We start from the raw sequence: 56,436 nt of genomic DNA on the forward strand, positions 1-56,436 counted from the left end.
TCTCTTGCAGGTTGAGAACTTCGGTTCTCGATGAGACGGGGCTATAGCTCAGGCGGTTAGAGCGCTTCACTGATAATGAAGAGGTCCCAGGTTCAAGTCCTGGTAGCCCCACTCCATCTCCTCGCGGGGCCTTAGCTCAGTTGGTAGAGCGCTTGCTTTGCAAGCAAGATGTCAGGAGTTCGAATCTCCTAGGCTCCACAGTTCGAAAGGCCGCCCGCGGGCGGCCTTTCCTCGTATCCGGGCTTCACGGCGCGCCGGCATCAGCGCCAGCGGTGGATGACGAGCCACCGCCCGGCGTCGTCGACGGCGAGATCCGCGACCTCCGTGACGCCGTCGCTCGCTCGCCGGATCGTCGCGCGCCAGCCGTCACCCGCCGGGCGGCCGTCGACGCGAGGTGCCGAGCCGAGTGCAGTGGGGCGGTCCACCACCCGCCAGCGCTCGCCGTCGAGCACGAGGCGCTGCGGGCAGCCGGCCGGGTCAGACCAGACGGCGACAGGGACGGGAGCGGGTGCGATGCGCATGACGAACCTCCGAGAGCGAATGTTCTAGAAGACTATGCGCGGGCTCCGACATTCTCTCGTTACTGCGTTCTATCCTCTCTCGTTCGTCAGCTCGGCGGCGCCGTCGTGCCGCGCTCGATGAGCGTCGGCGGGATGAGCACGTGCTGCGGTTCAGCGGACGGGTCTTCGATGCGAGCGAGGACGGCGCGAGCGGCCACGGCGCCCACCTCGCGGCTGCGGTCGTCGACGGTGGTGAAGGAGAGGTAGCGGCTGTTGGCGAGCGGGGAGTCGTCGTAGCCCACGAGGGAGACATCATCGGGGATGCGGCGCCCGTGCTCGCGCAGCGCGGCCGCTGCACCCAGCGCCATGACGTCGTTGGCGGCGGAGATCCCGGTGACGTCGGGGTGCTCGGCGAGCAGGTGCCGGGTGGCCTGGAAGCCGCTCTCCTCCGTCGTCTCGTCCTCTCCGCCCGCCACGAGCGGGTCGAGACCCGCCTCGCGCATGGTGGCGACGAAGGCGTCGCGGCGCAGCGTGGCAGAGCCCCCGGCGCCGGTGAGGTGCCCGATGCGCCGGTGCCCGAGATCGAGGAGGTGCCGCGTCGCGAGAGCGGCCCCTGCTGCGTCGTCGTTCGCGATGGTGTCGGCGCCCGGCACTTTCTGCGCCCGCCCTCCCACCAGGGCGACCGGCACCGGGACGCGTGCAGCGGAGGGGTCGGGCTCGGCTGCGATGACGATCGCCTCGGCATGCGTGGCGACGAAGCCGTCGACGGCGTGGCTGTCACGGCGCAGGTCGGCCACGCTCACCTGGAACCCGCGCTCGTCGAGCACGTCGCGCATGCCGTCGAGGAGGTCGACGAACCAGAGGTTGCGGAAGTCGTCGATCACGAGGCCCACGTTGCACGTCCGCATCCCGGCGAGCGCCGTCGCGGCGCGGCTGGGGCGGTAGCCGAGCTCCTCGATCGCCGCCTGGATCGCCGCGCGGCGCTCGTCGCTCACCTTCGGCGACCCGTGCAGCACAAGGGAGACGAGAGACTTCGAGACGCCCGCCCGGACGGCGACGTCGTAGATCGTCGGTCTGCCCGCTCTGGCCATCCGGAACCCCTCATGAAGTCTTTGACAGGACATTTGGTCGTGATCTAGTCTACCTGTTGTACCGCTCCAACGGACGCCGCCCCCCCCATCCTCGAAGGAGAGATCTGATGCCCGAATCGCTCGGAGTCGCCGTCATCGGCGCCGGCATGGCGGGGCGCGCGCACGCCGCCGCGTACCGCACGGCGCCGACCGTCTACGACAGCACGCTGCCGCCCATCCGCCTCGTGTCGATCGGCGACGTCAACGCCGAGTTCGGCAGCCTGGCCGCGCGTCGCTTCGGCTACCAGCGGAACGACACCTCGTGGCAGGCGATCGCGGCGGCCGACGACATCGACGTGGTGAGCGTCGTCGTCGCCAACCACCTGCACCGCGAGATCGTCGAGGGCCTCCTCGCCGCCGGCAAGCACGTGCTGTGCGAGAAGCCGCTGAGCGACAGCCTCGACGACGCCATCGCCATGGCGGATGCCGCGCGCTCGGCGTCCGGCGTCGCGCGCATCGGCTTCACCTACCGCCGCTCGCCCGGGATCGCCTACATCCGCGACCTCGTGCGGTCCGGCGTCCTCGGGCGCGTGCTGCACTTCAGCGGCCGCTACTGGACGGACTACGCGGCCGACGCGCGCATCCCGATCAGCTGGCGCTTCAAGGGCGCCCCCGGCTCTGGCGCTCTCGCCGACGTCGGCAGCCACCTCGCCTACATCGCCGAGTTCATCGGCGGCGACATCCGCGAGGTCTCCGGCGGCCGCTTCGCCACGGTGATCTCCGAGCGTCCGAAGCCCCTCGGTGCCGTCATCGGCCACGAGCACGGCGCGGTCTCCGACGAGCTCGACACCGTCGAGAACGACGACTACGCCGCGTTCTCATTCGACTTCGCGGATGGCGGTGCCGGCGCGATCGAGGTCTCCCGCGTCGCCGCCGGCCACGCGAACTCGCTCCTCCTCGAGGTGTTCTGCGAGAACGGCTCGGCCACCTTCGACTTCCGCAACCCCACCGAGATCGGCCTCATGCTGAACGAGGGCCCGATCGCGCAGCGCGGGTTCCGCCGCGTGCTTCTCGGTCCAGAGCACCCCTACATCCGCGGCGGCCTGGCCATGGACGCCACCACGGTCGGCTTCGGCCAGAACGAGGGCTTCGTCTACCAGGCGCGCGCCTTCCTCGAGGAGGTCGCCGGACTCCCGGCGGAATCCTCCCTTCCCCGCTGCGCGACCTTCGACGAGGGCGTGCACAACATGCGCCTCCTCGGCGCGGTCGCGGAGTCCGCATCCCGTCGCGGCGCGGCCGTCGACGTCGCCACGGGGGTGCTCGCATGAAGCTCGGCGTCTACAACGCGATCCTGCACGACCGCTCGCTGCCCGAGGCCCTGAAGGTCGTCTCCGACCTGGGTCTCACGGGGATCGAGCTGAACTCCGGCGGCTTCCTGCCGGCCGTGCACATCCCGACGTTCGACGACATCCTGGTCTCCGACGCCGCGCGCGACGACTTCCTCGGCCTCTTCGAGGGCACCGGGGTCGAGATCGCCGGCCTCAACGCCAACGGGAACCCGCTGCACGCGAAGCCGGAGATCCGCGAGAAGCACGCGGAGGACATCCGCCGCTCCATCCGCCTCGCCGCGCGCCTGGGTCAGACGCGTCTCGTCACCATGTCGGGCCTCCCCGGATCCGACGCGACGGCGAAGCACCCGAACTGGATCGTCAACGCGTGGAACTCCGCCGCACTCGACGTGCTGGACTACCAGTGGGGCATCGCGACGGACTTCTGGCGGGAGACGGACCGCCTTGCGGCCGATCACGGCGTGAAGGTCGCGCTCGAGCTGCACCCGCAGAACATCGTGTTCAACACCCGCGACGTCCGCAAGCTCGTCGAGCTCACCGGCGCCACCCACGTCGGCGTCGAGCTCGACGCGTCGCACCTGTTCTGGCAGCAGATGGACCCCGTCGCGGTCGTCCGTGAGCTCGGCGAGCTCGTCTTCCACGCCGCCGCGAAGGACGTGCGCGTGAACCCCGAGACGGCGAAGCTCTACGGCGTGCTCGACAACGGCTTCCGCCGGCTCGACCCGTCGGAACCGCGCACGAACCTCGGCGGCGACGAGTGGGCGAACGAGTGGCCGAAGCCGGCCGCCTGGGACTTCGTCGCCCTCGGCAAGGGCCATGACACCGCGTACTGGACGGAGTTCCTCCGCGCGCTGCACGAGGTCGACCCCGACATGCGCGTCAACATCGAGCACGAGGACGTCGAGCTCGGCCGCATCGAGGGCCTCGAGGTCGCCGCGAAGGTCCTGCAGGACGCCGACCGCGCGCTGCAGGAGTCACTCGTGTGAGCTCACGGCCACCCGCTCGCCGGCAGTCGCGCGCGGGGCGAGCGGATGACCGTGCTCGCGGGACGACGACGGGTTACGGAAAACCCGAAAGAAGCTCTCCGGCTGACTCGGCGGCGCCCGCGGCGGCGCCACCATAGCTTGGAGGCATGACCACACAGCTCGCCCCCGCGACTACCGCTCGGACGTCGACGCCACTGCGCGTCGCGGGCGCCGTCGCGCATCTCGCGGCGCTCGCCTTCCTCGGCGCCGTCGCGTTCACCGTGCTCCTGACGCTGCTCGGCGTCGGCATCGGCCTGGTCCCGGTCATCGGGATCGGCCTCCTCCTCCTCGTCGGCCTCGTCTACCTGCTGTACGGCGTCGCGTGGCTCGAGACCGCCCGGGTCGACGGCCTGTACGGCTTCGGACTCCCCGCCCTCGCCTGGCGGCCGCGAGTCGGTCCCGGCTTCGGCGGGTACCTGCGCACGCTGCTGCGTCAGGCCGTCGACGCGCCCATGTGGCGGGCGCTCGCCAACCTCGCGATCGCGACGTTCTTCGGCGCGCTCGTCCTCACGCTGCTGCGCACCCTCGTCGCGTCGATCGTGACCTGCTTCGCGCCGCTCGCGGGCGCCGAGACGGTGCGGACGGTCTTCGGGCTCGAGATCGCCACCGCGTGGGCCATCCCCGTCGGCATCCTCGGCGCGCTGGTGTCGGCGGCCGGCATCATCGGGCTCGCGCTCCTTCACGGCGTGCTGAGCCGGGCCATCCTCGTGCCCTCGCAGGAGGAGCAGCTCGCCGCACAGGCCCGCACCTCCGACGCGCAGCGCGCCGGCGCCGTCCGCGCCTCCGAGGTGGAGCGCACGCGCATCGAACGCGACCTGCACGACGGCGTCCAGCCCCGCCTGGTGTCGGTCGGCATGACGCTCGGCCTCGCGCAGCAGAAGATCGACGGCGACCCCGACGCCGCCCGCTCGCTCATCGAGGAGGCGCACACGTCGACGAAGGCCGCCATCACCGAGCTGCGCCAGCTCGCCCGCGGCATCCACGCCTCGGTGCTCGACGATCGCGGCCTCGACGCCGCGCTGTCGGCCCTCGCCGGGCGCTCGCACATCCCCGTGCACCTCGACGTGCGCATGGATGGCCGGTGCAGCCGCGAGGCGGAGGCCGCGGTGTACTTCGCGATCGCCGAGTCGCTCACCAACGCCGCCAAGCACTCGCGCGCAGCCGAGTGCCGCGTCACGGTGCGGCGCCGCGACGACGGCGTGCTGTGGGCGCGCGTCGAGGACAACGGCATCGGCGGGGCCCGGGTGCTCCCCGGCGGCGGACTCGACGGCATCTCGAACCGCATCCTGTCGGCCGGCGGCGCCGTCCGCCTCGACAGCCCGAACGGGGGCCCCACCGCCCTGGAGGTGAGCGTCCCGTGCGCATCCTGATCTGCGAGGACTCCGTCCTCCTCCGCGAGGGCCTCATCCGCCTCCTCGAAGACGCGGGCCACGAGGTCGTCGCGGCCCTGCCCGACGCGGGGGAGCTGCTCGAGGCGGTCGCGGCGTCCGCCCCCGAGCTGTGCATCCTCGACGTCCGCCTGCCGCCCACGTTCACCGACGAGGGCATCCGCGCGGCGATCGCCGTCCGCGCCGCCCACCGCGAGCTTCCCGTCCTCGTGCTGTCGCAGTACGTCGAGGAGCGGTACGCGAGCGAGCTCATCACCGCGCACGGTGCGGCGATCGGGTACCTGCTCAAGGACCGGGTCGCCGATGTGGCGGACTTCCTCGAGTCCGTGTCGCGGATCGCGCAGGGCGCGACCGTGCTCGATCCCGAGGTGGTCGCGCAGCTGCTGAGTCGCCGCACCCGCGACGAGCGGATGGCCCGGCTCACCGAGCGTGAGCGCGCCACCCTCGCGCTCATCGCGGAGGGCAAGTCGAACCAGGCGATCGCCGGCGTGCTCTTCGTCTCCGAGGCGAGCGTCGAGAAGTACGTCACCGCCATCTTCCAGAAGCTCGGCCTCGAGCCGGGCGAATCGGGCAACCGCCGCGTCCTCGCGGCCCTCGCCCACATCGAGAACACGGGCGGAACGCCCGAGACAGGAGCGACACGATGAGCACCCCCACCACCCCGCCGCCGTTCGAGTCCGCGGCCCGTCCGCCGGCGCCGGCACGGCCGTCCGCCCCTCAGCCGGGCGGCAGGACCGTCGCCATCGTCGTATCGGTGATCGGCGGCGTGGCGCTTCTCGGAGCCGCCCTCGGCGCCGGGGTCTCCGCCGCTCGCGGCGCTGCCGCCGGCGACGAGCTGCTCACCGCGGATGCCCACGGCGTCCAGGCTCTCTCCGTCGACGCATCGGCGTCGTCCTTCTCCGTCGCCTACGCCGACGTCGACGAGGCCGTGCTCGAGGTCACCGCCGGCGCGGGCGGCGGGTGGTCGCTGTCGCGTCGCGGCGGCGAGCTGATCGTCGACCGGCGCGGCGGGCTCTTCGGAGGATGGACGTTCGGCGACTGGTTCGGCGGCGGGGAGGACACGGCCGTGCTGACGCTGCCCGAGGGGCTGCGCGACGCATCGCTCGACGCCGACCTCTCCCTGGGCGGCGGCAGCCTCACCGCGGAGGGGACCTTCGGCGAGGTGCAGGCCGACGTCGGCGCGGGGTACCTGAGCCTCGAGGGAGCCGCCCGCTTTCTCGACCTCGATCTCAGCGCCGGGCAGGCCGAGGTGACGCTCGCGGGCGTCGAGCGCGCGGACTTCTCCATCGCGGCCGGCCGCGTCGACGCGCTGCTGCGCGAAGACGCTCCGGCCGAGGTCTCGGTCGATGTCAGTGCCGGTTCTCTCGACCTCGCGCTGCCCGACGCCGAGTACGCGGTGACGTCGGACGTCGCAGCCGGCGACCTCGACAACCGGCTGGACGTGTCGAGTGCGTCACCGCACCGCATCCAGGTGGACCTCGCCGCCGGCGACGCCACGCTGCGCCCGAGCACCGGGCTCTGACGCCGCCTCTGCAGCATATTCCGAGAACGGCATCTGCCCCTCCTTCGCATACCGCTCAGGCCATCCGGACCCGCCCCCGCCGCACGCTTTTCGCGTTCGGCGGGGGCGTGCCGGAGGATGGATGCATGGCCCAGGATCGTCACCGCCGCGTCATGGAGAGCGTGCGCAGAGCGCTGTGGAGCGACTCCTCCCACGCCGCGCCGACGGAGATGCTCACGGTCATCGACGACGCCATGGTCGTGCGGATCATCGACCTCGCCATGCGCGTGTGCGAGGTGATGCTGTCGGTCGGCGCGTCGGCCAAGGAGGTCGTGCTGGCGGCGCTGCGCATCACCGGCGCCTACGGGCTGAAGAGCGTGCACGTGAACGTGACGTACAACTCCGTGATGGTCTCCGACCACCGCGGCGGCGACGGCCACCCCGTCACCCTCATGCAGGTCGTCCGGTCGGCCGTGCCGGACCATGCCAAGCTGCAGCGGCTGCAGGCGCTCGTCACCGACATCGAGGAGGGCCTGGACCTCCGGGAGGCGCGGGCGCGATTCCGCGAGATCCGTCGCACGCCCTTCCTCTATCGGCCAGCGGTCGTCATCTTCGCGCAGGCCATGCTCGCCGTCGGCGTCGGGGTGATGTTCGGGGCATCGTGGATCGTCCTCGTCGTGACGTTCCTCGCCGCGCTCGGCGTCGCCGTGTCGCAGGCGGGGCTCGCGAAGCTGCGTGTGCCGATGTTCTTCACGCAGATCTCCGGCGCCTTCGTGCTCACCATCGCGACGGTGATCACGGCCGTGCTCGCTCAGATGGGCGTGGAGCCCTTCACCGACGTGCGGCCGACCATCGTCGTGTCGTCCGGGATCGTCCTCATGCTCGCGGGGCTCGCGGTGGTGGGCGCTGCCCAGGACGCCATCGACGGCTTCGCGCTCACGGCCGGCGGGCGCATCCTCGAACTCACCCTGCAGACCCTGGGCGTGGTGCTCGGGATCGTCGTCGGCCTGCAGCTCGCCAGCGCGATGGGGGTGGGGTTGCAGCTGCCAGCGGAAGCGCTGCCGCTCGGATCGTTCCCCGGCCAGATCGTCGGCGCCATCCTCGTCGCCGTCACGGTCGCGGTCGTGAACGGCGCGGGTCTGCGCATCGTCCTGGTGAGCGTGCTGCTCGCCGCCATCGCCTGGATCGGCTACGCGATCCCGTCTACCGCCGGGGTCGATGCCGCCGCCTCGAGCTTCGTCGGGGCGTTCGCCGCCAGCCTCTTCGGCGCCTTCATCGCCTATCGCCTGCGCGTGCCATCGGTCGCCGTGACGACCGCCGCGATCGTGCCGCTGGTGCCAGGGTCCGCGGTCTTCCGCGGGCTCCTCGGGTTCGTGGAGGCGGGCGACGACACCGCGCGGCTCATCGTCGCCGCACAGGCGCTCGTCACGGCGGGGATGATCGGCATCGCCCTCGCCGCCGGCGCGACGTTGGGCCTGTTCATCGGGTCGCCGCTGCGCGCCTCGCTCGACGGGGTGCGCACGCGCGTGCGCACGACCGCCCGGCCGCGCGCCGCTGCAGGTGCCGGGCGGATCGTCGCGGTTCCCCGCCGGGACGCGTCGGACCCCGGCGCCCCTGCTCCGGGTCAGTAGGCTGACGCCATGGATCTCAGAGTCGCCGCGTACGCCGTCATCGTCGACGACCAGGATCGTGTGCTGCTCTCGCGCTGGATCGAGGGATCGAAGCCCGCGTGGACTCTTCCCGGCGGCGGCATGGACCCGGGGGAGCACCCCGAGCACACCTGCCGCCGCGAGGTGCGCGAGGAGACGGGCTACGAGGTGGCTCTCGGCGGCGTCCTCGGCGTCGACTCCGCCGTGATCCCCGCACGGAAGCGGCTCTCGGGCGCAGGCGACCTCCAGGCCCTGCGGATCGTCTACCGCGCGACGATCGCCGGGGGGTCGCTCGCCTACGAGATCGACGGCTCCACCGACATGGCCGAGTGGATCCCGCTGTCGCGGGTGCGGTCGATCGAGCGCGTCTCGCTCGTCGACACGGCGCTGCGGATGGCGGGGCTGCTGTGAGAGAGGAACGCCCCGTGCACAACCGGATCCTGCTCGTCAACGGACCGAACCTCAACCTCCTCGGTACCCGCGAGCCGGAGGTCTACGGCTCGGACACGCTCGACGATGTCGTCTCCCGGGTGGAGCGCACCGCGTCGGAGTTCGGCTTCGCCGTGCGCGCGGTGCAGAGCAATCACGAGGGCGCTCTCATCGACGCCATCCAGGCCGCGCGCGAGGACTGCGATGCCGTGGTGATCAACCCCGGCGCCTTCACTCACACGTCGGTGGCGCTGCGCGACGCGCTCACCGGCGTGCACCTGCCGTTCGTCGAGGTGCACATCTCCAACGTGCACGCTCGCGAGCCGTTCCGGCACCACTCGTACCTCTCCGACGTGGCGAGCTGCGTCATCGTCGGGGCCGGGGTGCAGGGTTACGTCTTCGCCGTCCAGCGGATCGCGGCGCTGCTCGCGAGCTGAGATCAGCGGATGGCGGCGATCGGATCGGTGATGTCGGCGACGGTGGCGCCGTAGGCCGCGATCAGGGCGTCGGCGTCGACATAGAGGGTGTGACCGGGGGCTCCCGCACCCATGGAGACGCGCTTCCCGACCATCCGGACGTCGGCATAGACAGGCCAGTCGTGCGTCGAGCCGAGCGGCACGATGGTGCCCCGCTCGTAGCCGGTCGCGGCGAGGGCCAGCGGCGGCTCGGGCAGGCGCAGCTTGTTGACGCCGACCACCGAGCGGAGTTTGCCCCACGAGATCGCACGGTCTCCCGGCACGAGGGCGAAGTAGTACTGGTCGCCCTTGCCCTTCACGACGAGCGTCTTGACGATGTCGGAGGGCGCGATGCCGCGCAGCGCCGCCGCCTCCTCGAGGGAGCCGGCGGCCGGCGACGCCTGCACGTCGATGTCCAGGCCGCGCGTGTGGGCGGCCTCGCGCACGCGGCGCGTGGCGTCGTCGGCGGTCATCGCGAAGTCAGCTCGAGCCATCCGGGCGCGCGCCTTCGGCCAGACGATGTCGTCTCACCGGAGGGACACGGCCGGATTCGGCGTCGCGTGTCGGTTCGGTGAGACGACATCGTCTGATGCGGGAAGGGCGCGGCGCGCTCAGGCGTCGGGCGCGGCCAGCGGGTCGTCCGCCACCCACAGCTCGTCGTCGGCACGCAGCGTCTGCCACGCGGCGTAGAGCACGCCGACGGCCGCGCCGATGCCGAGGATGAAGGCGATGACCGGACCGGCGCTCGACTTCTTCTTCGGCGGCGGGACGGGAGCCGAGCCGAGGTGGGCGAGCTTCGCACGGGTGCCGGCCGAAGCGTCCCAGGCGGAGAGCGCCTTGCCTGCGACGGTGCCGGTGACCGGCAGCAGCGAGAGCTGAACGAACTTCTTCGAGGCGCTCATGCTGCGATCGACGTAGGGGCGCGCGCGGTCCACGTAGGGTCCGACGTGCTCGTGGTACTTCTCCTCGACCGTCGGGGCGACCTGCTGCCGTCCGAACGTCTCGAGCTGGCGACCCGCCTGCTTGGCGAGCTCTGCAGCGCTGGCGGCGACGACCTGCTGTGCCTCCCAGACATGCGCCGCGGACTGCTGGAGCTTCTTGAGCTCCTTCTTCTGCTTTTTGCTGAGGTCGAGGCTCACGTGTGCCCTCCCGCGTCGATGGGGTCTGCTTTCGACCATCCTGCCAGATGCCGTCGCGGATCAGCTCCGCCCTTGCGGACTCTGCGAGAATGTGCCCATGACTCAGCACACCGCCGTCGCGACCATCCACACCAACCACGGCGACATCGTGGTCAACCTCTTCGGCGACCACGCGCCCAAGACCGTCGAGAACTTCGTCGGCCTGGCCGACGGCTCGAAGGAGTGGACCGACCCCCGCACGGGCAAGCCCGGTGAGGGAGCGCTCTACCAGGACGTCATCTTCCACCGCATCATCCCGAACTTCATGATCCAGGGCGGCGACCCCCTCGGTCAGGGCGTCGGCGGCCCCGGCTACCAGTTCGACGACGAGATCCACCCGGAGCTCGACTTCAACGCTCCCTACAAGCTCGCCATGGCGAACGCCGGCAAGCGCCCGAATGCGATCACGGGCAAGATGAGCGGCACCAACGGCTCGCAGTTCTTCATCACCACCGACCCCACGCCGTGGCTGCAGGGCAAGCACACGATCTTCGGCGAGGTCGCCGACGACGCCTCGCGCGCGGTCGTCGACGCGATCGCCGCGGTTCCGACCGGCGCCGGCGACCGTCCTCGCCAGGACGTCGTCATCTCGTCGATCGACATCGCGTCGGTCTGACGGCGTGACCACCGCCGGCCGTCCTCGCAACACGGACGACTTCTGCTATCGGCATCCCGATCGGCAGAGCTTCGTCCTGTGTCAGCGGTGTCTGCGCACCATCTGCGCGGAGTGCCAGACGCAGGGGCCGGTCGGCGTGGTCTGCCCCGAGTGCATGAAGGAGCAGCGGAAGAGCCGCACGAGCGCCCAGCGACGCGCTGAGCGCCGCTGGGGGAGCCGGTCCGTCTCGGCCGTCGGCGGCCGCCCGCGCGCGATGGGATGGATCGCAGGCGTCACCGCCGCGGTCTACCTCCTGCAGATGCTCGACACCTACGCGCTCGGCGGCGCCCTCGGCGTGCAGTACTGGCTGATGTTCTATGCGCCCGCGCTGTACCCCGACCTCACGGCCGTGTTCCAGCCGTGGCGGCTCGCCACGGTGGCGCTCGTGCACGGCGGCTTCTGGCACGTGGGGCTCAACCTGCTGTCGCTCTGGATGATCGGGCGCATTTTGGAGCCGATCATCGGCACCGCGCGCTTCCTCGCCGTGTACGCCCTGTCCACGATCGGCGGTTCCGTCGCCGTGGCGCTCCTCGCCTTCTCCACACCCGTCGTCGGCGCCTCCGGAGCGGTGTTCGGGCTCCTCGGCGTCCTGCTCGTGATCGGTCGGCACCTCGGCGGCGACATCCGCGGCATTCTCGTCGTGCTCGGGATCAACCTCGTCATCGGGTTCGTGCCGGGGTTCAACGTCTCCTGGCAGGCGCACGTGGGCGGGCTCGTGACCGGCCTCATCGTGGGGCTCATCCTCTCGCGCGCCAGCGAGCGCAGCCGACGCGGGCTCCGCATCGCGCTGCTGTCCCTCGTCCTCGTGGGGCTCCTCGCGCTGCTGGCGCTCCCGCCGGTGCTGCATCCCGCCGCGTTCGCCTGACCAGCGCCATCCTTCAAGGGCCGGACCCGCTGGGTCCGGCCCTCTGTCGTCCTCGGGTGAGTTCTCCACAGGTTCTCCACAGCTGTGGGAAGGTTCTCCACGGTTAACCGGACGTTCTGCACGGGCTCTCCACCGGGTTCTCCACCTGATTCCCCCACTTCTCCACCGAGTTATCCACAGTGTTATCCCCACTTGGGGATGAATTACACGACTGTTGTTCACAGCTGTGGGCGGTTCTGGGGATGAACTACACGGTTGTCATTCGCCCGCGGATCCCGTGAGACCCCTCAGATGCTCCCTCCCGCTCTCCTGTGGCAAACCTCGTTGGCGTAGGCTCGCCCTCGAGCGCGAAAGGATCTGCAATGACCGACACGCTGCAGCGCGGCCCCGACCACGACTCCCCTCGGCGCGCCAGGCGCACCGCGAAGAAGCGTCGTGGCGCGTGGACCGCGGTCCTCACGATCTTCGGCGTCCTGCTCCTCGTGGGGGGAGTGGCGATCGGCGCCTCGACCCTCCTGGCTCCGCAGGCCGTCGAGCATGCCTACGGCACCGTCAAGGTCGGTGTGGCCGAGAAGGTGCAGGAGGTGCAGGAGGAGGTCTTCGAGGAGCTCCCCAGCGTGAAGAAGGGCGCCTCCGGCGGCAAGACCGAGCTCGACTGGTGCGACGGCACGTTCACCGAGATGCTCTCGTACGAGCGCGAGGGCGTCCCACCGGTGTGGGCGGCCCACAACAACTGCGGTGGCGACGTGATCCTCCCCTGGGAGAAGGGCCAGCGCCTGCGCATCGACGGCAGCGATCAGGTCTACGAGATCGTGGACATCCGCTACACCTCGAAGATCTGGTCCTCGACCGCCGACCTCGTCGGCCTGCAGGGCGAGTTCGCGCTGCAGTCCTGCTTCTACGGCGAGGACCGGATGAAGTTCATCGGCCTCGAGCCCGTGGAGTAGCGCAACCACGGCAGCGCGCCGAGGCACGCCAGCACGGGTATCGCGAGCAGCACATACATCGTGCCGTAGGAGTCGAGCAGCCACGGTTCCGATCGCGGCAGGAGCAGCGCCCCGGCGAGGAGCGGTGCGACAACCGGCGCGAGCGTGTTCGCGACATTGAAGATCCCGAGCCCGAAGGCCGATGACTCCGGCGGCAACGCCGCCTGAACGAGCGAGCGCGTCGCGGTGTAGCCTGCTCCGATGCCGACGCCGGCGACGGCGGTCGCGACGAGGAACGGTCCGATCGCTGTGGCCAGGCCGCGGCCCACCATCGCCGCCGCGAGCAGCACGAGCCCGACGGCGAGGATGCTGCGGGGATCGGCCCTCGCCAGCGGGCTCGACGCGATGAGGGCGGCGGTCGCCGCGACTCCGACCGCGCCCAGCAGCGTGGCCAGCGAGACGAGGCGCACGGCCTCGACCTCCGGCAGCCGCCACCGGTCGAGGAAGAGATACAGCCCGAAGGTGAGACCGGCCGCGAGTTCCACCGACAGCACGAAGCGGACGAGAGCTGCGGCGAGGAAGGGGCGCGTCAGCACGGGCCGAATGGCAGGACGCACGTGACCGGTTCGACTGGCGGGGCCGTCGTCGTCCGGCAGGCGGCGAGCGATGAGCAGGATGGCCACGGCCGCGACGGCGGGGACGGCCAGGATCATGCCGGTGACGCTGTGCGGGAGGAGCGCCGCGAGGGCGAGTCCGGGGAGCGCGCCGATGATGGACGCCGCGGAGAAGACGCCGGCCGCACGCGTGCGGTTCTGCGGGGTGAGGTGGGCGGAGAGGAGCCCGTTGATGGCACCGAAGCACGCGTTGTAGGCGGCCTGCGCGAGCATCCATGCCGCCGCCAGCCAGACGGCGTCCGCCGCGAACACGACGGCGGCCGAGGCGAGGAGACCGGCCACCGCACCGCCCGCCAGCCAGACCCGTCGACCGACGCGGCTGCGGTCGGCGGCCCAGCCGAACAGTGGATTGGCGACCATCGCCGTGGCGGAGCCGGCCGCGACGACCATGGCGAGAGCGGGCGGCGCGGCGTCCGCTCCCACGAGGCTCCGCACGAGGATGGAGAGCCCCACCACGGCGGGCGCGGTGAGCGAGCCGAGCACCGCGCATTGTGCGAGCGCGAGCAGGAGGATGCGCCTCACGGTGCGTCCGGCGGGTCGAGGAGATTCAGGATCGCGGCCCGGGCCAGCGCGTCATCGCGCGTCGTCACCCCGAGCTTCCGATACAGCGAACGCAGCTGCGCCTTCACGGTGTTCACGGATACGAAGAGGCGGTCGGCGATCTCCGCGCGGCTCGCGGTCTCGGCGAGCGCCTGCAGCACGATCGCCTCGCGTGGGCTCAGCAGCGGATGCGTGCGATCCTCGACGGCCGGATCGGGGCGCGCGCCGAAGGCGTCGAACCCCCCGCGGAGCACCGCTGCGGTCCCGTGTTCGTCCGCCGCCGCGAGGATCGCGAGGAGCCGCTCGCGATCGGGCGCGGTCATCAGCTGCAGCGGCCACCGCAGGCCGTGCTCCGCGAGCGTCGCGGCGATGCGCGCGCCGGCCGCATGCGCGGCGTGCTCCTCTCCCCGGAGGAGCGACCGATGCACGTCTGCGGTGGCCGCGAGCATCTCCTCGATGGGAGTCGGTTCCGAGGCCGGCAGAGGACCGGTCGCCGAACTCTGCAGGGCCAGCACCGTGCGCAGGAGCGACGATGGTCTGCGGATGCCGAGGCGCGAGGGCTCTCCCGGGGTCCCGGTGAGGAGGTCGAGGAGCGCGCCGGTCACCGCGAGGCGTTCCCGCGTCGCCGGGAGCGTGGATCGCCGGGTGCGCGTGCTGCAGGTGCGCTGGAAGCGGTGGGCAGCCTCTCGACGCCGACCCAGCATCGTCTTGGCGAGCGCACGGGGCGTCACGATGAGATCCCAGTGCTCGATCGTCGCCAGGTGCGGATCCAGGACGTCGAGTTCGGCGAGTGCCGCAGCCGGATCAGCATCGTCGATCATCGCCCACGCGCGTGCGATGCGCGCCGGGGCGCCCATGTACCCGTCACGCCAGGTCTGCGGCCAATCCGCGTCTTCGATCGCCGCCAGGCTGCGCCGCGCCGCGTGAGCCCGTCCCTCGAGGGTGTCCAAGAGAGCCAGGCCCGCCAGTGCCGCGTTGCGGCGATGTCGGAAATCGTGCCGCTCGGAGAACTCGATCAGCAGGGCGAATGCACGGCGAGCGGTGGCGTGGTCAGGTGCGTAGAGCGCGCTGATCCCGCTCTGGTACAGGACCGTCCCCACGATCTCGGCGAGTCGGGGATCGGTCGGGAGCCCGTCGAGCAGTTCGACGCATCGTCGAGCGGCCTCGGCCATCCGCCGCTCCTGTCCGAGCATCCGCCAGACCAGGCTCTCGAGCCCTCGAAGGATCGCGGTCTCGACGGGGCCGGTGCTGCGTGCCTGCAGGCGCGACATCACGGCTGCCGATGCGAAGAACTCGGGCGCGCGCCGCTGTGTGGCGGGGTCGGCATTGAGCACGAGCCCGTACCAGAGGGCGAGCAGCGGATGGCGATGGATCTGCACCGCGGGAACGCGCCGGAGGAGCGCCACGACCCGCGAGCCCTCCTCTCGACGGAAGGGGAAGGCCCGCAGTGCGACGTGGGCGGCGAACTCCAGGTCGCGTGCCTCCAGCGCATACTCCAGCGCGGAGAGGTCGTCCTTCAGCTCGTCGAAGAGCCAGTGCGCGATGATGCGCCGGAGCTCGGCGAGGCGGCGTGGATCCCGCGCGGTGAGGTCGACGACCGCCTGCGCGCGCACTGCCGCGTGGAAGCGGAACAGCTGCGTCCCGTCGCTTGCCTCGCCCCGGTATCCGGCGCCGGCGTGCTCGAGACGACGAAGGAGTGCGCCCGCGTCGTCTCGCCCCGTCATCATCGTGGCGAGTGCGGTGTCCAGGGCGGGAGCGAGCGCGAGCTCGGCGACCAGGTGCCGGAGGCCGGGTTCCCCCACCCGTTCCGCGACCTCGAGCGGGGTGGTCGGAGGGGCGGACGCGGTCGCCGCGAAGTCCTGCTGCACGAGGACGCGGCGGGAGATCGTCGCGCTCTCGATCTCGAGTGCGGTGGCGGAGGTCGTGGCGATCACGCAGCGCATCCTGGGGAGATCTCCGAGCACGTCGAGGAGGTCGGCGGCGATCTGATCCGACACGGTCGCGTCGCGCGGGAAGCCGTCCACGACCAGCGTGACGGGGCGGTCGACTTCGCGGAGAGCGCGTGTCAGGGCGGCGGCTGCCGCCTCGGGGGCCTCGGACAGCGCGGTGATCTCGCGGTACAGCACCGCGTCGGCGATGAGTCCGCGCGCGTGCGCCTGGGTGAGGGCGCGCAGCCAGAAAGCCGCCGCAGCCGAGGCAGCGGAGTCGCCGTCGATCCATGCGATCGCCGTGCCCACGTGGTCTGCTCGCGCGACCCAGTGCGCGAGGACGTTGCTGGCATCGCGGAAATCGCGCAGGATGCAGAGCCGCTCCGGGCCGTCGAGCACCGCGAGGAGGTCGTCGGCGACCACGACCTCTGTCGATGGGAGGAGCATCGCCGGGAATGACGCGCGCGAGGTCATCGGACAGGAAGGATCGGGCTCGCCTCAGGCGAGCGCGTGGTGCGGCGCCGTCACCGCCACTGCGTCGTCATGAGGAAGCCGACGAACGCGATCCCGAAGCCGATGACGAGGTTCCACGCGCCGATGTCGGGAATCGGGAAGGCCATCCCGGAGAGGTAGAAGACGAGGATCCACACCAGCCCGATCAGCATGAAGGCCACCATGACGGGCTTGAACCAGACGGGGTTCGGGCCCTTGCCGGTCTCGGGCTGCTCGAGGGGTTCGTCGCCCTGGGATGCTCGTGCCATGGGCAGGAGTCTACTAGGACGCTCGAGTGGTTCCGGGGCTACCGGCGCGCGGCGTCCGCGGTGGGCTTGGGAGGAGTGGGCGTCGGCGACGGGGTGGCTTCCTCGCCCGTGCACACGCCGAGGCGGATCGTGGACTTGATCGGCACGGAGCCGATGGCCGACTGGGAGACGACGCCAGGCTGCGACGACGGCTCGCAGGTGTCGTCCTCGACGACCTCGGGGGTGAGCCCGAGCTCGGTGAGCGCGCTCTCCGCCGCTTTCAGCGAGAAGCCGCGGAGGTCGTTCACCTGCACGCGGCCGGTCGCGACCTCGAGGTCCACGGTGGCGCCGGCGGGCAGCTCGTCGCCCTCGGCGACCGTGTCGCCGTCGGAGTGCACGCTGAGGACGGTGGACTCCGCGTGAGCGGCGTCGTCCACGGGGAGGATCGCCCCGAGGGAGAGGCCCGCCTCGGCGATGGCGTCCCGCGCCTGCTTCTCCGTCATGCCGACGAGTGCGGGCAGGGCGGCGACCTCCGGTCCGTCGGAGACATGCACCTCCACCTGCTGCCCGGGGCTCATCGAGACGCCCTCGTCGGGCTGCGTCTCGATGACGATGCCCTCCTCGACGGTGTCGCTCGCCTCGTCGCGGCGGACGGGCGCGAGTTCCGCCGCCTCGAGCTCCTCGACCGCGCGCTCGTAGGTCATTCCCGCCACATCCGGCACGATGCGCGCGCTCGCCGGCGTGCCGTCCCACGGGCGGATGGTCGCGAGCCAGAACACGAGGGCGACGATGAGCACTGCGATGAGCGTGACCGCCGACCAGATCCAGGCGACCGGCGGGCCGGACTGCGTGCGCGGCATGGTGGTGTCGCTGGAGAGCTGGCGCAGCGTCTGCGCGGTCTCCTGCGCCTGCCGCGGGCTCGGCCCGTAGAGCTCGCTGGTGAGCGTGTCGAGCTCGCGCTGCGTGGGCGCCCGGCCATCCAGCGCGGCGTCGAGAGCCTCACGGAACCGAGCGGCGTCCTGATAGCGCTGGAACGGGTCCTTCGCGAGCGCGCGCAGCACCACGGCGTCGAGCGCGCGGGGCAGCTCGGGGTTGAGCGCGGAGGGCGTCACCGGGGTCTCGCTGACGTGCTGGTACGCGACGGCCACGGGGGAGTCGCCCCGGAACGGCGGGCGGCCGGTCAGCAGCTCGTAGAGCACCACGCCCGCCGAGTAGAGGTCAGCGCGCGCGTCGACGGCCTCGCCCTTCGCCTGCTCGGGCGAGAAGTACGAGGCGGTGCCGAGGATGGCCGTGGTCTGGGCGACGGTCGAAGACGAGTCCGACACGGCGCGGGCGATGCCGAAGTCCATGACCTTCACCTGGCCGGACTCCGTGATCATGACGTTGCCCGGCTTGATGTCGCGGTGCACGACACCCGCGCGGTGGGAGTACTCGAGGGCCTCCAGGATCCCATCGACGTACCGGACGGCGACGGCGGGCGCGACCGGACCGCGCGCGACGATGTCCTTGAGGAGCGTCCCGCTGACGAGCTCCATGACGATGAACGGCACGGGGCGCAGCATGCCGGTCGCGTCGGTCTCGCTGTCCTCTCCGGCGTCGAACACGCGCACGATCGAGGCGTGCGCCATCCGGGAGGCGGCCTGCGCCTCGAGCCGGAACCGCGTGCGGAAGGTGCTGTCGCTCGCGAGATCGCGTTCGAGGATCTTGATCGCGACCGTGCGGCCGAGCTTCTCGTCGTATCCCCGGAAGACACTCGCCATGCCGCCTCGGCCGATCAGCTCGTCGACCCGATAGCGGTCGACGAGCACGCGTGTCTCGGCCTTCACGGATGGACCCCCCTGGAGAAGCAGGCGGGGTCAGCTTAGCCCCACCCGCTGAACGTCGGCCCGGCAGGCCCCCGCCGTCAGCCGGCGCTGTTGCCGGAGCCGTTCGTGCCGGTCTCGGCGCCATCTTCGGTCTGCGCGCCCTCGCCGGCGTTCGCGGACCCGCCGTTGCCACCGGCGTTGCCCGACCCGTTCGCCCCGTTCTGCGCCGCGGGCGTCTCGGTGGGCGTCGGCGCGGGCTCCTGCGTCGGCTCCGCCTCGACCGTGACGGTGGGGCTCGAGGCGGACACGGTGCTGTCGGGCATGCCGCTGCACGACACCGTGGAGGTCGCGCTCACGCTCTCACCGGGGCCGGCGGTCGCGACGATCACCGCGCTCGTCTCGTCGACGAGGAACGGGTCGCGAGTCGGAGCACCGGAGTCCTGGAAGTTCGCACCGGCCAGCTCGACGGTGTAGGTCGCGTCGCCGAAGCCCTCAGGGCAGGAGTAGCGCTCCCAGCGGACGACGAACGAGCTGCCAGCGGGCACGCTGCTCGGAGCGGCGCCGTTGTACTCGAACGAGAGCGCCCCGGCCTCCGGCATGCTCGGCGCCGTGTAGACGGTGAGCGTGATCGTCGACCCCTCCGCGATGTTGCCGCGCGGCGAGACCTCGGCGACGGTGTCCACCTGCTCCGTGCTCGTCGCCTGCGAGCCGTCCTGGCGTTCGGCGGCGAGGCCGGCGGCGCTGAGCGCGTTCACGGCGTCGTCGTATGACATGCCGACGAGATTCAGTCCGTCCACGTTCACGAGGGCGGGGCCGGTCTCCACGGGCGTCGGCGTCGTCGACGGCTCGCTGGGCGCGCTCGCCGACGGCGACGGGCTCTCCACTGCGCTCGGGTCGTCGTCCTGGTTGAGGAAGAACGCGGCGACCGTGCCGCCGAGTACGAGGACGAGGAGCGTGATCAGCGCGATGAGCGGCCACGTCCAGGGGCTGCGCTTCTTCCTCCGCGGCTCCTCGGCGACGGCCGCGGGCGGCGCGTCGAACGGGATGGGCCGGGTCGAGTTCATGAGGCGCGTGGTGGCGTCGTCGCCGACGCCGAGGAGCTGCGTCAGGTCGTCATCGGCCCCAGCGGCCCCGGTGGCGATCGCGGGCACCGCAGCGGCGGCCGAGGCGATGTCGCCCCGCCGCAGGGCGTTCGCCGCGCGGGCGACGGCGGCCGACGAGGCCGGGCGCTCCTCGGGCTTCTTGGCGATCATCGCCATGACGAGGTTCTGGACCGGCTGCGGCACGTCGGAGGGCAGCGGCGGGGGCTGCTCGTTGATCTGCGCCATCGCGATCGCGACCTGCGACTCGCCCGTGAAGGGGCGCTTGCCGGCGAGGCACTCGTACGCGACGATGCCGAGCGAGTACGTATCGGTCGCGGGGCTGGCTGGATGGCCGGAGGCCTGCTCAGGGGACAGGTACTGAACCGTGCCCATCACCTGACCGGTGGCCGTCAGCGGCACCTGGTCGGCGATGCGGGCGATGCCGAAGTCGGTGATCTTCACGCGCCCGTCGGGCGTGATGAGGAGGTTTCCCGGCTTGATGTCGCGGTGCACGAGACCCGCCGCGTGCGCGGCCTGCAGGGCCGCCGCGGTCTGCGCGGTGATGTCGAGCGTGCGCTCGGGCGGCAGCGAGCCCTCGCGCTCGAGGATCGTCGACAGCGCCTCGCCGGGCACGAGCTCCATCACGAGGAAGGCCGATCCGTTCTCCTCGCCGTAGTCGAACACGCTCGCGATGCCCTCGTGGTTGACGAGCGCGGCGTGCCGCGCCTCGGCGCGGAAGCGCTCGAGGAACCCGGGGTCGCCCATGTACTCGTCTTTGAGGATCTTGATCGCGACCGATCGTCCGATGACGTGGTCGGTCGCCTCCCAGACCTCGCCCATGCCGCCGATGGCGATGCGCGAGTTGAGCTCATAGCGGCCGCCGAAAGAAACACCCCGTGTAGGCCTCATCGTCCCAGCACCGCCTCCATGATCTCCTTCGCGACGGGAGCCGCGATCGTGTTACCGCTCCCGGACTGGCCCTGGCCACCGCCATCCTCGACCACGACGGCGACCGCGACCTGCGGGTTGTCCGCCGGAGCGAATCCGGTGAACCAGAGGTCGTACGGACCGTCGTTCGGGGTCTCGGCCGTGCCGGTCTTGCCGGCCACGTCGACCCCGTCAATTCTTGCATTGGTCGCGGCGCCATCTTGGACGCTCGCCTCCATTGCCTCGGTCAGCGCGTCGGCGAGATCCGCGTCGAGTGCGCGCCCGAACTGCGTCGGCTCGAAGGTGTCCTGCACGGACAGGTCGCTGCCGATGACGTCGTCGACCATCCACGGGTTCATGACGACCCCGTCGTTGGCGATTCCGGCCGAGACCATCGCGATCTGCAGCGGCGTCGCCTGCACCTGACCCTGCCCGAAACCGGTCAGCGCGGTCTGGGCCTCGTCGTCGAGGTCGGGGTAGGAGGACGGGGTCGACACGAGCGGCGTCTCGAAGCTCTCGTTGAACCCGTACGCCTCGGCGGCCTTGCGGATCTCGTCGTCGCCGAGCTCCACGGCGAGCTCCGCCATCGGGACGTTGCACGAGAGGCGGATGGCCGTGCTCAGCGTGACCTCCTCGCCATCGCCGCAGGTGCCGCCGGTCGAGTTCCGCACCACGCTCGAGGAGTTGGGAAGCGTGTAGGACGACGGGTTCGGCATGGTCGAGTCCATCGTGTAGTCGCCCGACGCGATCGCCGCGGACACCGTCACGAGCTTGAACGTCGACCCCGGGGGGTAGAGGTCGCCGGCGATCGCGCGGTTCTGCAGCGGCTGAGCGGGATCCGCCTGCAGCTGGTCGTACGCCGCGTTGGCCGCATCGGAGTCATGCACCGCGAGCTGGTTCGTGTCGTAGCCCGGGGTGGACACCATCGCGAGGATGCGGCCGGTGTCGGGCTCGATGGCCACCGCGGCTCCGGTGAACCCGCGGTTCGTCAGCGCGTCGTAGGCCGTTCGCTGCACGGCGGGATCGATGCTCAGCTCGATGCTCGAGCCGCGCGGGTCCTGACCGGAGATGACCTGGTCGAGGCGCTGGAAGAACGCCGACGCCGCCTGCCCCGACAGCTCCTGGTTCATCTCGCGCTCGAGCTGCGTGACGGACTGCAGCGCCGGGTTCATGTAGCCGGTCACCGCCGACCACAGCTGCGGGTCGGCGTACTGCCGCTGCCACGCGTAGATGTCGTCGGACGCGCTCGACGTCGCGATCTCCTCGCCGCCCGCGATGATCGAGCCGCGCTGCACCTCGAAGCTGTCGTAGAGGGTGCGGCGGTTGTCGGGGTGCGCGTTGAGCGAGGGCGCCGAGACGACCTGGATCCAGCTCGTCGCGACGAACAGCGAGAGGAACATGAACAGCACGACGATGCTGAGCCTGCGGAGCTCCTTGGTCATCCGATCACCGCCCTGGGCTGCTGGCGCACCGCATCGCTGATGCGCAGAATGAGCGCCACGATGAGCCAGTTCGCCAGCAGCGACGACCCTCCCGAGGCGAGGAACGGCGTCGTGAGCCCGGTGAGGGGGATCACCCGGGTCACACCGCCGACCATGATGAACACCTGCAGCGCGAGCGTGAACGACAGCGCGGTCGCGAGCAGCTTGCCGAAGTCGTCCTGGCCGAGCACGCCGATCCGGAGGCCCCGCGCGGTGAAGACGAGGTAGAGGCAGAGCACGGCGAACAGTCCCACGAGCCCGATCTCCTCGCCGAGGCTGGGGAAGATGTAGTCGCTCTGCGAGACCGGCGTGAGGTACGGCCGGCCCTGGCCGAGCCCGGTGCCGAAGAGGCCGCCGTGAGCGAGGCCGAAGATGCCGTTGACGAGCTGAAAGCTGCCGCCGTCGGCCTGGATGACGCTCTGGTCGAAGGCGTGGAGCCAGTTCTCGAATCGGCCGCGCACGTACGACAGGACGAAGGAGGCGCCGATCGCGCCGCCGACGGCCAGGATCACGCCGATGAGCATCCACCCGGTCTTGCCGGTGGCGACGTACAGCGTGGCCACGAACATCCCGAAGATGAGCAGGCCGGTGCCGAGATCGCGCTGGAAGACGATGATCGCCATCGAGATGAGCCAGACGACGATGAGCGGGCCGAACTCCCGGGCGCGCGGGAACGTGAACCCGAGGATCTTCCGGCCCGTCAACGCGAGGCTCTCGCGCGTGCGGACGAGGTAGCCGGCGAAGAAGATCGCGAGGCAGATCTTCGCGAGCTCGCCGGGCTGGAAGTTGAATCCGAAGACGTTGATCCAGACATCCGCGTTGCCGCCGCCGTGCAGGAACGGCACGAACGGCAGCATCAGCAGGACGATGCCGGTGAGGCCGAAGATGTAGGTGTAGCGGAACAGCACGCGGTAGTTGCCGAGCAGCCACACCAGCAGGATCGCGAGCACGATCGAGACGCCCGCGTACGCGATCTGGTTCTGGTACGCCGTCGCGTAGAGGCCATCCGTGTCGTTCTGGATGTCGATGCGGTAGATCATCGCGATGCCGAGCCCCGTGAGCAGGGTTGCGATGGGCAGGATGAACGGATCGGCCTGGGGGGCGCGGATGCGCATCACGACGTGCAGCACGAGGGTCAGCGCGCCGACCACGCCCATGCCGATGAGGACCCCGGGGTGCAGCTCGCCGAGGGCGCCGAACTGCACGAGCACGACGGCCCCGGCCGACACGGCGAGGGCGAACAGCAGCAGGAGCAGCTCGCGATTGCGGAGCGGCTGCGGTCTCCGCACGCGGCGGAGGGCCTTGTGGATCTGGGTGTCGGCGGCGGTCATTCCTCGCCCTCCGGCGTCTGCGTGGGTGTCGGCGTCGAGAGGTCCTCGCTCGCGCTCGCGCTCTCGTCCTCGTCGAGCGTCTCGTCGATCTCGCCCGGGGCGAGACGGTACGAGCGCAGGCGCTCGACGATCGCCTCGGCGTCGGCGAGCGAGCGCGCGGTGATCGTGCGCTCGACCTGCGCGCGGTATGCCTGCGGCAGGTCGGCGAGGACGACGTCGGTGTCCTCGCGGACCTCGGAAAGCGCGACGGGCCCGAGCGACTGCTGGATGCCCTGGTAGATGACGACGGAGTCGTCGTCGGCGCCGACGAAGTAGCGCGTCTGCGTCCAGCTGAAGAACGCCGCCAGTCCCGCCGCGATCGCCGCCACGAGGACGAGGAGCGCGACGATCGCGCCGAGGCGCCGACGGCCGCGGCGTCGGCGGTCCTCTGCGATGAGCTCCTGGAGGTACTCCGGCTCGGGTTCGAAGTGAGTGGGCTCATTGGCCGCAGCGCGGTTCGGATGGAACCAGCTCGTCGGCAGGACGGGCCGGCTGAGCGGAGCGTCGGCGACGATGCCCTGCGGGTTGGATGCCGAGCCCACGATCGTCGCGGTCCCGGTGTAGAGCGGATGCTGCCCGCCGACGTCGACGATGACGATCGTGACGTTGTCGGGGGCGCCGCCGTCCAGGGCGTACTTCAGCAGGATGTCCGCGGTGCGGCCCGGGGCGAACCCCTGCCGCAGCGCCTTCGTGATGTGCGTCTCGTCGACCACGCCCGAGAGGCCATCCGAGCAGATCAGCCAGCGATCGCCCTCGTGAGTCGGCATGACGAACGTGTCGACCTCGGGGTGGGCGTCCATGTCGCCGAGCACGCGCATGAGCACTGAGCGGCGCGGGTGGTAGCGCGCCTCTTCGGGGGTGATGCGGCCGGAGTCCACCAGGCGCTGCACGAAGGTGTGGTCGGCGGTGATCTGCGTGAGCTCGTCGTCGCGGTAGAGGTAGATGCGCGAGTCGCCGATGTGGGCGATGACGGCGTAGTCGTCGACCATGATGATCGAGCTGACCGTGGTTCCGAGGCCGGCGAGCTCGGGGCGGCGCGCGGCGATCTGAATGAGGTCGCCCGCGGTCGAGGAGATCGTGTGCTTGAGCGCGTCTTCGGCCTCGGCCGGCGAGGCGTAGACCTCGTCGAGCGGTTCGAGCTTCTGTATGGCGACGGCAGAGGCGACGTCGCCGCCCGCGTGTCCGCCCATGCCATCGGCGACGACGAACAGGTTGGACCCGGCATAGCCGGAGTCCTGGTTGTTCGATCGCACCTTCCCCGTGTGGGAGATGGCGGCGCTGGAGCCGGTGAAGACCATCGGGCGGCGGCTACTTCCGCAGCTCGAACGTCGTGGCGCCGACCTTCACCGGCACCCCGAAGGGCACCGGGACCGGGGCGTCCGGCGAGACGCGATGGCCGTCGAGGAAGGTGCCGTTGGTGGACTGCAGGTCCTGCAGCAGCCACTGCTCGCCGCGCAGGAGGAGGCGGGCATGGTGGCTGGAGGTGTAGTCGTCGCGGATGACGAGGCCCGACTCGCTCGAGCGGCCGATCGTCAGCGCATCGCGGCCGAGGGGGAGCTCGAGACCGGCCTTGGGTCCCGACGTGATGACGATGCGGGTGCCCGCGCCGCCGGAGGACGGTGCGCTCTGAGCGGGCGCCGGCGCCGCGGCGGCCGGAGCGGGTGCCGCGGGCGCGGGAGTCGCCGCCGCGCCGCCGCCTGGCATCTTGCGCACGCGCACGCCGAAGATGTCCGCACGCAGCGAGAACACGACGGCGAAGACGAACAGCCACAGCACGAGGAGGAAGCCGTACTGCAGCAGGAGCTGGGTGAGCGGGTTCATCGATCCCCTCCGCGGAAGTCGTACAGCTCGGTGGCTGCGTCATGTCGCGACACGCGCTGCGGCGGCGCCGCGAGCGGCACGAGGCGGAAGACGATGTCGGTGCGACCGATCGTGATGACCTGCCCGTTCGAGAGGGCGGCCTGCCCGACGGGGACGCCGTCGAGCTTGGATCCGTTCGTGGAACCGAGGTCGCGCACCATGGCGCGCTCGCCGTCCCACAGCACCTCGACGTGCTTGCGACTCGTGCCGGGGTCGGCGATGGTGATGTCGGCGTCGCTGCCGCGCCCGATCACCGTGCGCGCTCGCGAGAGCGGATGGCGGCGGCCGGCGATCTCGACGACGGCACGCCACTCGACACGTCCCTCGGCCGTGACGGAGTCCACCGCGATCGTGCCGGTGGCCACCTGGTCGTCGGGTCGGAGGGAGATGGAGACGGGGCCGGGGAAGCTGTAGCCCTGCTTGGCGGCGTGCGCGCGCACCGCCTCGTCGAGCTCGCTCGTGAGCGCCGGGCCGAGCGCTGCCATCCGCTCGCCGTCGGCGGGGCTGACCCGGACGGTGAAGCTGTTGGGCACCAGCACGCGGTCGCGCGTGACGACCGCGGCCTTCTTGTCGAGCTCGCTGCGCAGGGCGGAGGCGATCTCGACGGGCTGGAGCCCGCTGCGGAAGGTCTTCGCGAACGCGCTGTTCACGGCGCGCTCGAGTCCCTTCTCGAAGCTGTCAAGTAGTCCCACTGGGCTCCTCATGCAGGGCGGCTGGTCAGGGTCATCGTAGCCAGAACGTCTGGAAACGCGGACGCGCTGCTCGAGAAGACGTCCGCAGACGGACGGTCGTCATCCTGGGGATGTACGGCATCGGCGGGGCGACGCGCCCGTGATCCCGCTTTCGCGAGGCCCGGTCGGTCGTGTTATTCTCGGGAAGTTGGGTTCGGAAGTCTCGGACTCTGCGCGAGTGGCGGAATAGGCAGACGCGCTGGCTTCAGGTGCCAGTGCCCGAAAGGGCGTGGGGGTTCAACTCCCCCCTCGCGCACAGCGGATGTCGCGAGAAAGCCCCCGGTCGATGTGACCGGGGGCTTTCTCGTACTTGGGTCAGACGCCGCGGCGCCCGTCGGCGTCGCCGAGGGAAGCGCGCCGAGTGCGCAGGGGCCGCGCGTTCCGTGCACGGTGCCCTCTTGTGGCCGTACCCGATTCGCGTCAGCATGGCGGCGTGAATGCTCCGACTAAGCGTTCGTCATCCCCGATCGTCGGTCTCCTCGCGGTCGGTCTCGGAGTCGTCGTGGTGACAGGTTCCCCTCCGGCGGTCGCTGCACCCGGTGATCCGATCGGTCCGATCAATCCCGTCACTCAGCCCCTGCGGGGCGCGGCCGCCAACGGCGACTTCCTCGTCTTCGTCGAGGGCGACGTCTCACTTCACGCGGACGAGTTCGAGGGAACACTGGCCGCAGGCGGCGACCTCGCCTTCACGACCTCCTACAACATCTTCGGCGGGCGGGAGACGGTGACCGCGCCCGGCGACGCCGAGCACATCGCGCTCTATGTGGGTGGCGGCATCTCCTGGCCCAGCAGCTCACCGGTCCTTCGCGTGCTGGAGGGCGGCTATGTGAAGATCGCCGAGACGACGACCTACCAGGCGCGCGATGTCGACAGCAACGGAGCGGCGGGCAGCCTTCACGTGGTGCGTCCGGGCACCCCCTACGAGTCCGCTCCGCGGCTGGAGACGGTCATCCGGCAGCCAGCCGAATCCGTGTCCATGCCCGTGCCTGCGACTCTGCTCGACGTTCCGAGTGCGTTCGCGCTCTACCGCGAGACCTCGACGATGTTGGGCTCATGTGCGCCGACGGTGACACTGCTGTCTCGGGATTCGGGGCAGCCGATTCCGCGCCCCGTCCCCTCGGATGCGAACGTCCGCGCGCCTCTGGCGCCAGGGGCGACGAACGTGCTGTCGCTGACCGCGCAGGAGCTGGCGGATCTCTCCGAACTCGCCATCAGTCCGCCGCCCACGCGCGACACTCCGCTGCTGATCAATGTCATCGGATCGTTCGCGGGCGACATCCCTAACACCCCCGGAGTGAGCGCACTCTCTGCCCCCTACATCCTGTGGAATTTCGTCAACGCCACCACCGTGACCGTCACCGGTGGCGACAGCCTGGAAGGTGCCGTCTACGCTCCACGAGCGCACCTCGACTGGCAGATCACGCAGAACATCGAGGGCAACGTCATCGCAGCCTCTTTCGCCCACGGGCGCGACGCCGGGCGAGGGCCGAGAGAGGTTCACGATTTCCCGTTCGACACGACTCTGTCGTGCACCGAGGGAAGCGCCACGCCGCCGTCGCCGACGCCGGAGCCGACGGGGACGCCGACTCCGGAGCCGACGGGAGACCCGACGCCGACGCCGACTTCGGAACCGACACCCGAGCCGACGCCGGGGCCGACGGGGACGCCGACGCCGGCGCCGACGGGGATGCCGACTCCGGAGCCGACGCCGGAACCCACGGGGACGCCGACGCCGACGCCGACTTCGGAGCCGACGCCGACGCCGACTTCGGAGCCGACGCCGGAGCCGACGCCGACTTCGGAGCCGACGCCGACGCCGACTTCGGAGCCGACGCCGGAGCCGACGCCGGAACCGACGGGGACGCCGACTCCGGAGCCCACGGGGGACCCGACGCCGACGCCGACTTCGGAACCGACACCCGAGCCGACGCCGCAGCCGACGGGAACGCCGACCCCGGAGCCCACGGGGGACCCCACGCCGACGCCGACTTCGCAACCGACGTCGACACCGGAGCCGACCGGGACGCCTCTTCCGCCGAGCGGAGCCCCGACACCGTCCGCGGAGCCCTCGGCGAGTACCCCTCCGTCAGGCGAAGGGGGCCCGCACCACGGTGATGACGGATCGGGCCCCGACGGCGGTCTCACGCCAACCGGTGGTCAGATGCCGGCGCTGTTGCCCGGCTGGATCTCCGGGGGCGCGCTCATCGCCCTAGGAGGAGCTCTGCTGATCCGCGGTGCGGTCGGTCGTCGACGCGCACGGCGGTCGTCCTAGCGGCTCGAGCGTGTGTCCTCCCCGAGGTGCACGAGAAAGCCCCCGGTCGATGTGACCGGGGGCTTTCTCGTACCTGGGTCAGACGCCGCGGCGCCCGTCGGCGTCGCCATCGAGCTCGACCTCCTCCTTGCGGACGTCGGCCTCGACCCGCTCGGTGTCGCTGACCGTCTCGGTGTCGAGGCGGACGCGCTCGACGGGCACGGTCTCCTTGTCGACGACCGGACGCTCCTCGGTCAGGACGACCTCATGCTCGGCCTCGCTGATGTCGGGACCGTCGAGGGCGTCGCCTGCGTTGCCGTCCGTGATGGGCTCGCGTTCGAGACGGACCTCCTCGCGCTCCACGGGGACGGTGACCGTCTCGTGGTCGGTGACGACGTACTTGCGCAACCGGGCGCGGCCCGTCTCGACCCGCTCGGTGCCGACGTTCAGCCGCTCCTCCGAGCGGGTCATCGCGTCGTCGCCGCCGACGCCGCGCCCGGTGTCGCGGTCGCGATCCACGTCGTCGACGAAGGTCCCGCCGGTGGTGCCCGTGCCGACACCGGTGGTGCCCGTGCCGACACCGGTGCCGTTCCCAGCGAAGTCGTCGCCCGTTCCGCCCGTTCCGCCCGATCGGCTCGAGTCGCGGTAGTAGGCGTAGAGCTCGTCCTCCTCCGCCTCGGAGAGCTCGCCGTCGCTCTCGATGCGCGGAGCGTCCTTCACGAAGTCCTTCGAGAAGGGGACCCGCAGGTCGCCCCCGGTCTCCTCGGCCTGCTCGAGGGGGACGAACGACTCGGACGTGCCGAAGAGACCCGTCTTGACGGTGGCCCAGCTGGGGCGACCCGAGTCGGAGTCGACGTAGATCTGGCCGACGGAGCCGATCTTGTGCCCGTCGCTGTCGACGACGTTCGCACCGCTGAGGCTGTTGAGGTTCTGCTCGTTGATCATCTCGATCGTTCTCGCTTTCTTCTCCGGAGAGGGCGTCGGCGGGTTCGCCGACGTGCCCCGCGCCGATCCCCATGAGAATCAGTCACGCCGTGAACGCTAGGTCGCCCCATCCGCTCAACTCCTCGGGTTGTCAGAGGCCGAGCGACGGCCTATCCTCGCCGACCCCGGCGGCCGTCCCGAGGGCTTGCATACCGGCGCTCATGGGTCAACCCGTGCCCAGGACGGGTCCGGGTCGCGTTACATCGAGGGGAGACGAGAAAGGCACGGACATGACGCCATCGCAGACCGCCCAGAACCCGGACGACGCCAACACGTCAGCGCCCGAGCATCCGGATCAGCCGGACTCCCCGACCCAGATCGACAAGAGGTCGTGGGCGTTCGTCGCGCGGAAGTCGTTCCGCGAGTTCCTGGCGGACCAATGCCAGGACATCGCCGCGAGCCTGACCTACTACGGCGTCCTGGCGCTGTTCCCCGGCCTCCTCGCCGTCTTCTCCCTTCTCGGCGTCGTCGGGCAGGGGCAGCAGGCAGCGGACGCCGTGCTGGGGATCATCGGCTCCATCGCGCCGGGCGACACCGTCGACATGCTCGAGGGGCCGGTCACCGACATCGCCAATTCGCCGGCAGCCGGATTCGCCCTCATCAGCGGTCTCGTGCTCGCCATCTGGTCCGCCTCGGGCTACGTCGGCGCGTTCACCCGCGGGATGAACCGCATCTACGGCGTGGACGAGGGCCGCACCTTCCTGAAGCTCAAGCCGCTGCAGCTGCTCGTGACGCTCATCACCGTCGTGATGATCGCGCTCGCCGCCGTGCTGCTGGTGATCTCGGGCCCGATCGCGCAGGCGATCGGCGATGCCATCGGGCTGGGCGACGTCGCGGTGACCGTGTGGAACATCGCGCGCTGGCCGGTCCTCGCCGCCATCGTCGTGCTCCTCATCGCGATGCTGTACTACGCGACGCCGAACGTGAAGCAGCCGAAGTTCCGCTGGATCAGCATGGGTGCCGTCCTCGCGATCGTCATCCTCCTGATCGCCTCGCTCGGCTTCGCCTTCTACGTCGCGAACTTCTCCAACTACAACCGCACCTACGGCTCGTTCGCTGGTGTGATCGTGTTCCTGCTGTGGCTGTGGATCGCCAACATCGCGCTGCTCATCGGCGCGGAGTTCGATGCGGAGATGGAGCGCGGCCGCGAGCTCGAAGCGGGTCTGCCCGCGGAGGAGCGCATCCAGCTTCCCCTGCGCGACGACAAGCGCATCGAGAAGGCCGCCGAAGCACATCGCAAGGACGTCGCGAAGGCCCGCGAGATCCGACGCGACAACGACTGACGCTCGCACCGTCGGGAAGAGGCGGCCGCCCGACAGGGTGGCCGCCTCTTCGTGCGCTCAGCCCTCCTGCTGCGAGCCGCGCTCGCCGCGCTCGAGGATCCCGCGCAGCAGCGCCAGCACCTCGTCGGGAAGGCCCTGCTCGCCGACGGTGATATCCACGCGCTGCGAGATCTCGATCCGCCAGGTGTAGCCGTCGGGCACGGGGCGCGCCTCGGGAGCGACGGTCTCGGCGAGGGAGACGAGTCGGTCGCGCTCGGGCTGGGGCAGCGCCGATTCCGGCACCTCGGCGACGTGCACCCGCCCGAGGAGGCCGCCGGAGCGCTCCACTCGCACGGTGTCGGCAACGGCGGGCGCGGGAGAGGTGGCCTCCGGGGCGGACGGCGCGACGCCCACCTCCGTCCACGCCGCTGCCACCTCCGTCTGCTGCGGCGAGCCGTCACCGAAGCGCTCGCCGGCGGCGCGGATGGTCGCGGCGGCGAAGGCCGCGAAGTCAGCGTCCGAGGCGACCATCCTGCCCTCGAGGACGTCGTACCAGACGCGACCCGCGCCATCCCACGAATGGCCCCCGATCGCTGTGGCGGCCAGGTGGAAGGCGCGATTGGGGATGCCGGAGTTGATGTGGACGCCGCCGTTGTCGCTCGTCGTCTCCACGTAGTCCGCCATGGACGCCGGCTGCGGGTCGGCGCCCAGCACGTCGTCGTCGTAGGCCGTTCCGGGAGCGGCGAGCGAGCGCAGGGCGACGCCCTGCACCTGATCGGTGAAGATGCCGGCGCCGATGAGCCAGTCCGCTTCGGCGGCCGTCTGCCCCAGCAGCCGCTGCTTCACCAGGCTGCCGATCACGTCGGCGACCGACTCGTTGAGCGCGCCGGACTGGCCCTGGTACACGAGGTCGACGGTCGCCTGCACGAGTCCGTGCGCGAGTTCGTGCCCGACGATGTCGACGGCCGAGGTGAACGAACGGAAGACCTGGCCGTCGCCATCGCCGAAGACCATGCGCTCGCCATCCCAGAAGGCGTTGTCGTACCGGTCGCCGTAGTGGACCGTCGCGAGCAGGGGGCGCCCGGCGCCATCCAGCGAGTCGCGGCCGTACTCCTCCTGCAGGAGCGTCCATGTCGCCCCCAGCGCGTCGTAGGCCTCATCGGCTGCGACGTCGCCGGTGGCGGGATCGCCCTCGCGCCGCACGGTGGTGCCGGGGAGGGCGGTCGTGTTCGCGGCGTCGGAGATCGTCCGCTGCGGATGGGGCGCGACGAGCGTGGCGCGCACGGTCGGCACGGCGACCGTGCGCTTCACGCGCAGCGTCTCGTCGACGGTGAGCGTGCGCGCGGCGCAGGCCGACACGCGCTCATCCGCGTGGGTGGTGAGGCGTTCCAGCAGGTACGGCGGCACGATCCCGTTCATGCAGCGACGGTATCCCCGGTCTCCGACATCCGCCACGGGTGCCGGTCGGGTGCCGCTAGCGTGGAGCCCCGGGAGGACCGATGGCGGATCAGCGGCGCGGGCCGAGCATCTACGACGTGGCGCAGCGCGCGCAGGTCTCTCATCAGACGGTGTCGCGGGTGCTCAACGACTACGCGGGGATCCGGCCGGCGACCCGCGAGCGCGTGCTCGAGGCCATCCGCGAGCTGGGGTATCGCCGCAGCGTCGCTGCCCGCACGCTGGCGACGAGCCGCAGCCGGTCCATCGGCGTGCTGACCCCCGCGACCGCGGGATTCGGCCCGGTGAGCACCCTGCTCGCGGTGGAGCACGCCGTGCGGGCTGCCGGCTACCGGCCCCTCGTCACGAGCGTGGTCCCCGAGCCCGACGCCGTGCGCGCGGGGGTGGAGTTCCTCCTCGACCACGCGGTCGAGGCGCTCGTCGCGATCACGCCGTACCGCGTCATGGTCGCCGAGCTCGAGGGGCTCGAGCTCCCCTTCCTCACGCTGCAGGGCGGGGGAGAGGGGCTCGACGCCGTGAGCGTCGACCAGTCCGCCGCGATCGACGCGCTCGTCGACCACCTCCGCGCCCTCGGGCACACGGCCATCCAGCACATCGCAGGGCCCGCGGGCTACATCGAGGCCGACCTGCGGCGCGACGCGTTCGAGCGCTCGGCGCGCGAGCGCGGGCTGCCGCTGCTTCCCGTGCTCGCGGGCGACTGGACGGCCGACGCCGGATACGCGCTCGCCGCATCGCTCGACCCGCGCGCGACGGCGGTCGTCGCCGGCAACGACCAGATGGCGCTCGGCGTCGTGCACGGGCTGGCCGATCGCGGCGTGCGCGTGCCGGAGGACGTGAGCGTCACGGGGTTCGACGACATCCCGGAGGCCGCGCACGCGCTGCCGCCGCTGACGACCGCGCACCAGGACTTCGCCGAGATCGGGCGCCGAGCGGTGGCTCGCCTCGTCGCACGGCTCGACGGCGCGTCGGCCCCGCCGCTGGAGGCCGTGGCTCCGCGCCTCGTCGTGCGACGCTCGACCGCCGTCCCGCGCGCAGAGGGGTGACGCGGCCGGGATGGCCGGGCGGGACATCTCGCAGGAGATTCGACGCCGCTCCGGGTCGGGATGCCCGTCATCCCGGCGCTCGCCGAGGTCGCAGCCCGCGAAGATCCTGCGACGTGTCCCGCCAGCGCTGCGCGGCGGCGATTGCGGCTCGGGGAAAGGGCCGGTAATCTTGCCGGGGCGCTGATGTGAGCGCTCACATGGTCGAGGAGGACGGATGTCGGAAGCAATCGCGCGGGCATCGCTGGGGATCGAGCTGGGCTCCACCCGCATCAAGGCGTGCCTGGTGGCACCGGATGGCACGACGCTCGCCACCGGCGGGTTCACGTGGGAGAACCAGCTCGTGGACGGGCTGTGGACCTACTCGCTCGACGACGTGCGCGCGGGCCTCCAGGCTGCGTACGCAGAGCTCGCCGACGCCGTCGAGCGCGAGCACGGCGCGAAGCCGACCTCCTTCGCCGCGATCGGCGTCTCGGCCATGATGCACGGCTACCTCGCGTTCGACGAGGGTGGCGAGCTGCTCGTGCCGTTCCGCACCTGGCGCAACACGAACACCGGCCAGGCCGCGGCCGAGCTCAGCGAGGCGTTCGGTTTCGCCATCCCGCTGCGGTGGTCCGTCGCGCACCTGCATCAGGCGATCATCGACGGCGAGGACCATGTCTCCCGTGTGCACGCCATCACGACTCTCGCCGGCTACGTCCACGGGTTGCTGACCGGGCGCCGCGTGCTGGGCGTCGGCGACGCCTCGGGAATGTTCCCCATCGACACCGTCACGGGCACCTACGACGCGGCGATGCTCGCGACCTTCGACGAGCGCGCGGCCGCCCACGGCGCCGCCGGTCTTCGCATCGCGGACCTGCTGCCCGAGGTCCGCAGCGCGGGGGAGGACGCCGGCGAGCTCACGGCTGCGGGGGCTGCGCTCCTCGACCCGACCGGCGCGCTGCAGCCGGGCGCTCCGCTCTGCCCGCCCGAGGGGGATGCCGGAACGGGCATGGTGGCGACCGGAGCGGTCGCCCCGCGCACCGGCAACGTCAGCGCCGGCACCAGCATCTTCGCCATGGTCGTGCTCGAGGAGGGGCCGCGCACCCCGCACGAGGAGATCGACATCGTGACGACGCCGGCCGGTGACGCCGTCGCGATGGTGCACTGCAACAACGGCGCGAGCGAGCTGAACGCCTGGGCCGATGTCTTCGGCGAGTTCGCCGCCGCGCTCGGGCACCCCGTCGCCCCCGACGCGGTGTTCGAGGCGCTGCTCGGCTCCGCGCTCACGGCCGAGGCCGACAGCGGCATGCTCGTCTACAACTTCCTCTCCGGAGAGCCGATCGCCGGTCTCGACGAGGGGCGCCCGCTCTTCGTGCGCACGCCCGGGTCCCGTCTCTCCCTCGCGTCGTTCGCCCGGGCTCAGCTCCAGGGAGCGTTCGCCGCGCTCAGCCTCGGCATGCGCACGCTGACCGACGAGGGCGTCGCGATCGAGGCGATGCGCGCGCACGGCGGCATGTTCCGCACGCGCGGCGTCGCGCAGCGGATCCTCGCGGCCGCCCTCGGCGCCCCGGTCTCCGTCTCCGAGACGGCGGGCGAGGGCGGGGCCTGGGGGATCGCGGTGCTCGGCCAGTACCGGCGCGCGGTGCTCGACGGTTCGGCGGATGGCCGGGACCTGTCGTCCTGGCTGGACGAGGAGCTCTTCGCCGACGCGGCCGCCGAGGCCGTCGTCCCGGAGGCGGCGGACGTCGCCGCCTTCGACACCTACCTGCAGCGCTGGCGCCGCGGCCTCGCGGTGGAAGCCGCGGCGGTGGCCGCCGTGCCCAACGCCGACACCCGAGAGTGAGGAACGTCATGTCCGACTTCAGCCCAGAGGTCCAGGCCTCGATCGACCGCGTGCGCGCCGATGTCGCGAAGCTCCACGGCGAGCTCACCCGCTACGGGCTCGTCGTGTGGACCGGCGGCAACGTGTCCGGCCGCGTGCCGGGCGCCGACCTCTTCGTCATCAAGCCGTCCGGCGTCAGCTACGACGACCTCGCGCCGGAGAACATGATCCTCTGCGACCTCGACGGCGACGTCATCGAAGGCACACCCGGGTCGGAGCGGAGCCCCTCGAGCGACACCGAGGCGCACGCCTACGTGTACCGCAACATGCCCGAGGTCGGCGGCGTCGTGCACACGCACTCCACCTACGCCGTGGCGTGGGCCGCGCGGGCTGAGCCGATCCCCTGCGTGATCACCGGCATGGCCGACGAGTTCGGCGGCGAGATCCCGGTCGGCCCGTTCGCCGTCATCGGCGACGACTCGATCGGCCGGGGGATCGTCGAAACGCTCCGCGGTCACCGCTCGCGCGCGGTCCTCATGAAGAACCACGGCCCCTTCACGATCGGCAAGGACGCGAAGGACGCCGTCAAGGCGGCCGTCATGGTCGAGGACGCCGCGCGCAGCGTGCACATCGCCCGGCAGCTCGGCGAGCCCGTGGCGATCCCGCAGGAGAAGATCGACCACCTCTACAACCGCTACCAGAACGTGTACGGACAGACGCCCCAGGGAGGCATGAACCGATGAGCCGCAGCATCATCCCGGATCTCGCACAGCAGGAGGTCTGGTTCCTCACCGGAAGCCAGCACCTCTACGGCGAGGAGACGCTCCGCCAGGTGGCCGAGCAGTCGCAGCAGGTCGCGCAGGGGCTCGTCGACTCGCCGGATGTCCCGGTGCGGGTCGTCTGGAAGCCGGTCCTCACCGGGTCGGATGAGATCCGACGCCTGATCCTCGAGGCGAACGCCGATGACAGCGTGGTCGGCCTCATCGCGTGGATGCACACCTTCAGCCCCGCCAAGATGTGGATCGCGGGCCTGAACGCGCTGCAGAAGCCGCTCCTGCACCTGCACACGCAGGTGAACGTCGAGCTCCCGTATGCCGAGATCGACATGGACTTCATGAACCTGAACCAGGCCGCGCACGGCGACCGCGAGTTCGGCTACATCGAGACGCGCCTCGGCGTGCCGCGCACCACGGTCGTCGGCCACGTCAGTGACCCGCAGGTCACCGCACGCGTGGGGGTGTGGGCGCGCGCCGCCGCCGGTCGCGCGGCCGCGCAGGGGCTGAAGCTCGCGCGCTTCGGCGACAACATGCGCTTCGTCGCCGTGACCGAGGGCGACAAGACCGAGGCGGAGATCCGGCTCGGCGTGCAGGTGAACACGTGGGGCGTGAACGACCTCGTCGAGGCCGTGGACGCCGCGAGCGAGGCCGACGTCGACGCGCTCATCGAGGAGTACCTCGATCTCTACGATGTCGCGGAGGAGCTGCGCCCGGGCGGCGAGCGCGCGGAGTCGCTGCGTTACGGCGCGAAGGTGGAGATCGGCCTGCGCTCCTTCCTCGAGGCGGGCGGCTTCAGCGCCTTCACGACCTCCTTCGAGGACCTCGGCGGTCTGCGGCAGCTCCCCGGCCTCGCCGTGCAGCGGCTCATGGCCGACGGCTACGGCTTCGGCGCCGAGGGCGACTGGAAGACGGCGGTGCTCGTGCGTCTCGCGTCGGTCATGGGTGCTGGCCTCCCGGGCGGCGCGAGCCTGATGGAGGACTACACGTACCACCTCGAGGCGGGCAACGAGCTCATCCTCGGCGCGCACATGCTCGAGGTGAGCCCATCGCTCACCACCGCCAAGCCCCGCCTCGAGGTGCACCCGCTGGGCATCGGCGACCGCGAGGACCCGGTGCGCCTGGTCTTCACCGCCGACGCCGGACCCGCCGTCGTCGTCGCGATGAGCGACATGCGCGACCGCTTCCGCCTCGTGGCGAACGTCGTCGAGAACGTCGACCTTCCCGCGCCCATGCCGAAGCTGCCCGTCGGGCATGCCCTGTGGCGTCCGGCACCGGACTTCCACACGTCGGCGGCGGCGTGGCTCGCGGCGGGAGCCGCGCACCACACCGTGATGTCGACGCAGATCGGTGTCGACGTGTTCCGCGACTTCGCGAAGATGTCGGGCATCGAGCTCGTCACCATCGACGACGACACGACGCTGCACGGCTTCGAGCGCGAGCTCCGCTGGAACGCGGTGTACTACCGGGTGGCCCAGGGGCTCTGAGCGGTCCAGATCCCCGTCGCGCCGTCCGCTGGCGCGGCGGGGACCGGCTCATCCATGCTCCTGAATGACTTTTTTCGCCGATTTCGCGAATGTGTCCCCCAAATGGGGGACACATGCCGTAGTCTGTTCTCAGACGCACCTCTCGGTCGTCCAGCCCTCATCGCCATCCCCCCTGGCCGATGGGGGCTGATCTCATTTCTGGCGATCTGCCGACCATCTCGTCATTCGAGGACTTCGCCCTATCCTTTTGCTCCGCACTCCCGTACGGTGGGCCTAAGCCGGTGCGAAATCTGCGCCGGTACCTCTAAATAGAACGGCAGTACATGAGCACGCAGGGCACCGTCAAGTGGTTCAACTCGGAGAAGGGCTTCGGCTTCATCGCTCCTGACGAGGGCGGCTCCGACGTCTTCGCGCACTACACCGCGATCACCGCGAGCGGCTACCGCTCGCTCGAAGAGAACCAGCGGGTCGAGTTCGAGATCGCCCAGGGCCCCAAGGGCCTGCAGGCGGAGAACATCCGACCGCTGTAAACCTCAGCCTTCGGGGGCCCGTGCGATCGATTCGCCGGGCCCTTCTCCGTGCCCGGGCCGTTCCCTCACGAGGGATGCCGCCCGGGCATCGTCATGTCCGGGCGCGGTCCCGGTCGTAGTCGGCGAGCGCCTTCGCGTCCTCCGCGTGACGGATGGCCCGGCGCGCGTCGTCGAGAGCCTCCACGGGGTCTGCCGTCTGCCGGGCCTGGGCGAGCTGCGTCCGTGCGGCGTCGAGGCGCACCCGCGCCTCGAGGGATGATTCCCGCCCCACCGTCGCCTCCGCGCGAGCGAGGGCGCTCCGCGCGGCAGCCAGCGTCCCGGGCAGGGCGCTGCGCGCTCCCAGCAGGCGCTGCTGCGCGGTGCGCGCGTCGGCGAGCGCCCTGTCGAGCCGGTCGCGCAGGCGTGCGATGGCCTCGTTCGTCGCGACGGGGCGACGATCCGCCTGCACGCGCAGACCGTCGAGCTCGTCCGCCGCGCGCGCGATCTCGTCACCCAGGCGCTCCGCGTCGACCGGCTCGAGGGCGGCTCGCATCGCCGTCGCCGAGCGGATGGCCGCGGCCGCGGCTTCGAGCTCGTCGGGCACCGCCTGCGCGGCCTGAAGGACGATCCGGTGACGCTCCTCGAGGGCGCGACTGCGCTGCTCGGCCGTCCGGAGGCGCCGTTCCGCCTCGGCGAGGTCGTCGAGCGGGGACTGCGTCGGGTCCTCCGCGCAGCGAGCGGCCGCGTCGAGCCGGCGTGCGGCGTCGTCCAGCGCGGCTCGGGCGGCGGTCGCGGCATCCGCCGCGTCCGTCCACTCCTCGGGGTCTGCGCGCCCCGCCAGCTCGCGCAGGAGGACCGCCGGATCGCCCATCCGGCCCTCGACCTCGATCAGGCGCACGCGGGCGGCGTCGATCTGCGCGCCGGCGGTCACGTTCGCCTCGATCCACGCGTCGTGTGCGGTCCGCGCCGCCGCGAGCGACCGCAGGGCCGACTCCAGGCGCGCGCTGAGGGCGCGCGTCCGCCGCCGAATCCGTGCGGGGAGCTCGGTCGACTTCCGCAGGTCGCGGTACTCGGCGAACGCGTCGTCTCGCGTGTGCTGGGCGGTCATGCGCGCGCGCCGCAGCGTCGGGGGCGGGTCGCCGCCGTACAGAGCCCCGGAGAGCGAGAGCTCCAGCTCGAGCTCGTCGAGGTCGTCGTCGAGCCGCACCAGAGTCGCGCCGACCGCGTCGAGCGCTGCGTCGGCCTTCGCCCGCGCTCGACGCCCGCGGCGCGCTCGCTTGACGAGCCAGACCGTGAGCACGACGGCGAGGGCGGCGCCCGCGAACACGATGGCGGCGGGCACCAGCCAGACGAGCACGTCCTCGGGCTCGATGTCGATGTCCAGCATGGCGCGAGGACTACGCCGCGTCGCGCTGCTCGGAGATCAGCACGGCGCGCAGCTGGTCGATGTCGTCGACGACCGCGATCGCGCCTTCCTCTTCGCCCGGCGTGCCGAAGCCCCACCGCACGAAGACGACCGGCACGCCGTGCTCGGTCGCGCCGTCGACGTCGTGGTGCCGGTCGCCGACGAGCACCGGACGCGAGGTGTCGACGCCGGCTTCCTCCAGCCGCTTCAGGGCCCTGGCGAGGACCGTCGACTTCGTGTCGAGGACGTCGGCATCCGACGACGCCCCGTTGATCGAGGTGAAGCAGCCGTCGAGGCCGTAGTGCTCGAGGATGGCCCGCACCTGGTTCTCGGGCTTGGTGCTGGCGGTCGACTGCGGCACCCCGGCCGCGTTCACGGCGTGGATGAGGTCGGCGACACCCGGATAGAGGGCGACGGACTCCGCATAGCCCTCGCGGGCGGCGAGCTCGCGGTAGCGCGCCACGGCGTCGACGGCCTCGTCGGCGCTCAGCATGCCGCGCACCTGGAAGGACTCGAGCATCGGCGGGCCGATCCACGCCGACAGCTCCTCAGGCGGGGGCGGAGTGCGACCGAGGTCGGTGAGCACCTGCGTGATGCGCGGCAGGATGCCGGCCGAGGCGTCGGCGACCGTGCCGTCGACGTCCCAGAGGATGCAGGACCAGGGGGAGTTCTCGGACGACGCCATGATGCCACCCTATCGACGGGCCGGATGGGCGGCCTGCCGCGATCCCTGCGCGCCGCTGGCGGTGGACCATCCGCTCGTGCTTGTCTCCCGATATGCATGACGACTCCGCTCTGCTCGTCCGCCGCATCGCCCGCGCCTATCGCGACCGCGTCGTCCCGGCCATCCGCGCCGAGCGGCAGCCGCTGCCGGTCACGGCCTGGGAGGTCCCGGGCGAGCCGGTGCCATTCGAGGAGGCGCGCGGTCAGTCCTACCGGTCGCTCGCACGCGGGGAGCGGTGGGGCCGCGCGTGGGGCACGACATGGCTGCGTGTGCGCGGCGAGGTTCCGGAGGACTGGCGTCGCCGGGTCGCGGCCGGCACGCACGCGGTCGAGCTCGTCGTCGACCTGGGTTTCCGAGGCGGCCAGCCCGGCTTCCAGGCCGAGGCCCTGGCGTGGACGGGCGACGGCCGCGTCGTGAAGGGGATCGAGCCGCTGAACGACTGGGTCCCGATCGATGGCGCCGCGTTCGACGTGTTCCTGGAAGCGGCGTCGAATCCCGACATCGCGCAGGAGTGGACGTTCCGCGAGACGCCGCTCGGCCATCCGCAGACCTCGGGGGAGGAGCCGCTGTATTCCTTCGGCGGCATCGACCTCGTCCTGCGCGATCTCGAGGTCGCCTCGCTCGAGCGCGACTGGGCGGTGCTGGAGGGCCTCCTCGCCGTGCTGCCGGAGCGGTCGCCGCGGCGTGCGGGGCTGCTGCGCACGCTCGAGGTCGCCGTGGACGTCCTCGACCCGGACGACGTCCCCGAGTCGGCTGCCGCGGTCCGCGAGGTGCTCGCACCCGCGCTCGCCGCGTCGGCGGCCGGATCGGCGCATCGGGTCGCCGCCGTCGGCCACGCGCACATCGACTCCGCGTGGCTATGGCCCACGCGCGAGACGATCCGCAAGTGCGCGCGGACGTTCTCCAACGTCCTCGACCTGATGGACCGCCATCCGGAGCTCGTCTTCGCCGCCTCGTCCGCGCAGCAGTACGCGTGGATGCAGGAGCACCATCCCGCCCTGTTCGCGCGCATCCGCGAGCGGGTCGCGGAGGGGCGCTGGGTGCCCGTGGGCGGGATGTGGGTGGAGTCCGACACGAACCTGCCGGGCGGCGAGGCGCTGGTGCGGCAGCTCGTCGCCGGCAAGGGGTACTTCCTGCGGGAGCTCGGCGTCGAGACGACCGAGGTGTGGCTGCCGGACTCGTTCGGCTACTCCGGGGCGCTGCCGCAGATCGTGCGCGCGTCGGGGTCGGACAGCTTCCTCACGCAGAAGATCTCGTGGAACGAGACGAACGCGATGCCGCACCACACGTTCCTCTGGGAGGGGATCGACGGCAGTCGCGTGTTCACGCACTTCCCGCCCGTCGACACGTACAGCTCCGACCTGGGCGCGATCGACCTCGACCGAGTTGAGCGCCAGAACGCCGAGCGGGGGGTCAGCGACCTCTCGCTCGTGCCGTTCGGCTTCGGCGACGGGGGTGGCGGGCCGACCCGCGAGATGCTCGAGACCGCGCGCCGGAAGCGCGACCTCGAGGGGTCGCCGCGCGTGGAGATCATGCGGCCCGACGCGTTCTTCGCCGCGGCGAAGGCCGCGCTGCCCGATCCCGCGACGTGGTCGGGCGAGCTCTACCTCGAGTTCCACCGCGGCACGTACACGTCGCAGGCCCGCACGAAGGCGGGCAATCGGCGCAGCGAGCATCTCCTCCGCGAGGCGGAGCTGTGGGCCGCGACCGCGGCCATCCGGCATGGCGCGCCCTACCCCGCCGACGCCCTGCAGGACGCGTGGCACACGGTGCTGTTGCAGCAGTTCCACGACATCCTGCCCGGCTCGTCGATCGCGTGGGTGCATCGCCAGGCGGAGGAGCGCTACGCGCAGGTCGCCGCCGCCCTCGAGTCGATCATCGACGAGGCGCTCGCCGTGCTCGGCGGCGACGGCCACGAGGAGGTCGTCTGGAACCCGGCTCCGGTGCGGCTCGACGGTGCGCCGGCCCTCGGCGCGGCGGTCGCGCGAGCGGATGGCCGGGGTTCCCTCCGACGGGATGGCCGCCGCTTCGTGTTCGAGAGCGACGCGGTGCGGGTCGTCGTGGACGCCGCGGGTGAGATCGTCTCGTTCGTCGACCTGCGGGCCGAGCGCGAGGTCATCCCGCCGCAGGGACGCGCGAACGTGCTCGAGCTCTTCCGCGACACCCCGAACCAGTGGGACGCGTGGGACATCGACCGGCACTACGCCCGCACGCCGCTGCCGGCCGCGCGGGTCGTGGGCGTGCGCGCGGAGGGCGACGCGCTCGTCGTGGAGCGCGAGATCGGCGCGTCGACCGTGCACCAGCGGCTGCGTCTGGCGCCGCACGGCCGGGCCCTCGACATCGAGACGACCGTCGACTGGCGGGAGCGGCAGAAGCTGCTGAAGCTCGGCTTCGACCTCGACGTGCTGGCGGAGACGGCGGCGTCGGAGATCCAGTTCGGTCACGTCCGGCGGCCGGTGGCGGCGAACACCTCGTGGGACGCCGCGCGCTTCGAGACCGTGGCGCACCGGTGGGTCCACGTGGACGAGCCGGGCTTCGGCGCGACCGTCGCCAACGACCGCGTGTACGGCCACGACGTGACGCGGCGGCCGCGACCGAGCGGCGGCGCGTTCACACGGGTGCGGGAATCGCTGCTGCGCGCGCCGGTGTACCCCGATCCCGAGGCCGACCGCGGTGTGCACGTCTTCCGGCACGCGCTCTCGACCGGCGGCGTCCTCGACGCGGTCGCCGAGGGGTATCGGCTCAACGTGCCGCCCCGTGTGCGCCGAGGTCGTCCGGCCGACCCGCTCGTGCGCGTGGACGGTGCGCCGTCGGTGCTCGTGGAGGCGGTGAAGCTCGCTGAGGACGGGTCGGGCGACGTCGTCGTGCGGCTGTACGAGGCCCGTGGGAGCCGGGCGACGGCTCGCCTCGTCCCGGGGTTCGACCTCGCGGGTGGGGTGCGGACCGACCTGCTCGAGCGACCGCTCCCAGATCAGCCCGCGGATCCGCTCGCGCTCGCCCTGCGCCCGTTCGAGCTCGTGACCCTGCGCTTGCGTCCCGCCGCGTGACCCCGATCCCCCCATCTCGCGGGTTCGGCGGCGCCGGCACCGGGACTCAGAAGAGGCGGGGGACGCCCGACTCGATGCCCTTCATCTCCTCGTAGTCGAGGGTGAGGCAGCGGATGCCTCGGTCCTCCGCCAGCACGCGCGCCTGCGGCTTGATCTCCTGCGCGGCGAAGACGCCCTGCACGGGCGCGAGGTGCGGGTCGCGGCCCAGCAGCTCGAGATAGCGGGTGAGCTGCTCGACGCCGTCGATGTCGCCGCGGCGCTTGACCTCGACCGCGATGGCCACACCCTCCGCGTCGCGGACGAGCAGGTCGACCGGGCCGATGGCCGTGGGGTACTCGCGGCGCACGAGCGTGGCGCCGGCGGAGACGAGGTCGACCTGCTCGGCGAGGAGCCGCTGCAGATCGGCCTCCACGCCGTCCTTGATGAGGCCGGGGTCGACGCCGAGGTCATGACGCGTGTCGCTCAGGACCTCGTGGATCCGCACCGTGAGCGCGTCGCCTGTCTTCTGATGCGTGACCTTCCAGATCTCGACGACCCCGGCTGCGGCGAGCTCCTCGTCGGGCGCGACGACGTCGAGGCGACAGGGCGGGCTCATCCAGTTCAGCGGCTTGTACGACCCGCCGTCGGAGTGGACGAGCAGGCTCCCGTCGCCCTTGTGCATGAGCACGCGGGTGGCGAGGGGCAGATGCGCATTGAGTCGACCGGCGTAGTCGACGGAGCAGCGGGCGATGACGAGACGCACCGCACGAGCCTAGCCGCCCCCGCTCGCCGCACGATCGTCAGCGACGTATGACGCTGACGGCATTTCGCGTCATCCGGGCGCTCACGGGCGGGCCGCACCGTAGAATGGCGATCGACCCCCACCTGACCCGCCGCGTGCGACGAGCCAGAGGAGAAGCCATGCTCGTGCTCCTGGCGTTGTTCGCGGGCGGGTCGCTTCTGCTCCCCGTCCTCGCGAAGTGGCTCGGGGCGCGGGTCTTCTGGGTCGGCGCGCTCTTCCCGCTCGCGGCCTTCGTGCACGCGCTCGTGATCACGCCGCGCGGCGGCTCCATTCCGTTCGAGTCATACAGCTGGATCGGTCCGCTCGACATCGTCATCTCGATGCGGATGGACACGCTCAGCTGGCTGCTGACGCTGGTCGTCACGGGCGTCGGCACGCTCGTCATGGCGTACTGCCGCGTGTACTTCCGCGGCAAGGACGCCGGCCTCGGCCAGTTCTCGGCGGTGCTCCTCGCCTTCGCGGGAGCGATGTACGGACTCGTCCTCACCGACGACGCGGTCATGCTCGTCATGTTCTGGGAGGTGACGAGCATCCTCTCGTACCTCCTCATCGGGCACTATCACACGCGCGCCGCCAGCCGCCGCGCGGCCCTGCAGGCCCTTCTCATCACGACCCTCGGCGGCCTCGTGATGTTCATCGGGATGGTCATCCTCATCGTCGAGACCGGCACGACGAGCATCTCCCGCATCCTCGAGCTCGCGCCGAGCGGCGCCCTCGTCGACGTCGCGCTCGTGCTCCTCCTCGTCGGCGCCGTGAGCAAGTCGGCGCTCTTCCCGTTCCACTTCTGGCTGCCCGGCGCGATGGCCGCGCCCACGCCCGTCAGCGCCTACCTCCACGCGGCGGCGATGGTGAAGGCGGGCATCTACCTCCTCGCGCGCTTCGCGCCGACCTTCGCCGAGGCCGGGCCGTGGCGCCCGACCGTCATCGTGCTGGGCGTCCTGACGATGCTGCTCGGCGGCGCCCAGGCGCTGCGCGAGACCGACCTCAAGCGCATCCTCGCCTTCGGCACGGTGAGCCAGCTCGGCTTCATCTCGACGATCATCGGCTACGGCGGCCGCGACACCGCGCTCGCCGGGGTCGCCCTGCTGCTGGCGCACGCGCTGTTCAAGTCGTCGCTCTTCCTCGTCGTCGGCGTCATCGACCGCCAGCTCTCCACGCGTGACATCCGGAGACTGAGCGGCGTGGGCCGCCAGGCCCCCACGATGGCGGCGATGTCGATGGTCGCGATCGCCACCATGGCGGGGCTGCCGCCCACGCTCGGCTTCGTCGCGAAGGAGGCCGCGTTCACGGCCCTCATCGACGAGGCGCTCGCGGGTGGCGCGTGGGCGCTCGTCGCGCTCATCGGCGTGGTGATCGGCTCCGCACTCACCCTCGCCTACGGCCTGCGCTTCCTGTGGGGCGCCTTCTGGACCAAGCGCGATCCCGAGGGCAGGCTCCGCGAGGACACGCCGTGGCCCGACCCGCCGATCGGCTTCCTCACCTCGCCGCTCGTGCTCGCCGCCCTCGCGCTCGCCGGCGGCCTCTTCGCGCCGCTGCTCGACACGCTGCTCGCCGACTACGCCGACACCGCGATCGGCGAGGGGCACTACCACCTGGCGCTCTGGCACGGATGGGAGCCGGCGCTGCTGCTGTCGCTCGTCACGGTCGCGGGCGGTGCCGCGATCTTCTGGCTCGTCGGCGTCACCCGCTGGGACGTCCGCGGTCGCGTCCTCCCCTTCCAGGCCGCCGACCTCTACTACGCCAGCACGCGCGGCATCGATCGGCTCTCGGTCGCGGTCACGTCGCTCACCCAGCGCGGATCGCTGCCGCTGTACGTCGGCACGATCTTCGTCGTCCTCGTCGCGGCCGAGGCCGCGGTGCTCCTCGCGGGCGGGGAGTGGCGCGCGGAGCTCGACGCGTGGCAGCATCCCGTCCAGCTCGCGCTCGCGCCCCTCATGATCGTGGCCGGATTCCTCGCCGTCCGAGCGCGCAAGCGCTACACCGGCGTCGTGCTGGTGTCGGCCACGGGGCTCGGGATGGTCGTGCTGTTCGCCGTCGAGGGGGCGCCCGACCTCGCCCTCACGCAGGTGCTCGTCGAGTCGGTCACCCTCATCGCGTTCACGCTCGTGCTGCGCCGGCTGCCCTCGCGCCTCGGCACCCACAACGACTCCGTCGCGCCGGTGGCCCGCGCCATCCTCGCGATCGCGGTGGGGGTCACCATGGCGGTGGTCGCGGTCATCGCCTCGAGCGCGCGCATCCACGAGCCAGTCTCGACGGCGTGGAGCGAGCTGGCGTACGAGATCGGCCACGGCCGCAACGTCGTCAACGTCGCCCTCGTCGACCTCCGCGGCTGGGACACGATGGGCGAGCTGTCGGTGCTCGTCCTCGCCGCCACCGGCGTCGCGTCGCTCGTCTTCGTCACCGACCGCGCGGACTCGCTGCACCGCATCGCGCGTCGGCTGCCGCGCTCTGCGCGCCGAGCCGCCCGTCGGCGCCTGCTCGTGGAGACCACGGGCGGCATCCGGGTGGAGAACGCGGACAACCGCGAGCGTCCGCGGGCATGGCTCGTGGGCGGCCAGCGGATGAGCGCCCAGTCGCGCTCGATCCTCCTCGAGATGATCGTCCGCATCCTCTTCCACACGATCATCGTGGTCTCGCTGTACCTGCTCTTCGCCGGACACAACCTGCCGGGAGGCGGCTTCGCCGGCGGCCTGGTGGCGGGGATGGCCCTCGTCATGCGGTACGTCGCCGGCGGCCGGTACGAGCTGGGGGTCGCAGCTCCCGGCGATGCCGGTCAGCTGCTGGGGTTCGGGATGGTGCTCGCGGTCGGCACCGCCGTGGTGCCGATGCTCTTCGGGCTCGATCCGCTCACGCGTGGCGTCTGGGAGGCCGATCTCCCGGTGCTCGGCCACGTCGAGTTCGTCACCTCCACGATCTTCGACATCGGCGTCTACCTCGTCGTCATCGGGCTCGTGCTCGACGTGCTGCGCAGCCTCGGGGCCGAGGTCGACCGCCAGCTGCGCGAGGAGCGGCGCGCCGCCGCCGAGCAGGGGAGCACGACGACATGACCACCTCGTTCGCTCTCGTCGCGACCATGGCCGCGCTCTACGCCGCCGGCGTCTACGCGATGCTCGAGCGCAGCCTCACCCGCGTGCTCATCGGTTTCCTCCTCCTCGGCAACGCCACGAACCTCCTCCTCCTCACCGTGATGGGCTACCCCGGGGTCTCGCCGTTCCACGGCGACGAGGGGCGGCAGAGCGACCCGCTCCCGCAGGCGCTCATGCTCACGGCCATCGTCATCACCTTCGCCGTGAGCGCGTTCCTCCTCGCGCTCATCTACCGCTCGTGGCAGCTGGGCCGCGCCGACACGGTCGAGGACGACGAGGCCGACGTCTCGCTGCGCGCGGTCGCCATCGAGACCGAGGACGCGCTCGAGGCCGAGGAGGAGGACGCCGAGACCGGCGACGAGTCGGTCACCGACTTCGTCGGCGTCGACGCCTCGCCGATCACGCTGCTGCACGCCGTCGATGCGCCCGCGCTCGACGACGACGCCCCCGTCGACCGCCCGCGTCGCGGGCGCGACGACCGCGACGACCGAGGAGACCCCACCCCGTGAGCGACCTCGTCCCGCTCCTCGTCACCGTCCCGCTCCTCGGGGCGGCGCTGACGCTCATCTTCGGGCGCCGTCGGAGCCTGCAGGTGGCGGTGTCGATCCTCACGCTCAGCGTGACGTTCGTGCTCGCCATCGTGCTCCTCATCGCCGTGGACCTCGGCACGCCGCTCGCGGTGTCGGTCGCCGGATGGCCGCTGCCCTTCGGGATCGTGCTGTACGTCGACCGGCTCGCGGCGCTGCTCGTGGCGGTCTCCAGCGCGGTGCTCCTCGCGGTGCTGCTGTTCTCGGTGGGTCAGGGCGCGGCCGACGGCGACGACGAGACGCCGGTGTCGATCTTCCACCCGTCGTACCTCATCCTCGCGGCGGGCATCTTCAACGCGTTCATCGCGGGCGACCTGTTCAACCTCTACGTCGGCTTCGAGATCCTCCTCGTCGCCTCGTATGTGCTCATCACGCTCGGCGGCACCAAGGCGCGCATCCGCTCGGGCGTCGTCTACATCGTCGTCTCGCTCGTGTCGTCGATCCTCTTCCTGTCGTCGATCGCGGTGATCTACGGCGCCCTGGGCACCGTGAACATGGCGCAGATCGCCGAGCGGATGGTCGAGCTCCCCTCCGACGTGCAGCTCGTCATCCACGTGCTGCTCGTCCTCGCGTTCGCGATCAAAGCCGCGGTCTTCCCGCTGTCGTTCTGGCTGCCCGACTCGTATCCCACGGCGCCCGCGCCGGTGACGGCGGTGTTCGCCGGACTGCTGACGAAGGTCGGCGTCTACGCGCTCATCCGCACCGAGACGCAGCTGTTCCACGAGTCCGACCTGAACACGCCGCTGCTGATCGTGGCGCTCGCGACGATGCTCGTGGGCATCCTCGGCGCCGTCGCGCAGGCCGAGCTCAAGCGCATCCTGTCGTTCACGCTCGTGAGCCACGTCGGCTACATGATCTTCGGCCTCGCGATCGCGACCGAGGAGGCGGTCGGCGCGACGATCTACTACATGGTCCACCACATCGTGGTCCAGACGACGCTGTTCCTTGCCGTGGGGCTCATCGAGCGCCGCGCCGGATCGACCTCCATCCTGCGCGTGAAGGGCCTGTTCACCGCGGCGCCGCTGCTGGCCGCGCTCTACTTCATTCCCGCTCTGAACCTCGGCGGCCTCCCGCCGTTCTCCGGATTCATCGGCAAGTACGCCCTGTTCGAAGCCGCAGCGCGCGTGGGCACGCCCCTCATGTTCACGGTCATCGCCGCCGGCATCATCACGTCGCTGCTGACGCTCTACGCGCTCATGCGGGCCTGGAATCTCGCCTTCTGGCGCGAGGAGGAGGACTCCAGCGAGACCGAGGCGCGCATCCAGCACCTCGCCGACGCGCCCGCGGCCGACGACGAGAGCGAGCGCAGGGCCATCCCGCACATCATGTCGACGGCGACGATCGGCATGGTGGCGGTGACGGTCGGCCTGACGGTGTTCGCGGGGCCGATCTACGATGTCTGCGAGCGCATCGGCCAGTCGCTGCTCAAGCCGATCTCGCTCGTCCAGCTCGAGGACGTGGAGGGCGAATCATGAGCCCGGACAGCCCGCGGCAGAGACTGCGCCAGCTGTGGACGCAGCTGCCGTTCTTCCTCTGGCTCGTCGTGCTCTGGATGCTGCTGTGGGGCCAGTTCACGGTGCTCGCCGCCGTCACCGGCCTCGTCATCGCCGTCTTCGTCACCACCGTGTTCCGCCTGCCGACGGCGGAGCTGTCGGGGCGCGTGAGCCTGCGGTACGGCCTGCTCTTCGTCGTCGTCTTCCTGGGGGCGCTCATCCGCGGCGCCCTCACGGTCGCCTGGCAGACCGTGACGCCCGGGCACCCGGGCGTCGCGATCATCCGCGTGCCGCTGCGCACCGACGACGACCTCGTCATGGCGCACACCGCCGTGGCGACCTCGCTCATCCCCGGGTCGCTCGTCGTCGAGGCCGACCGCGAGCGCCGCGTGCTCTATCTCCACGTCATCGGCGTGCGCTCGCTGGACGATGTCGAGCACCAGCGTCAGAGCGCGCTCCGCTGGGAGGCCAGGGCCGTGCGGGCGGTGGGCTCCCGCGCCGACCTCGCCCTCATCCGCTCGGGCGCTCCCGCGTACGAGCAGCGCCTCGCGCAGGAAGGGACCCGATGAATCCGCTCGTCATCGCCATCCTCGCCCTCTTCGCGATCGCGGCCGGTCTCACGATCGTCCGGATGGTCGTGGGCCCGTCGATCCTGGACCGCGCGGTCGCGAGCGACGTGCTGCTCACGACCGTGCTGTGCGTGCTGGGCGCGGAGGCGGTCATCAACCAGCACACCCGGACGCTGCCGATCATGCTCATCATCGCCGCGATCGGCGTGTTCGGCTCGATCGCCGTCGCCCGCTTCGTCGCGCGGAAGGAGCAGGACCGATGATCATCGACACCATCGCGCTCGTGCTCGTCCTCATCGGCGCCGTCCTGTGCGTGACGGCCGCGATCGGCCTGCTGCGCTTCCGCGACGTGCCCTCGCGCCTGCACGCCGCGACGAAGCCCCAGGTGCTGGGGCTGCTGCTCATCGCGATCGCCGCGGGGCTGTCGCTGCGGTCGTGGGCCGCAGTGGCGATGCTCGTTCCGATCGTCGTCATCCAGATGGCGACCGCGCCGCTGTCGGCGCACATGGTGGGGCGGCAGGCGTACCGCAACCGCACGATCGACGTCGACGCGCTCGTGGCGGACGAGCTGGCCGATGACGCCGGCCGTCCGGAGGACGCCAGCCGCCCGTAGGAGGTGCCGTCAGCTCGCGAGCTCGAACCCGAAGGCGGCCGCGACGCCGGCGTTCGTGACCGCGCCCGCGCGCACGTTGAGCCCCTTCGCGAGGGCGGGGTCGGCCTCGGCCGCTCCATCCCAGCCGCGGTCGGCGATCGCGCCGACGTAGGGCAGCGTCGCGTTCGTCAGCGAGCGGGTCGACGTCTCCGGCACCGCTCCGGGCATGTTCGCGACGCAGTAGTAGACCGCGTCGTGCACGGGGAAGGTCGGGTCGTCGTGCGTGGTGGGGTGCGAGCCCTCGAAGCAGCCGCCCTGGTCGATGGCGATGTCGACGAGCACCGATCCGGGCTTCATCGTCGCGACCATCTCGTCGGTCACGAGCTTGGGCGCCGCGGCCCCCGGGATGAGGACCGAGCCGATGACGAGGTCGGCGCCCTGCAACGCCTCCGCGACGGCGTAGCGCGTGGAGTGCCGGGTCTGCAGGGCGCCGCCGTAGCGGTGCTCGAGCTCGCGGAGGCGCGCGAGGTTCACGTCGATGACGGTGACCTGCGCGCCGAAGCCGAGCGCGCTCGCCGCCGCGTGCTCGCCCGCGACACCGCCGCCGATGACGACCACCTGCGCGCGGGGAGTGCCGGCGATGCCGCCGAGCAGCATGCCTCGCCCGCCCTGCGGCCGGGTGAGGTGGTAGGCGCCGACGGCGATCGAGAGCCGACCGGCGACCTCGCTCATGGGAGTGAGGAGCGGCAGCGACCGGTCCGCGAGCTGCACGGTCTCGTACGCCACGGCGGTCGTGCCCGCCGCCATGAGCGCCTCGGTGAGCGGCTGGTCTGCGGCGAGGTGCAGATAGGCGAACAGCGTGAGGTCGTCGCGCAGGTGGCCGTACTCCGACGCGACGGGCTCCTTCACCTTCACGAGCAGCTCCGCGTCGCCCCAGACCTCGGCGGCGTCGGCGACGATGCGGGCGCCGGCTGCGCGGAAGTCGTCGTCGGAGAAGTGCGAACCCGTTCCGGCGCCGGCCTGCACGAGCACCTCGTGCCCGCGCTGCGCGAGGGCATCCGCCCCCGCCGGGGTGAGCGCCACCCGGTTCTCGTTGTTCTTGATCTCGGTCGGGATGCCGATGCGCATGGTGTCTCCTTCGACGAACGGGCTTCGTGGGCCATCCCCTCGATCGTGGCAGGATCGCCCGCCGTTGTCAGCCGTTCGCCAGTGCGGGCGACACGGCGATCGGGCCGGAAGCGGCTCGCCCGCACTGGCGAACCGGAAGGGCGCAGGTGTTGCATACTGTGTCGCTCGGTTCGCGTCACGGCGGCCGCTCTGCCTACCGTGGAATCCCTGCACTCGAGGAGCTTCACATGGCATTCCGCATCCGCACCCTGGCCCCCATCTTCGCGGTCGGCCTCCTGGCCGTCGCGGGCTGCGCATCCGACGGCGGCGACGCCGACGCCGGCGCATCGACCGCATCCGACGAGCGCGGCAGCGAGTCGCAGCCCGTCCAGCTCGGCGTCGTCGGCGCGAGCGAGCCGTACTGGGACGTCTTCGTCGACGCGGCCGAGGAAGAGGGCATCTACGTCGACCTCGTGGACTTCACCGAGTACACGCAGCCGAACCCCGCGCTCAGCGAGGGCGAGCTGGACATGAACCAGTTCCAGCACATCCTCTACCTCGCCGACTACAACAACGCCGCCGGCGACGACCTGCAGCCCATCGGCTCCACGGCGATCTACCCGCTCAGCCTGTACTCCGACAAGTACGAGGACGTCGCGGACATCCCCGACGGCGAGACGGTCATCGTCCCCAACGACACCACGAACCAGGCCCGCGGCCTGCTCGTGCTGCAGTCGGCGGGTCTCATCGAGCTGAAGGACGGCGGCAGCCCGTTCTCGACGCTCGACGACATCGAGGACTCCTCGCGTGTGAAGGTCGAGGGCCTCGACGCCTCGCTCATCCCCACGTCGCTGCCCGATGTCGCCGCGGCGATCATCAACAACGACTTCCTGCAGAACGCGGGCCTCACGGGTGACGACGCGATCGCGTCGGACGACCCGGCCGACCCGTCGGCGTTCCCGTACATCAACATCTTCGCCACCCGCGCCGAGGACGTCGACGACGAGGTGCTGAACAAGCTCGTCGAGATCTACCAGACCAACCAGGACGTGCTCGACGGCGCCCAGGAGGCCGCGAGCGGCACCGCCGAGTTCGTGCAGACGCCCAAGGAGGACCTCCAGTCGTCGCTGGCCGAGGTCCAGGAGCAGGCGGAGAACGCCGGCTGACACGACCCCAGCGGGTACGATACGCGGGTGGCCGAGGCCGCCCGCGTATCGCGTTTCCACCGAGCCGAGGACATATGCCGCACATCACGATCTCCGACGTCACGAAGAGCTATCCGCCGCCGCGACGGGGCGGTGATCCCGTGGTCGCCGTCGACGGCGTCTCCCTCGAGATCGAGCGCGGCGACGTCTTCGGCATCATCGGGTACTCGGGCGCGGGCAAGTCGACGCTCGTGCGGCTCATCAACGGGCTCGAGCCGGTGAGCGCGGGATCGATCGACGTCGACGGCACCGACATCACGGCCATCCCCGAGCGGCGCCTGCGCGAGGTGCGGCAGGGGATCGGCATGATCTTCCAGCGGTTCAACCTGCTGCGCTCGCGGACGATCAGCGGCAACGTCGCGTATCCGCTCGAGGTGGGGCGGATGGCCAGGGCCGAGCGGACGAAGCGGGTCGCGGAGCTGCTCGACTTCGTCGGGCTCGCCGACAAGGCCGGCGCGTATCCCGAGCAGCTCTCCGGCGGCCAGCAGCAGCGGGTCGGGATCGCCCGCGCGCTCGCCGCGAACCCCGGCATCCTCCTCGCCGACGAGGCGACCAGCGCGCTCGACCCGGAGACCACCGACGAGGTGCTCGACCTGCTGCGGCGCGTGAACCGCGAGCTCGGCATCACCATCGTCGTCATCACGCACGAGATGGACGTCATCGCCCGCATCGCGAACAAGGTCGCCGTCATGGAGCGCGGCCGCGTCGTGGAGGCCGGGCAGACGTACGACGTGTTCACGCGGCCGCAGACGGAGACCGCCCAGCGCTTCGTGCGCACGGTCGTCCGCGCGCTGCCCGACGGCGACGCGCTCGCGGCGCTCCGCGCCCAGCACGACGGCCGCTTCTTCACCATCTCGTTCACCGACGAAGGCGCCACGGAGGCGCGCGTGTTCGGTGCGCTCGCGCGCGCGGGCGCGGACTTCAATCTCGTGCACGGCGGGGTCGACGACATCCAGGGCCGCGTCTACGGTCTCCTCACGATCGCCGTGCGCGGCGATGAGCGGGCGGTGCGCGACGCGCTCGCCGAGGTGGGCCAGGGCGTGACCGTGGCGGAGGTGGCGGCATGAGCGACATCATCGACGAGGTCGGCGACATCTACCCCGATCTCCTCGAGCAGACCGGGATCATGCTGTGGCTGGTCGCCGCGGCGCTCGTCATCGGCGGCATCGCCGGGCTCATCATCGGCACGGCCGTCACCGTCACCCGCCGCGGAGGAGTGCTGCAGCAGCCGGCCGTCTACTGGGTGCTGAACGTCTTCGTGAACACGTTCCGGCCCATCCCGTTCATCATCTTCATCGCGGCGCTGCAGCCCCTGGCGCGCGCGATCGTCGGCAGGGGCATCGGCAACGAGGCGGTGATCTTCGCGATCTCCATCGCCGCCACCTTCGGCATCGCGCGCATCGTGGAGCAGAACCTCGTCACGGTCGACACCGGCGTGATCGAGGCCGCGCGCTCCACGGGTGCCGGGCCGTGGCGCATCATCCTCACCGTCATCCTGCCCGAGGGGCTCGGCCCCCTCGTGCTCGGTTACACCTTCGCCACGATCGCCATCATCGACATGTCGGCCGTGGCGGGCATGATCGGCGGCACCGGCCTCGGCAACTACGCCATCGCGTACGGCTACCGCCAGTTCGACTGGGTCGTGACGGTGAGCGCGCTCGTCGTCATCATCATCGTGACGCAGATCGTCCAGGCACTCGGCAACACGATCGCGCGGCGCATCCTCCGTCGCTGACGTGCGCCTCCCGTTCCCGCGGGAGCAGTGCGGAGAAAGCGGATGGCCGCGCCCCCGGAACCGGGGACGCGGCCATCCGCTTCTCTGCTGCCGCGCTCAGCTGGCCGCGTCGACCTGCACGGTCATGGTGCCCTTGTTCTTGTTGGCGCCCTTGACCTCGATCGTCGTGCCGGTGCCGCCGACGATCACCGAGTTCTGCGGGTTCGCGGCGTCGTAGTAGGCGTTGGGGTCGGTGTCGTCGAACACCCGGATCGCCTTCTGCGCGGGCACGGTCAGCGTCGTCATGCCGGCCTCGGTCTCGCGGTGCAGCGAGATCGGATCGGTCTTCTGGCTGCCGAAGGTCGCGTCGAACGCCTGGATGCGGTTGCGCGCGATCGTGCCGTCGGACCACGTGAGCGCCTTCGCGCGCGCGTCGACCGGCAGAGCCTGGCCGCCGCCGGGGTGCGCCGAGGTGTTGTTGTCGGCGTACAGGCTGTTGACGTACCAGATGAGCAGTCCGTCCTGGTAGGGGAAGTGCTCGACCTGGTCGGGGCTCGTGAGCGGCCAACCGAAGTTGTACGGACCGGTCCGCAGCACCTCGTCGTACCCGCCGTAGGCGCGGTTCTCGGCGATGTAGAAGTGGCTGTACGGCTGCAGGTAGCCGCCGCCCTCGATCACGCTGAAGCCGTCCAGCGTCCAGTCGCTCGCGCCGTCATCCGTCGTGAGCGCGTCGCCCACGGCGATATCGTCGACCCGGAAGCCCGGGTGCGTCGCTGCGACGTCGGTCCAGTACCGGAAGCGCACCTGCGCGGTCTGGCCGGCGTAGGCGGACAGGTCGGCGGTGAGCGCGGTCCATCCGTCGGTGGCGCCGGTGATGCCGAAGCCCGCGTTCTGCCCGTTCGGGTCGTCACTCGTCGAGAGGTTCGTCTGCACGGGGGTCCAGGTGGAGCCGTCTGTCGACACCTCGAGGTAGGCGTAGTCCCAGTCCTGCTCGATGTCGTAGTTCACCTGCGCCGTGAGCGCGCCCTCCGCCGGCACGGTGAAGGCGGGGCTGGTGGCGGTGTTGTCGAGGTTGTCGCCGGAGCCGGAGAACAGCTGCTTGCTGCCCTCCGCGGCGTCGCCGACCTCGATGAACTTCTCGCCCTCGGGCAGGTCCACGATCGCCGCCTGGGCGCCGCGCGTGCTGGCGTGGAAGGACGGGCCGAGGTCGACGCTCTCACTCGCGCCGCGCTCCACCAGCTCGTAGTCGAGCCAGCCCAGGAACAGCTTCTCGTTCGGGCCCATGTGGTTCGGGGTGGTGCCGATGGCGCCGTCGCCGTGGCCGAGCCACGAGCCCGAGCTCATCAGGGTCCAGTACGCGGTGCCGTTGTCGCCGCCCGCGGTGTCGTAGTAATCGGGGAGACCCAGGTCATGGCCGAACTCGTGCGCGAAGACGCCGAGGCCGCCGTTCTCGGGCTCGGTGGTGTAGTCGCGGATCCAGATGTCGCTGTCGCCGATCTGCACGCCGCCGAGCGGGAGGTAGGCCGATGGCCCGCGCTCGCCGAGGCCATCCTGGCCCGCCGCCCAGCGGTGAGACCAGATCGATGACTCCGGAGCGCCGGCCTCTTCTCCTTCGCCCGCGTGCAGCGCCTGGAAGTGGTCGATGTAGCCGTCGGGCTCGTTGATGATCCCGTCGCCGTCCGCGTCGTAGCGGTCCCAGACGTCGTAGCTCTGAAGCTCGGCGACGATCTGGTCGCGAGTCTTACCCGCAGCGACCTGCGCGTCGTACCAGGCGTTCGCGGTGTCCTGGATGAAGCGCGTCATGTCGTCGGCGGACTCGGTCTGGCCGTACGACGCCTCGTTGTTCGCCACGCGCACCCAGTCGGAGACGCCGCCCTCGAGGTCGAAGCGCCCCGACGACATCTCGTCGTACACGCCCCGCATCGACTCGCCCTCGCCGAAGAACATGTCCTCGTAGTGCTCCGTGGAGAAGTCCGGGAGCCAGTAGGTGGAGTTGTCCTCCGCGGACGGCTCGGGGATCTCGTTGTGGACGGGCCCGGCGGGCGCATCGGGGAAGCGCGGGTCGACGGTGTCGCCGAACTCCACGAGGATCGTGAAGAGCTGGGCGGTCTCGGCGGTGCCGTACTCGACGTACTCGCCGGGCTTCAGCTCGACGACCTTGCTCTTGTGCTCGCCCTGGCCCTTGCTCTTGACCTCGGCCTTCCCCGTCGCCACGAGCTCAGCGGCCTTCTGCTTCGTGGCCGTGCGCTTCTCGGCGAGGGGATCGGGGCGGTTGTGGCTCTGCTCGTCGGCCTGTGCGCCTTCGACGGGGGCCGGAGCCGCGGACGCGGCGGTGGGAGCCAGGAGCGTGCCGGCCAGCAGGATCGCTGCCGTGCCGAGCGCGCAGGTGATGCGTGTCTTCACTGTTCCTCCGGTGGTGGATACCGGCGACCG

At 71.2% G+C, this 56,436-nt stretch carries 49 protein-coding genes, 3 tRNA genes and 1 pseudogene; 32 read left to right on the forward strand and 21 right to left on the reverse strand.

The features are described 5' to 3' along the window. Positions 1-37: 37 nt before the first annotated feature. Positions 38-111 (forward strand) — tRNA-Ile (locus QWJ90_RS13470). Between the two features lie 14 nt (positions 112-125). Next, positions 126-198, forward strand: a tRNA-Ala gene (locus QWJ90_RS13475). A gap of 62 nt (positions 199-260) precedes the next feature. On the opposite strand, the gene QWJ90_RS13480 is transcribed toward QWJ90_RS13475, so the two are convergent. Then, the gene (locus QWJ90_RS13480; protein ID WP_290108369.1) at positions 261-521 is read right to left on the reverse strand and encodes a hypothetical protein; all 261 of its coding nucleotides are present in this window, start codon (positions 519-521) and stop codon (positions 261-263) included. 86 nt (positions 522-607) lie between these two features. Further along, complete coding sequence (locus QWJ90_RS13485) at positions 608-1,591, reverse strand: LacI family DNA-binding transcriptional regulator (protein WP_290108370.1); 984 nt, start codon at positions 1,589-1,591, stop codon at positions 608-610. A 107-nt stretch (positions 1,592-1,698) separates the two neighbouring features. On the opposite strand from QWJ90_RS13485, the gene QWJ90_RS13490 reads away from it, so the two are divergent. From QWJ90_RS13490 to aroQ, 8 genes are all read left to right on the forward strand, one after another. Then, the gene (locus QWJ90_RS13490) at positions 1,699-2,898 is read left to right on the forward strand and encodes a Gfo/Idh/MocA family protein (RefSeq protein WP_290108371.1); all 1,200 of its coding nucleotides are present in this window, start codon (positions 1,699-1,701) and stop codon (positions 2,896-2,898) included. Beyond that, positions 2,895-3,905 (forward strand): sugar phosphate isomerase/epimerase family protein, encoded by a 1,011-nt coding sequence (locus QWJ90_RS13495; RefSeq protein WP_290108372.1) that lies wholly within the window; start codon positions 2,895-2,897, stop codon positions 3,903-3,905. The genes QWJ90_RS13490 and QWJ90_RS13495 overlap by 4 nt, the downstream gene beginning before the upstream one ends. A gap of 146 nt (positions 3,906-4,051) precedes the next feature. Further along, a complete protein-coding gene (locus tag QWJ90_RS13500) occupies positions 4,052-5,314 on the forward strand; it encodes a sensor histidine kinase (protein ID WP_290108373.1) in 1,263 nt (420 codons plus the stop codon). Continuing rightward, on the forward strand, positions 5,302-5,979 hold the full coding sequence (locus QWJ90_RS13505) for a response regulator (protein WP_290108374.1): 678 nt from the start codon (positions 5,302-5,304) through the stop codon (positions 5,977-5,979). Before QWJ90_RS13500 ends, QWJ90_RS13505 begins: the two co-directional genes overlap by 13 nt. Beyond that, positions 5,976-6,854: a hypothetical protein gene (locus QWJ90_RS13510; protein ID WP_290108375.1), complete on the forward strand. Its 879-nt coding sequence runs from the start codon at positions 5,976-5,978 to the stop codon at positions 6,852-6,854. The genes QWJ90_RS13505 and QWJ90_RS13510 overlap by 4 nt, the downstream gene beginning before the upstream one ends. A 125-nt stretch (positions 6,855-6,979) precedes the next feature. Continuing rightward, on the forward strand, positions 6,980-8,464 hold the full coding sequence (locus QWJ90_RS13515; protein WP_290108376.1) for a threonine/serine ThrE exporter family protein: 1,485 nt from the start codon (positions 6,980-6,982) through the stop codon (positions 8,462-8,464). 9 nt (positions 8,465-8,473) lie between these two features. Next, complete coding sequence (locus QWJ90_RS13520) at positions 8,474-8,893, forward strand: NUDIX hydrolase (protein ID WP_290108377.1); 420 nt, start codon at positions 8,474-8,476, stop codon at positions 8,891-8,893. Between the two features lie 14 nt (positions 8,894-8,907). Then, positions 8,908-9,348: a type II 3-dehydroquinate dehydratase gene (gene aroQ / locus QWJ90_RS13525; RefSeq protein ID WP_290108378.1), complete on the forward strand. Its 441-nt coding sequence runs from the start codon at positions 8,908-8,910 to the stop codon at positions 9,346-9,348. Positions 9,349-9,350: 2 nt separating this feature from the next. Here the strand turns inward: aroQ and QWJ90_RS13530 are convergent, their stop codons facing one another. Both QWJ90_RS13530 and QWJ90_RS13535 read right to left on the reverse strand, forming a co-directional pair. Further along, a complete protein-coding gene (locus QWJ90_RS13530) occupies positions 9,351-9,860 on the reverse strand; it encodes an aminoacyl-tRNA deacylase (RefSeq protein ID WP_436836707.1) in 510 nt (169 codons plus the stop codon). Between the two features lie 117 nt (positions 9,861-9,977). Then, positions 9,978-10,505, reverse strand: coding sequence for a DNA helicase (locus tag QWJ90_RS13535; RefSeq protein ID WP_290108379.1), 528 nt, complete (start codon positions 10,503-10,505; stop codon positions 9,978-9,980). A 97-nt stretch (positions 10,506-10,602) separates the two neighbouring features. Between QWJ90_RS13535 and QWJ90_RS13540 the strand changes: the two genes are divergently transcribed. The 3 genes from QWJ90_RS13540 to QWJ90_RS13550 all read left to right on the forward strand — a co-directional run bounded on the left by QWJ90_RS13540 (position 10,603) and on the right by QWJ90_RS13550 (position 13,011). Continuing rightward, positions 10,603-11,160: a peptidylprolyl isomerase gene (locus QWJ90_RS13540; RefSeq protein ID WP_290108380.1), complete on the forward strand. Its 558-nt coding sequence runs from the start codon at positions 10,603-10,605 to the stop codon at positions 11,158-11,160. 4 nt (positions 11,161-11,164) lie between these two features. Beyond that, on the forward strand, positions 11,165-12,064 hold the full coding sequence (locus tag QWJ90_RS13545) for a rhomboid family intramembrane serine protease (RefSeq protein ID WP_290108381.1): 900 nt from the start codon (positions 11,165-11,167) through the stop codon (positions 12,062-12,064). Between the two features lie 362 nt (positions 12,065-12,426). Continuing rightward, entirely contained in the window at positions 12,427-13,011 is a 585-nt protein-coding gene (locus QWJ90_RS13550; protein WP_290108382.1) for a hypothetical protein, read from the forward strand. Here the strand turns inward: QWJ90_RS13550 and QWJ90_RS13555 are convergent. From QWJ90_RS13555 to QWJ90_RS13600, 10 genes are all read right to left on the reverse strand, one after another. Then, the gene (locus QWJ90_RS13555; RefSeq protein ID WP_290108383.1) at positions 12,963-14,186 is read right to left on the reverse strand and encodes an MFS transporter; all 1,224 of its coding nucleotides are present in this window, start codon (positions 14,184-14,186) and stop codon (positions 12,963-12,965) included. The genes QWJ90_RS13550 and QWJ90_RS13555 overlap by 49 nt on opposite strands. Continuing rightward, positions 14,183-16,606 carry a LuxR family transcriptional regulator gene (locus QWJ90_RS13560; protein WP_290108384.1) on the reverse strand — a complete coding sequence of 808 codons (2,424 nt, stop codon included), beginning with the start codon at positions 16,604-16,606 and terminating at the stop codon, positions 14,183-14,185. The genes QWJ90_RS13555 and QWJ90_RS13560 overlap by 4 nt, the downstream gene beginning before the upstream one ends. Before the next feature lie 50 nt (positions 16,607-16,656). Further along, positions 16,657-16,893, reverse strand: coding sequence for a cell division protein CrgA (locus QWJ90_RS13565; protein WP_156242600.1), 237 nt, complete (start codon positions 16,891-16,893; stop codon positions 16,657-16,659). Positions 16,894-16,931: 38 nt separating this feature from the next. Next, entirely contained in the window at positions 16,932-18,698 is a 1,767-nt protein-coding gene (pknB, locus tag QWJ90_RS13570; RefSeq protein ID WP_290108385.1) for a Stk1 family PASTA domain-containing Ser/Thr kinase, read from the reverse strand. Between the two features lie 77 nt (positions 18,699-18,775). Next, positions 18,776-20,668 (reverse strand): protein kinase domain-containing protein, encoded by a 1,893-nt coding sequence (locus QWJ90_RS13575; RefSeq protein WP_290108386.1) that lies wholly within the window; start codon positions 20,666-20,668, stop codon positions 18,776-18,778. After that, positions 20,665-22,128 (reverse strand): peptidoglycan D,D-transpeptidase FtsI family protein, encoded by a 1,464-nt coding sequence (locus tag QWJ90_RS13580; RefSeq protein ID WP_290108387.1) that lies wholly within the window; start codon positions 22,126-22,128, stop codon positions 20,665-20,667. The genes QWJ90_RS13575 and QWJ90_RS13580 overlap by 4 nt, the downstream gene beginning before the upstream one ends. After that, positions 22,125-23,498, reverse strand: coding sequence for an FtsW/RodA/SpoVE family cell cycle protein (locus tag QWJ90_RS13585; protein WP_290108388.1), 1,374 nt, complete (start codon positions 23,496-23,498; stop codon positions 22,125-22,127). The genes QWJ90_RS13580 and QWJ90_RS13585 overlap by 4 nt, the downstream gene beginning before the upstream one ends. Next, positions 23,495-24,835, reverse strand: coding sequence for a PP2C family protein-serine/threonine phosphatase (locus QWJ90_RS13590; RefSeq protein ID WP_290108389.1), 1,341 nt, complete (start codon positions 24,833-24,835; stop codon positions 23,495-23,497). The genes QWJ90_RS13585 and QWJ90_RS13590 overlap by 4 nt, the downstream gene beginning before the upstream one ends. Positions 24,836-24,845: 10 nt before the next feature. Beyond that, a complete protein-coding gene (locus QWJ90_RS13595; RefSeq protein WP_290108390.1) occupies positions 24,846-25,358 on the reverse strand; it encodes an FHA domain-containing protein FhaB/FipA in 513 nt (170 codons plus the stop codon). Continuing rightward, positions 25,355-26,089, reverse strand: coding sequence for an FhaA domain-containing protein (locus tag QWJ90_RS13600; RefSeq protein ID WP_290108429.1), 735 nt, complete (start codon positions 26,087-26,089; stop codon positions 25,355-25,357). The genes QWJ90_RS13595 and QWJ90_RS13600 overlap by 4 nt, the downstream gene beginning before the upstream one ends. Positions 26,090-26,300: 211 nt before the next feature. Here QWJ90_RS13600 and QWJ90_RS13605 point away from each other — a divergent pair. The 3 genes and pseudogenes from QWJ90_RS13605 (at position 26,301) to QWJ90_RS13610 (ending at position 28,243) form a co-directional block, all read left to right on the forward strand. Continuing rightward, positions 26,301-26,384, forward strand: a tRNA-Leu gene (locus tag QWJ90_RS13605). Between the two features lie 249 nt (positions 26,385-26,633). Next, positions 26,634-27,632, forward strand: a pseudogene (locus tag QWJ90_RS14900) (collagen-binding domain-containing protein); the annotation flags it as partial. Between the two features lie 23 nt (positions 27,633-27,655). Further along, positions 27,656-28,243 (forward strand): hypothetical protein, encoded by a 588-nt coding sequence (locus QWJ90_RS13610; RefSeq protein ID WP_290108391.1) that lies wholly within the window; start codon positions 27,656-27,658, stop codon positions 28,241-28,243. Between the two features lie 235 nt (positions 28,244-28,478). Here the strand turns inward: QWJ90_RS13610 and QWJ90_RS13615 are convergent, their stop codons facing one another. Further along, the gene (locus QWJ90_RS13615; protein ID WP_290108392.1) at positions 28,479-29,324 is read right to left on the reverse strand and encodes a PRC and DUF2382 domain-containing protein; all 846 of its coding nucleotides are present in this window, start codon (positions 29,322-29,324) and stop codon (positions 28,479-28,481) included. Between the two features lie 269 nt (positions 29,325-29,593). Here QWJ90_RS13615 and QWJ90_RS13620 point away from each other — a divergent pair, with 269 nt between their 5' ends. Next, entirely contained in the window at positions 29,594-30,646 is a 1,053-nt protein-coding gene (locus QWJ90_RS13620) for a YihY/virulence factor BrkB family protein (protein WP_290108393.1), read from the forward strand. Between the two features lie 57 nt (positions 30,647-30,703). Here QWJ90_RS13620 and QWJ90_RS13625 read toward each other — a convergent pair whose 3' ends face one another. Beyond that, on the reverse strand, positions 30,704-32,044 hold the full coding sequence (locus QWJ90_RS13625) for a M4 family metallopeptidase (RefSeq protein WP_290108394.1): 1,341 nt from the start codon (positions 32,042-32,044) through the stop codon (positions 30,704-30,706). Between the two features lie 80 nt (positions 32,045-32,124). Between QWJ90_RS13625 and QWJ90_RS13630 the strand changes: the two genes are divergently transcribed. From QWJ90_RS13630 to QWJ90_RS13650, 5 genes are all read left to right on the forward strand, one after another. Further along, the gene (locus tag QWJ90_RS13630) at positions 32,125-33,123 is read left to right on the forward strand and encodes a LacI family DNA-binding transcriptional regulator (RefSeq protein ID WP_290108396.1); all 999 of its coding nucleotides are present in this window, start codon (positions 32,125-32,127) and stop codon (positions 33,121-33,123) included. A 214-nt stretch (positions 33,124-33,337) separates the two neighbouring features. Further along, positions 33,338-34,945, forward strand: a complete 1,608-nt coding sequence (locus tag QWJ90_RS13635) for a xylulokinase (RefSeq protein WP_290108398.1) — start codon at positions 33,338-33,340, stop codon at positions 34,943-34,945. 8 nt (positions 34,946-34,953) lie between these two features. Then, positions 34,954-35,667, forward strand: a complete 714-nt coding sequence (locus QWJ90_RS13640; protein WP_290108399.1) for an L-ribulose-5-phosphate 4-epimerase — start codon at positions 34,954-34,956, stop codon at positions 35,665-35,667. Then, positions 35,664-37,184, forward strand: coding sequence for an L-arabinose isomerase (gene araA, locus QWJ90_RS13645; protein WP_290108400.1), 1,521 nt, complete (start codon positions 35,664-35,666; stop codon positions 37,182-37,184). The genes QWJ90_RS13640 and araA overlap by 4 nt, the downstream gene beginning before the upstream one ends. Before the next feature lie 323 nt (positions 37,185-37,507). After that, positions 37,508-37,714, forward strand: a complete 207-nt coding sequence (locus QWJ90_RS13650; protein WP_156242614.1) for a cold-shock protein — start codon at positions 37,508-37,510, stop codon at positions 37,712-37,714. A gap of 91 nt (positions 37,715-37,805) precedes the next feature. Here QWJ90_RS13650 and QWJ90_RS13655 read toward each other — a convergent pair whose 3' ends face one another. Then, positions 37,806-39,080, reverse strand: a complete 1,275-nt coding sequence (locus QWJ90_RS13655; RefSeq protein WP_290108401.1) for a hypothetical protein — start codon at positions 39,078-39,080, stop codon at positions 37,806-37,808. A 10-nt stretch (positions 39,081-39,090) separates the two neighbouring features. Then, positions 39,091-39,783 carry an HAD hydrolase-like protein gene (locus tag QWJ90_RS13660; RefSeq protein ID WP_290108402.1) on the reverse strand — a complete coding sequence of 231 codons (693 nt, stop codon included), beginning with the start codon at positions 39,781-39,783 and terminating at the stop codon, positions 39,091-39,093. Between the two features lie 92 nt (positions 39,784-39,875). On the opposite strand from QWJ90_RS13660, the gene QWJ90_RS13665 reads away from it, so the two are divergent. Next, complete coding sequence (locus tag QWJ90_RS13665; protein WP_290108403.1) at positions 39,876-42,869, forward strand: alpha-mannosidase; 2,994 nt, start codon at positions 39,876-39,878, stop codon at positions 42,867-42,869. Positions 42,870-42,915: 46 nt separating this feature from the next. Here QWJ90_RS13665 and nucS read toward each other — a convergent pair whose 3' ends face one another. After that, positions 42,916-43,611, reverse strand: a complete 696-nt coding sequence (gene nucS / locus QWJ90_RS13670; protein WP_290108404.1) for an endonuclease NucS — start codon at positions 43,609-43,611, stop codon at positions 42,916-42,918. A gap of 158 nt (positions 43,612-43,769) precedes the next feature. Between nucS and QWJ90_RS13675 the strand changes: the two genes are divergently transcribed. The 6 genes from QWJ90_RS13675 to mnhG are packed head-to-tail and all read left to right on the forward strand — an operon-like array spanning position 43,770 to position 49,998. Then, positions 43,770-46,697 carry a Na+/H+ antiporter subunit A gene (locus QWJ90_RS13675; RefSeq protein WP_290108406.1) on the forward strand — a complete coding sequence of 976 codons (2,928 nt, stop codon included), beginning with the start codon at positions 43,770-43,772 and terminating at the stop codon, positions 46,695-46,697. Next, a complete protein-coding gene (locus tag QWJ90_RS13680; protein ID WP_290108407.1) occupies positions 46,694-47,245 on the forward strand; it encodes an NADH-quinone oxidoreductase subunit K in 552 nt (183 codons plus the stop codon). Before QWJ90_RS13675 ends, QWJ90_RS13680 begins: the two co-directional genes overlap by 4 nt. Then, positions 47,242-48,798: a Na+/H+ antiporter subunit D gene (locus QWJ90_RS13685; protein WP_290108408.1), complete on the forward strand. Its 1,557-nt coding sequence runs from the start codon at positions 47,242-47,244 to the stop codon at positions 48,796-48,798. The genes QWJ90_RS13680 and QWJ90_RS13685 overlap by 4 nt, the downstream gene beginning before the upstream one ends. Continuing rightward, positions 48,795-49,385, forward strand: coding sequence for a Na+/H+ antiporter subunit E (locus tag QWJ90_RS13690; RefSeq protein WP_290108409.1), 591 nt, complete (start codon positions 48,795-48,797; stop codon positions 49,383-49,385). The genes QWJ90_RS13685 and QWJ90_RS13690 overlap by 4 nt, the downstream gene beginning before the upstream one ends. Then, positions 49,382-49,648: a monovalent cation/H+ antiporter complex subunit F gene (locus QWJ90_RS13695; protein WP_290108410.1), complete on the forward strand. Its 267-nt coding sequence runs from the start codon at positions 49,382-49,384 to the stop codon at positions 49,646-49,648. The genes QWJ90_RS13690 and QWJ90_RS13695 overlap by 4 nt, the downstream gene beginning before the upstream one ends. Continuing rightward, complete coding sequence (mnhG, locus tag QWJ90_RS13700) at positions 49,645-49,998, forward strand: monovalent cation/H(+) antiporter subunit G (protein ID WP_290108411.1); 354 nt, start codon at positions 49,645-49,647, stop codon at positions 49,996-49,998. The genes QWJ90_RS13695 and mnhG overlap by 4 nt, the downstream gene beginning before the upstream one ends. Positions 49,999-50,007: 9 nt before the next feature. On the opposite strand, the gene ald is transcribed toward mnhG, so the two are convergent. Next, positions 50,008-51,105, reverse strand: coding sequence for an alanine dehydrogenase (gene ald, locus QWJ90_RS13705; protein WP_290108412.1), 1,098 nt, complete (start codon positions 51,103-51,105; stop codon positions 50,008-50,010). A gap of 227 nt (positions 51,106-51,332) precedes the next feature. Here ald and QWJ90_RS13710 point away from each other — a divergent pair, with 227 nt between their 5' ends. From QWJ90_RS13710 to QWJ90_RS13720, 3 genes are all read left to right on the forward strand, one after another. Continuing rightward, positions 51,333-52,250, forward strand: a complete 918-nt coding sequence (locus QWJ90_RS13710) for a MetQ/NlpA family ABC transporter substrate-binding protein (RefSeq protein ID WP_290108413.1) — start codon at positions 51,333-51,335, stop codon at positions 52,248-52,250. Between the two features lie 74 nt (positions 52,251-52,324). Next, a complete protein-coding gene (locus tag QWJ90_RS13715) occupies positions 52,325-53,356 on the forward strand; it encodes a methionine ABC transporter ATP-binding protein (protein ID WP_290108414.1) in 1,032 nt (343 codons plus the stop codon). Further along, on the forward strand, positions 53,353-54,024 hold the full coding sequence (locus QWJ90_RS13720) for a methionine ABC transporter permease (protein WP_290108415.1): 672 nt from the start codon (positions 53,353-53,355) through the stop codon (positions 54,022-54,024). Before QWJ90_RS13715 ends, QWJ90_RS13720 begins: the two co-directional genes overlap by 4 nt. Positions 54,025-54,120: 96 nt before the next feature. On the opposite strand, the gene QWJ90_RS13725 is transcribed toward QWJ90_RS13720, so the two are convergent. Further along, positions 54,121-56,406 (reverse strand): immune inhibitor A domain-containing protein, encoded by a 2,286-nt coding sequence (locus tag QWJ90_RS13725; protein ID WP_290108418.1) that lies wholly within the window; start codon positions 56,404-56,406, stop codon positions 54,121-54,123. Positions 56,407-56,436 lie beyond the last annotated feature (30 nt).

This window comes from Microbacterium oryzae, assembly GCF_030406385.1.
Classification (GTDB): Bacteria; Actinomycetota; Actinomycetes; order Actinomycetales; family Microbacteriaceae; genus Microbacterium; species Microbacterium oryzae_A.

Coding starts and splice junctions, on each gene's coding strand:
- QWJ90_RS13590 (WP_290108389.1), bottom strand. CDS start 24,835: ATGGTCTTCACCGGCTCCAGCGCCGCCATCTCCCACACGGGGAAGGTG.
- QWJ90_RS13560 (WP_290108384.1), bottom strand. CDS start 16,606: ATGACCTCGCGCGCGTCATTCCCGGCGATGCTCCTCCCATCGACAGAG.
- QWJ90_RS13515 (WP_290108376.1), top strand. CDS start 6,980: ATGGCCCAGGATCGTCACCGCCGCGTCATGGAGAGCGTGCGCAGAGCG.
- araA (WP_290108400.1), top strand. CDS start 35,664: ATGAGCCGCAGCATCATCCCGGATCTCGCACAGCAGGAGGTCTGGTTC.
- QWJ90_RS13550 (WP_290108382.1), top strand. CDS start 12,427: ATGACCGACACGCTGCAGCGCGGCCCCGACCACGACTCCCCTCGGCGC.
- QWJ90_RS13660 (WP_290108402.1), bottom strand. CDS start 39,783: ATGGCGTCGTCCGAGAACTCCCCCTGGTCCTGCATCCTCTGGGACGTC.
- QWJ90_RS13715 (WP_290108414.1), top strand. CDS start 52,325: ATGCCGCACATCACGATCTCCGACGTCACGAAGAGCTATCCGCCGCCG.
- QWJ90_RS13520 (WP_290108377.1), top strand. CDS start 8,474: ATGGATCTCAGAGTCGCCGCGTACGCCGTCATCGTCGACGACCAGGAT.
- mnhG (WP_290108411.1), top strand. CDS start 49,645: ATGATCATCGACACCATCGCGCTCGTGCTCGTCCTCATCGGCGCCGTC.
- QWJ90_RS13615 (WP_290108392.1), bottom strand. CDS start 29,324: ATGATCAACGAGCAGAACCTCAACAGCCTCAGCGGTGCGAACGTCGTC.
- QWJ90_RS13640 (WP_290108399.1), top strand. CDS start 34,954: ATGTCCGACTTCAGCCCAGAGGTCCAGGCCTCGATCGACCGCGTGCGC.
- QWJ90_RS13625 (WP_290108394.1), bottom strand. CDS start 32,044: ATGAACGGGATCGTGCCGCCGTACCTGCTGGAACGCCTCACCACCCAC.
- QWJ90_RS13510 (WP_290108375.1), top strand. CDS start 5,976: ATGAGCACCCCCACCACCCCGCCGCCGTTCGAGTCCGCGGCCCGTCCG.
- QWJ90_RS13530 (WP_436836707.1), bottom strand. CDS start 9,860: ATGGCTCGAGCTGACTTCGCGATGACCGCCGACGACGCCACGCGCCGC.
- ald (WP_290108412.1), bottom strand. CDS start 51,105: ATGCGCATCGGCATCCCGACCGAGATCAAGAACAACGAGAACCGGGTG.
- QWJ90_RS13595 (WP_290108390.1), bottom strand. CDS start 25,358: ATGAACCCGCTCACCCAGCTCCTGCTGCAGTACGGCTTCCTCCTCGTG.
- QWJ90_RS13655 (WP_290108401.1), bottom strand. CDS start 39,080: ATGCTGGACATCGACATCGAGCCCGAGGACGTGCTCGTCTGGCTGGTG.
- QWJ90_RS13630 (WP_290108396.1), top strand. CDS start 32,125: ATGGCGGATCAGCGGCGCGGGCCGAGCATCTACGACGTGGCGCAGCGC.
- QWJ90_RS13580 (WP_290108387.1), bottom strand. CDS start 22,128: ATGACCAAGGAGCTCCGCAGGCTCAGCATCGTCGTGCTGTTCATGTTC.
- QWJ90_RS13650 (WP_156242614.1), top strand. CDS start 37,508: ATGAGCACGCAGGGCACCGTCAAGTGGTTCAACTCGGAGAAGGGCTTC.
- QWJ90_RS13710 (WP_290108413.1), top strand. CDS start 51,333: ATGGCATTCCGCATCCGCACCCTGGCCCCCATCTTCGCGGTCGGCCTC.
- QWJ90_RS13575 (WP_290108386.1), bottom strand. CDS start 20,668: ATGAGGCCTACACGGGGTGTTTCTTTCGGCGGCCGCTATGAGCTCAAC.
- QWJ90_RS13495 (WP_290108372.1), top strand. CDS start 2,895: ATGAAGCTCGGCGTCTACAACGCGATCCTGCACGACCGCTCGCTGCCC.
- QWJ90_RS13565 (WP_156242600.1), bottom strand. CDS start 16,893: ATGGCACGAGCATCCCAGGGCGACGAACCCCTCGAGCAGCCCGAGACC.
- QWJ90_RS13690 (WP_290108409.1), top strand. CDS start 48,795: ATGAGCCCGGACAGCCCGCGGCAGAGACTGCGCCAGCTGTGGACGCAG.
- QWJ90_RS13500 (WP_290108373.1), top strand. CDS start 4,052: ATGACCACACAGCTCGCCCCCGCGACTACCGCTCGGACGTCGACGCCA.
- QWJ90_RS13485 (WP_290108370.1), bottom strand. CDS start 1,591: ATGGCCAGAGCGGGCAGACCGACGATCTACGACGTCGCCGTCCGGGCG.
- QWJ90_RS13490 (WP_290108371.1), top strand. CDS start 1,699: ATGCCCGAATCGCTCGGAGTCGCCGTCATCGGCGCCGGCATGGCGGGG.
- QWJ90_RS13480 (WP_290108369.1), bottom strand. CDS start 521: ATGCGCATCGCACCCGCTCCCGTCCCTGTCGCCGTCTGGTCTGACCCG.
- QWJ90_RS13675 (WP_290108406.1), top strand. CDS start 43,770: ATGCTCGTGCTCCTGGCGTTGTTCGCGGGCGGGTCGCTTCTGCTCCCC.
- QWJ90_RS13695 (WP_290108410.1), top strand. CDS start 49,382: ATGAATCCGCTCGTCATCGCCATCCTCGCCCTCTTCGCGATCGCGGCC.
- QWJ90_RS13620 (WP_290108393.1), top strand. CDS start 29,594: ATGACGCCATCGCAGACCGCCCAGAACCCGGACGACGCCAACACGTCA.
- QWJ90_RS13665 (WP_290108403.1), top strand. CDS start 39,876: ATGCATGACGACTCCGCTCTGCTCGTCCGCCGCATCGCCCGCGCCTAT.
- QWJ90_RS13720 (WP_290108415.1), top strand. CDS start 53,353: ATGAGCGACATCATCGACGAGGTCGGCGACATCTACCCCGATCTCCTC.
- QWJ90_RS13635 (WP_290108398.1), top strand. CDS start 33,338: ATGTCGGAAGCAATCGCGCGGGCATCGCTGGGGATCGAGCTGGGCTCC.
- QWJ90_RS13680 (WP_290108407.1), top strand. CDS start 46,694: ATGACCACCTCGTTCGCTCTCGTCGCGACCATGGCCGCGCTCTACGCC.
- QWJ90_RS13585 (WP_290108388.1), bottom strand. CDS start 23,498: ATGACCGCCGCCGACACCCAGATCCACAAGGCCCTCCGCCGCGTGCGG.
- QWJ90_RS13540 (WP_290108380.1), top strand. CDS start 10,603: ATGACTCAGCACACCGCCGTCGCGACCATCCACACCAACCACGGCGAC.